52 protein-coding genes (1 of these 52 running past the window's edge) are annotated in these 57,476 nt (G+C 56.6%); 21 read left to right on the plus strand and 31 right to left on the minus strand.

Annotated elements, in window-relative coordinates; genetic code table 11:
* Positions 1–201 precede the first annotated feature (201 nt).
* Positions 202–669 (plus strand): gas vesicle accessory protein GvpU, encoded by a 468-nt coding sequence (gvpU, locus tag AUC60_RS17275; protein WP_087270067.1) that lies wholly within the window; start codon positions 202–204, stop codon positions 667–669.
* Between the two features lie 175 nt (positions 670–844).
* Positions 845–1,276, plus strand: a complete 432-nt coding sequence (locus AUC60_RS17280) for a universal stress protein (RefSeq protein ID WP_087270070.1) — start codon at positions 845–847, stop codon at positions 1,274–1,276.
* 21 nt (positions 1,277–1,297) lie between these two features.
* Here the strand turns inward: AUC60_RS17280 and AUC60_RS17285 are convergent, their stop codons facing one another.
* On the minus strand, positions 1,298–1,657 hold the full coding sequence (locus AUC60_RS17285) for an NUDIX hydrolase (RefSeq protein ID WP_087270072.1): 360 nt from the start codon (positions 1,655–1,657) through the stop codon (positions 1,298–1,300).
* A 374-nt stretch (positions 1,658–2,031) separates the two neighbouring features.
* On the opposite strand from AUC60_RS17285, the gene AUC60_RS17290 reads away from it, so the two are divergent.
* Both AUC60_RS17290 and AUC60_RS17295 read left to right on the plus strand, forming a co-directional pair.
* Positions 2,032–2,385, plus strand: coding sequence for a hypothetical protein (locus AUC60_RS17290; protein WP_087270075.1), 354 nt, complete (start codon positions 2,032–2,034; stop codon positions 2,383–2,385).
* Positions 2,386–2,401: 16 nt separating this feature from the next.
* Positions 2,402–2,638, plus strand: a complete 237-nt coding sequence (locus tag AUC60_RS17295) for a hypothetical protein (protein ID WP_087270078.1) — start codon at positions 2,402–2,404, stop codon at positions 2,636–2,638.
* A gap of 76 nt (positions 2,639–2,714) precedes the next feature.
* Here the strand turns inward: AUC60_RS17295 and AUC60_RS27875 are convergent, their stop codons facing one another.
* On the minus strand, positions 2,715–2,867 hold the full coding sequence (locus tag AUC60_RS27875; RefSeq protein ID WP_158099130.1) for a hypothetical protein: 153 nt from the start codon (positions 2,865–2,867) through the stop codon (positions 2,715–2,717).
* 148 nt (positions 2,868–3,015) lie between these two features.
* Between AUC60_RS27875 and AUC60_RS17300 the strand changes: the two genes are divergently transcribed.
* Together AUC60_RS17300 and AUC60_RS17305 are read left to right on the plus strand one after the other, a co-directional pair.
* Positions 3,016–5,748: a sensor domain-containing phosphodiesterase gene (locus AUC60_RS17300; RefSeq protein ID WP_238599593.1), complete on the plus strand. Its 2,733-nt coding sequence runs from the start codon at positions 3,016–3,018 to the stop codon at positions 5,746–5,748.
* A 171-nt stretch (positions 5,749–5,919) separates the two neighbouring features.
* Positions 5,920–6,480, plus strand: a complete 561-nt coding sequence (locus AUC60_RS17305) for a hypothetical protein (protein ID WP_087270082.1) — start codon at positions 5,920–5,922, stop codon at positions 6,478–6,480.
* 229 nt (positions 6,481–6,709) lie between these two features.
* Here AUC60_RS17305 and AUC60_RS17310 read toward each other — a convergent pair whose 3' ends face one another.
* The 8 genes from AUC60_RS17310 to AUC60_RS17345 all read right to left on the minus strand — a co-directional run bounded on the left by AUC60_RS17310 (position 6,710) and on the right by AUC60_RS17345 (position 16,432).
* The gene (locus tag AUC60_RS17310) at positions 6,710–7,648 is read right to left on the minus strand and encodes a carbohydrate kinase family protein (protein ID WP_087270085.1); all 939 of its coding nucleotides are present in this window, start codon (positions 7,646–7,648) and stop codon (positions 6,710–6,712) included.
* Between the two features lie 44 nt (positions 7,649–7,692).
* Positions 7,693–9,174: a xylulokinase gene (gene xylB, locus AUC60_RS17315; RefSeq protein WP_087270088.1), complete on the minus strand. Its 1,482-nt coding sequence runs from the start codon at positions 9,172–9,174 to the stop codon at positions 7,693–7,695.
* 7 nt (positions 9,175–9,181) lie between these two features.
* Complete coding sequence (locus tag AUC60_RS17320) at positions 9,182–10,666, minus strand: mannitol dehydrogenase family protein (protein WP_087270091.1); 1,485 nt, start codon at positions 10,664–10,666, stop codon at positions 9,182–9,184.
* Between the two features lie 18 nt (positions 10,667–10,684).
* Positions 10,685–11,788: an ABC transporter ATP-binding protein gene (locus AUC60_RS17325; RefSeq protein WP_087270094.1), complete on the minus strand. Its 1,104-nt coding sequence runs from the start codon at positions 11,786–11,788 to the stop codon at positions 10,685–10,687.
* A 327-nt stretch (positions 11,789–12,115) separates the two neighbouring features.
* Positions 12,116–12,949, minus strand: a complete 834-nt coding sequence (locus AUC60_RS17330) for a carbohydrate ABC transporter permease (protein WP_087270096.1) — start codon at positions 12,947–12,949, stop codon at positions 12,116–12,118.
* A gap of 10 nt (positions 12,950–12,959) precedes the next feature.
* Positions 12,960–13,892, minus strand: coding sequence for a carbohydrate ABC transporter permease (locus tag AUC60_RS17335; protein WP_238599592.1), 933 nt, complete (start codon positions 13,890–13,892; stop codon positions 12,960–12,962).
* A gap of 72 nt (positions 13,893–13,964) precedes the next feature.
* Positions 13,965–15,275, minus strand: a complete 1,311-nt coding sequence (locus tag AUC60_RS17340) for an ABC transporter substrate-binding protein (protein WP_087270099.1) — start codon at positions 15,273–15,275, stop codon at positions 13,965–13,967.
* Positions 15,276–15,526: 251 nt separating this feature from the next.
* Positions 15,527–16,432: an AraC family transcriptional regulator gene (locus AUC60_RS17345; RefSeq protein WP_087270418.1), complete on the minus strand. Its 906-nt coding sequence runs from the start codon at positions 16,430–16,432 to the stop codon at positions 15,527–15,529.
* 264 nt (positions 16,433–16,696) lie between these two features.
* Between AUC60_RS17345 and cobF the strand changes: the two genes are divergently transcribed.
* Positions 16,697–17,455, plus strand: a complete 759-nt coding sequence (gene cobF / locus AUC60_RS17350) for a precorrin-6A synthase (deacetylating) (protein WP_087270102.1) — start codon at positions 16,697–16,699, stop codon at positions 17,453–17,455.
* Between the two features lie 236 nt (positions 17,456–17,691).
* On the opposite strand, the gene AUC60_RS17355 is transcribed toward cobF, so the two are convergent.
* The gene (locus AUC60_RS17355; protein ID WP_405624155.1) at positions 17,692–19,032 is read right to left on the minus strand and encodes a glycosyltransferase; all 1,341 of its coding nucleotides are present in this window, start codon (positions 19,030–19,032) and stop codon (positions 17,692–17,694) included.
* Positions 19,025–19,384 carry a response regulator gene (locus AUC60_RS17360; protein WP_087270104.1) on the minus strand — a complete coding sequence of 120 codons (360 nt, stop codon included), beginning with the start codon at positions 19,382–19,384 and terminating at the stop codon, positions 19,025–19,027. Before AUC60_RS17360 ends, AUC60_RS17355 begins: the two co-directional genes overlap by 8 nt.
* Positions 19,385–19,651: 267 nt before the next feature.
* Here AUC60_RS17360 and AUC60_RS17365 point away from each other — a divergent pair, with 267 nt between their 5' ends.
* The 5 genes from AUC60_RS17365 to AUC60_RS17385 all read left to right on the plus strand — a co-directional run bounded on the left by AUC60_RS17365 (position 19,652) and on the right by AUC60_RS17385 (position 26,292).
* On the plus strand, positions 19,652–23,158 hold the full coding sequence (locus AUC60_RS17365; protein WP_087270107.1) for a response regulator: 3,507 nt from the start codon (positions 19,652–19,654) through the stop codon (positions 23,156–23,158).
* Between the two features lie 49 nt (positions 23,159–23,207).
* Positions 23,208–24,029, plus strand: a complete 822-nt coding sequence (locus AUC60_RS17370) for a CheR family methyltransferase (protein ID WP_087270424.1) — start codon at positions 23,208–23,210, stop codon at positions 24,027–24,029.
* A complete protein-coding gene (locus AUC60_RS17375) occupies positions 24,026–24,643 on the plus strand; it encodes a chemotaxis protein CheB (RefSeq protein ID WP_087270110.1) in 618 nt (205 codons plus the stop codon). The genes AUC60_RS17370 and AUC60_RS17375 overlap by 4 nt, the downstream gene beginning before the upstream one ends.
* Positions 24,637–25,818, plus strand: a complete 1,182-nt coding sequence (locus AUC60_RS17380; protein ID WP_087270113.1) for a hybrid sensor histidine kinase/response regulator — start codon at positions 24,637–24,639, stop codon at positions 25,816–25,818. Before AUC60_RS17375 ends, AUC60_RS17380 begins: the two co-directional genes overlap by 7 nt.
* 96 nt (positions 25,819–25,914) lie before the next feature.
* A complete protein-coding gene (locus AUC60_RS17385) occupies positions 25,915–26,292 on the plus strand; it encodes a response regulator (RefSeq protein WP_087270117.1) in 378 nt (125 codons plus the stop codon).
* A gap of 51 nt (positions 26,293–26,343) precedes the next feature.
* On the opposite strand, the gene AUC60_RS17390 is transcribed toward AUC60_RS17385, so the two are convergent.
* Together AUC60_RS17390 and AUC60_RS17395 are read right to left on the minus strand one after the other, a co-directional pair.
* Complete coding sequence (locus tag AUC60_RS17390; RefSeq protein ID WP_087270120.1) at positions 26,344–28,374, minus strand: response regulator; 2,031 nt, start codon at positions 28,372–28,374, stop codon at positions 26,344–26,346.
* Positions 28,371–29,855: an ATPase domain-containing protein gene (locus AUC60_RS17395; RefSeq protein WP_087270123.1), complete on the minus strand. Its 1,485-nt coding sequence runs from the start codon at positions 29,853–29,855 to the stop codon at positions 28,371–28,373. Before AUC60_RS17395 ends, AUC60_RS17390 begins: the two co-directional genes overlap by 4 nt.
* Before the next feature lie 285 nt (positions 29,856–30,140).
* Between AUC60_RS17395 and AUC60_RS17400 the strand changes: the two genes are divergently transcribed.
* Together AUC60_RS17400 and nudC are read left to right on the plus strand one after the other, a co-directional pair.
* On the plus strand, positions 30,141–30,953 hold the full coding sequence (locus AUC60_RS17400) for a crotonase/enoyl-CoA hydratase family protein (RefSeq protein ID WP_087270126.1): 813 nt from the start codon (positions 30,141–30,143) through the stop codon (positions 30,951–30,953).
* A 36-nt stretch (positions 30,954–30,989) separates the two neighbouring features.
* Complete coding sequence (gene nudC, locus AUC60_RS17405; RefSeq protein ID WP_087270129.1) at positions 30,990–31,826, plus strand: NAD(+) diphosphatase; 837 nt, start codon at positions 30,990–30,992, stop codon at positions 31,824–31,826.
* Here nudC and AUC60_RS17410 read toward each other — a convergent pair.
* From AUC60_RS17410 to AUC60_RS17430, 5 genes are all read right to left on the minus strand, one after another.
* Positions 31,794–32,573, minus strand: coding sequence for a TSUP family transporter (locus AUC60_RS17410; RefSeq protein WP_087270132.1), 780 nt, complete (start codon positions 32,571–32,573; stop codon positions 31,794–31,796). The genes nudC and AUC60_RS17410 overlap by 33 nt on opposite strands.
* Positions 32,574–32,776: 203 nt before the next feature.
* Positions 32,777–33,544: an SDR family oxidoreductase gene (locus tag AUC60_RS17415; protein WP_087270135.1), complete on the minus strand. Its 768-nt coding sequence runs from the start codon at positions 33,542–33,544 to the stop codon at positions 32,777–32,779.
* Between the two features lie 37 nt (positions 33,545–33,581).
* Complete coding sequence (locus AUC60_RS17420; RefSeq protein ID WP_087270138.1) at positions 33,582–34,649, minus strand: phosphotransferase family protein; 1,068 nt, start codon at positions 34,647–34,649, stop codon at positions 33,582–33,584.
* Positions 34,650–34,984: 335 nt separating this feature from the next.
* The gene (locus AUC60_RS17425; RefSeq protein WP_027899113.1) at positions 34,985–35,299 is read right to left on the minus strand and encodes an SCP2 sterol-binding domain-containing protein; all 315 of its coding nucleotides are present in this window, start codon (positions 35,297–35,299) and stop codon (positions 34,985–34,987) included.
* Between the two features lie 46 nt (positions 35,300–35,345).
* Positions 35,346–36,056, minus strand: coding sequence for a histidine phosphatase family protein (locus AUC60_RS17430; protein WP_087270141.1), 711 nt, complete (start codon positions 36,054–36,056; stop codon positions 35,346–35,348).
* A gap of 193 nt (positions 36,057–36,249) precedes the next feature.
* Between AUC60_RS17430 and sohB the strand changes: the two genes are divergently transcribed.
* A complete protein-coding gene (gene sohB, locus AUC60_RS17435) occupies positions 36,250–37,272 on the plus strand; it encodes a protease SohB (protein WP_087270144.1) in 1,023 nt (340 codons plus the stop codon).
* 75 nt (positions 37,273–37,347) lie between these two features.
* Here sohB and AUC60_RS17440 read toward each other — a convergent pair whose 3' ends face one another.
* Together AUC60_RS17440 and AUC60_RS17445 are read right to left on the minus strand one after the other, a co-directional pair.
* Entirely contained in the window at positions 37,348–37,842 is a 495-nt protein-coding gene (locus AUC60_RS17440) for a DUF934 domain-containing protein (protein ID WP_087270147.1), read from the minus strand.
* The gene (locus AUC60_RS17445; protein WP_087270150.1) at positions 37,826–39,484 is read right to left on the minus strand and encodes a nitrite/sulfite reductase; all 1,659 of its coding nucleotides are present in this window, start codon (positions 39,482–39,484) and stop codon (positions 37,826–37,828) included. Before AUC60_RS17445 ends, AUC60_RS17440 begins: the two co-directional genes overlap by 17 nt.
* 499 nt (positions 39,485–39,983) lie before the next feature.
* On the opposite strand from AUC60_RS17445, the gene AUC60_RS17450 reads away from it, so the two are divergent.
* Positions 39,984–41,069 carry an ABC transporter substrate-binding protein gene (locus AUC60_RS17450; RefSeq protein ID WP_087270152.1) on the plus strand — a complete coding sequence of 362 codons (1,086 nt, stop codon included), beginning with the start codon at positions 39,984–39,986 and terminating at the stop codon, positions 41,067–41,069.
* Between the two features lie 9 nt (positions 41,070–41,078).
* Here the strand turns inward: AUC60_RS17450 and AUC60_RS17455 are convergent, their stop codons facing one another.
* From AUC60_RS17455 to xthA, 3 genes are all read right to left on the minus strand, one after another.
* The gene (locus AUC60_RS17455) at positions 41,079–41,309 is read right to left on the minus strand and encodes a DUF2970 domain-containing protein (RefSeq protein WP_087270155.1); all 231 of its coding nucleotides are present in this window, start codon (positions 41,307–41,309) and stop codon (positions 41,079–41,081) included.
* A gap of 89 nt (positions 41,310–41,398) precedes the next feature.
* Entirely contained in the window at positions 41,399–42,736 is a 1,338-nt protein-coding gene (locus tag AUC60_RS17460; RefSeq protein ID WP_087270158.1) for a substrate-binding domain-containing protein, read from the minus strand.
* 192 nt (positions 42,737–42,928) lie between these two features.
* Complete coding sequence (xthA, locus tag AUC60_RS17465; RefSeq protein ID WP_087270160.1) at positions 42,929–43,741, minus strand: exodeoxyribonuclease III; 813 nt, start codon at positions 43,739–43,741, stop codon at positions 42,929–42,931.
* 130 nt (positions 43,742–43,871) lie between these two features.
* Here xthA and AUC60_RS17470 point away from each other — a divergent pair, with 130 nt between their 5' ends.
* Positions 43,872–44,672, plus strand: a complete 801-nt coding sequence (locus AUC60_RS17470; RefSeq protein WP_087270163.1) for a glucose 1-dehydrogenase — start codon at positions 43,872–43,874, stop codon at positions 44,670–44,672.
* On the plus strand, positions 44,665–46,491 hold the full coding sequence (locus AUC60_RS17475) for a glycoside hydrolase family 15 protein (RefSeq protein WP_087270166.1): 1,827 nt from the start codon (positions 44,665–44,667) through the stop codon (positions 46,489–46,491). The genes AUC60_RS17470 and AUC60_RS17475 overlap by 8 nt, the downstream gene beginning before the upstream one ends.
* A gap of 144 nt (positions 46,492–46,635) precedes the next feature.
* On the opposite strand, the gene AUC60_RS17480 is transcribed toward AUC60_RS17475, so the two are convergent.
* The 5 genes from AUC60_RS17480 to AUC60_RS17500 are packed head-to-tail and all read right to left on the minus strand — an operon-like array spanning position 46,636 to position 52,605.
* Complete coding sequence (locus tag AUC60_RS17480) at positions 46,636–48,069, minus strand: DUF2723 domain-containing protein (protein WP_087270169.1); 1,434 nt, start codon at positions 48,067–48,069, stop codon at positions 46,636–46,638.
* 22 nt (positions 48,070–48,091) lie between these two features.
* The gene (locus tag AUC60_RS17485) at positions 48,092–49,078 is read right to left on the minus strand and encodes a lysylphosphatidylglycerol synthase transmembrane domain-containing protein (RefSeq protein WP_087270172.1); all 987 of its coding nucleotides are present in this window, start codon (positions 49,076–49,078) and stop codon (positions 48,092–48,094) included.
* Entirely contained in the window at positions 49,075–49,815 is a 741-nt protein-coding gene (locus tag AUC60_RS17490; protein WP_087270175.1) for an SDR family oxidoreductase, read from the minus strand. The genes AUC60_RS17485 and AUC60_RS17490 overlap by 4 nt, the downstream gene beginning before the upstream one ends.
* Before the next feature lie 13 nt (positions 49,816–49,828).
* A complete protein-coding gene (locus AUC60_RS17495) occupies positions 49,829–51,145 on the minus strand; it encodes an FAD-binding oxidoreductase (protein ID WP_087270177.1) in 1,317 nt (438 codons plus the stop codon).
* On the minus strand, positions 51,142–52,605 hold the full coding sequence (locus AUC60_RS17500) for a UbiA family prenyltransferase (RefSeq protein WP_087270180.1): 1,464 nt from the start codon (positions 52,603–52,605) through the stop codon (positions 51,142–51,144). Before AUC60_RS17500 ends, AUC60_RS17495 begins: the two co-directional genes overlap by 4 nt.
* Before the next feature lie 465 nt (positions 52,606–53,070).
* Here AUC60_RS17500 and norR point away from each other — a divergent pair, with 465 nt between their 5' ends.
* Both norR and AUC60_RS27970 read left to right on the plus strand, forming a co-directional pair.
* Positions 53,071–54,627 carry a nitric oxide reductase transcriptional regulator NorR gene (gene norR, locus AUC60_RS17505; protein WP_087270183.1) on the plus strand — a complete coding sequence of 519 codons (1,557 nt, stop codon included), beginning with the start codon at positions 53,071–53,073 and terminating at the stop codon, positions 54,625–54,627.
* Positions 54,628–54,785: 158 nt separating this feature from the next.
* Positions 54,786–55,010: a DUF6555 family protein gene (locus AUC60_RS27970; protein WP_027900221.1), complete on the plus strand. Its 225-nt coding sequence runs from the start codon at positions 54,786–54,788 to the stop codon at positions 55,008–55,010.
* Between the two features lie 70 nt (positions 55,011–55,080).
* Here the strand turns inward: AUC60_RS27970 and AUC60_RS27880 are convergent, their stop codons facing one another.
* Positions 55,081–55,251, minus strand: coding sequence for a hypothetical protein (locus AUC60_RS27880; RefSeq protein ID WP_158099132.1), 171 nt, complete (start codon positions 55,249–55,251; stop codon positions 55,081–55,083).
* A 109-nt stretch (positions 55,252–55,360) separates the two neighbouring features.
* Positions 55,361–56,791: an MFS transporter gene (locus tag AUC60_RS17515; protein ID WP_087270186.1), complete on the minus strand. Its 1,431-nt coding sequence runs from the start codon at positions 56,789–56,791 to the stop codon at positions 55,361–55,363.
* 378 nt (positions 56,792–57,169) lie between these two features.
* Between AUC60_RS17515 and AUC60_RS17520 the strand changes: the two genes are divergently transcribed.
* On the plus strand, positions 57,170–57,476 hold the beginning of the coding sequence (locus tag AUC60_RS17520) for an Nramp family divalent metal transporter (RefSeq protein WP_167384370.1). 1,001 nt of this gene lie beyond the right edge of the window; only the first 307 of its 1,308 coding nucleotides appear in the window; the start codon lies at positions 57,170–57,172; its stop codon lies off the right edge, out of view.

Here is a 57,476-nt window from a genome sequence, read left to right on the forward strand (position 1 = left end):
GGGGGGGGGGAGTATTAAGGGCAAGTCATTCAGAGACGGAAAATTCAATTTAGCTGGGGCCTGGATTAACCGGAAAGCAGGACTCGTCCTGTCGGCGGCAATGGCTGCTCGTTGAGGAGATACGCAGACACCTCAGGTTTCGTTTTTCACAAAACTGAGCTATAGCTAAAGCTCATTATCTTGCATGGCAAGGAGCTGTCGATGTCGGAAGTAGAGCAGAGCCTCACGGGCACGTCCTCGGACGTGAAATATGATGAACTGATCGCGCATCTGAAGGACCAAGGCAAGCAAATAGACTGGTTGCTGCAATTTCTGGTCAAGTTTGTCGTAACGACGCCGGTGGAAATCGGTATAACCCTATCGGTCGGCGGTAATCTTGTATCGGGTCAGTTGATTTCCCACGATACTTATTTCAAGCAATTGGCTGAGGACATGGCGGCACCGTTGGCGCAGTTTGACGGCGGTGTTGACGAGTCGATGAAGCAGATCATCCTGTCTTTCACTCCCGGAGAGTCGGCGGATGAAACGACCGCATTTCATTTCATCCATTTGAAAAACTGTAAAACTTATTCAAATGACCAGAGCCCGATTTGCGCAGAGGGCGTTTTGTGGCGAGGCAAGATTGCTTCGGTCGACGGGTTTACGATTGGCTTGCTGGCCAGAACCTGAATCCCCCGCGCCCCATCAGACCCCGGCATTAGCCGGGGTTTTTTATAGTCAAAATAATCTTTCACTCAATAAAAAGCCTGCAGAAATTGAGCTGGATCAACTCAACTCTCCTTAGCGGTGGCGGCGGGAATAGGGTCTGCCTAATCTTGTTCTTACACACCAAGGGAGATACGTCATGCATAACGTTCTGGTCGCTTATGATGGCTCACAGCCTTCAAAACGGGCACTTCAATACGTCATTGAACAGGCACGTGACAGTGCGAGCCCAATGCAGATTCACGTCATCAATGCCCAGCACGGCGCCGTTGTGTACGGTGATTACGTGACTGCCAGCATGATCGAAGAAATAAACAATGGGCTACTGGATGAGGCCGATAAGGTGCTAAAGGAAGCCGCTGCGACTCTGGCTGCGGCAGAGGTGGCGCACAAAACCCATGCTGCAATGGGGAATGTGGCTGAACAGGTCAATGCTGCCATTAAACAATTGGGGTGCGATACCGTAGTAATGGGGACCCGGGGCCTTGGCAGTTTCAGCGGGCTAATGTTGGGCTCTGTAGCCAACCGCGTAATTCATGAGGTTTCCGTGCCAGTGATACTGATTAAATAGAACGCGCTGAGCAGTCAGGACTTACTGTCTGGCAAACGATTTGACGATCGATTTGGTTGCAGCGCTGGCATTGAGCTCCCGGACATTTTTGGCGTGAGACCATTTGCACGCCGCAATTTCATTTAGTGGTTCAGGTTTGGCCGATGACGACAGTAAGGTCATGAATATGTAGTGCATGACGTTGTCTTTTTCGTACTCAGACAAATAGACAAGGTCGAGGTCTCGCAGCCCGGTTTCCTCGCTGAGCTCGCGAGCTGCAGCCTGCGCGGGCGTCTCGCCGTCTTCGATCTTGCCGCCTGGCAAAGCCCATCTCGATTTGGGTTTGCGTACGTACAGAATCCTGCCGTCGCGTTTGCAGATTATTGTCGCCCGTTCTTTCATCGTTGGTTCACCTTGTGTAAGCGCCATGAAGTCAATCCGGCGCCTAACTTCAATTTCGTGAAGGTGATCAGGATGCCTGGGGTGGTAACTTAAATGTCACAAAACCTTAACAAATGTGACTTAAGCACGATTGGTGCCATATGGCCAAGCCTTATCTGTCTATCGGTACGTACTTGAGAAAACTTGAGCGATCAGACGCTCTCCTTATGCATCGCACTTGCGATCGATGCCGCGGATGCCTAAACGACCGGTTGTTCAGCGGCGGTATCGTGTTTCGTCCATCCCTGGTAGCTCTGCTAGAACGCAATCCTTAAGGAACTCACGTTATTTTTGCCCCGGAAAGGTGCATAAAAAGGGTGTTGAGGACGATGTGTATGCTGATCCCGATTATCGCGCTCAGATTGAACGCGCTTATTAAATACCGCCCATCGGAAGATTTACGCTATTCCGATCTCAAAGGGGTCGATATCAATTGCAAGGAGCTGATTGTCCCAATCTCTCCGTCGCTTGGAAGGCTCATCATGACCATGCACAATGATTTCAGCACTCAAGCAAGCACCTTGATGCTTGAATTGAACGATGCGACCACAGTAATGATGGGGATGGTGGGCGCGCACCGGACGACGGGTCCTCTCTGGTTGGCCGCAACTGCTCGTCAAAGCCTTTCCTTCGGTCGATGGAATGCGTTTATAAACCGTTCGGACGTTTTTGGTCCGGCTCTCAGCTAGCGGCAGCGTGAATGGCATGACTTTTCGTCACCTCGTTTCATACCGATTCAACGGGCAAGTGCGCCAGCACGAGCTCGAGCTGGCGCAGCGCCAGTTGCTGCCTCACGTTGCGGCCCTGCACTTGTTGCAGTTGCACTTCGGAGATGCAGAGAGCGGTCTGGTCATGCCAAGTGTTGATGCGCAACCCTCAGCGATACTGGACCAAGCGCAGCTTTTAGGTATTTCCAGCATCACCTCTCACCTTGTCGACTAAACCTTTTTTATAAGTCGATATGCCCGCCTTTCTAACTCTGTTCTGTCACTCCTCGTTGATAGCTTTTCAAGCAGATTTATAAGGGATCCAGTGAACCTGCCCCCAGGCTGAAGTGCGCTTGCCAATAAAACTGGCGATATTCTTGCAGCTGATATGAATATGCCACTTGCACCGTTCTGTCGGCGCCGCGAATATAAGCGCCTGCTGTCTCTGGTTTCGGAGCTTTCATGAGTGTTCCTCCCTTGGCCCTAGACCGACCGCATTTGAGTCCTGGCGAAGATCCCGCGACCGGACATCTGGCTGACGTCGGGCTGGCTGCTATGGCGAATCCCGCTGGTGAACCTATCGAAGTTGTACTTGCCGCCATTCAGGAATGCATGGGGGATGTGCCATGGGCGGTGTATGCCGTCGGCGATCCCATGCACTTGTTGGGGCATGGCGAAGGTCAGATGCGTTGGTCGGTGAGTGTCGCCAACGACAGGTTCGACGATTTCTGTCGTGAATACGCATTGCAGCGTTGGGCTGCCGGCAAGGGTGAGGGCGTTCTGGCCTGGCTTGTCGCGCCGCGAAGCCAGGCGACTAACGTTGAACTCGCTGCGCTTGCCCTGCGTCTCGGCACTCGTCTGCAGATCGATGCGTTGGCTCGGGCTCAGATCACCCAACGGGTGCTGTATGAAATTACCTATCTTGCCAGTTCGACCCGGGATCGCAGTGCGTTTCTTGAAGGCGTGCATCATCAGTTGGCTTCTCTGATCGACGCGGAGAACTTCTACCTCGCGCTTTATGACCCTGGCAGCGACAAAATCACCTATCCGTATTACATCGATATCACCGATGTTGAAGCGCTAGAGTCCGAAGCTTACGAGTACCTGGACCGCTCCCGCTTGTCGATGACCGGATATGTTCTTAACAGTGGCCAGCCGCTTTTTGTCGATGCTGCCGGGATAGAGCGTGCGCGTGCGCAGAAGCGCTTTTATTGCGTCGGGCATCAGCCCGAGTTCTGGATGGGCGCCCCCCTGAAGAATGCCTCGGATGAGGTATTTGGCATGCTTGCCATGCAGGTTTACGACGTTTCCCGGGTGTACAGTGCCGAAGATCGCGCCTTGTTTCTGGTGGTGGTTCGCCATGTGGCCATGGCGCTGGATCGTATTCTGCACCGCGCCGATCTTGAGCGAACGGTCATGCTCCGGACTCAGGAGTTGTCGGCCCTCAACGCTGCATTGAGGCAGGAGGTCGCTGAACGCGAACGTGCCGAGCATTTGCAAAGCGCGCTGTTTCAGATTGCTGAGTTGTCCAGTCAACCCGGTGACATGGCGGAGTTGTTCCACAGTTTGCACTTGATCGTCGGGGAGCTGCTGGTCGCCCTGAACTTCTATATCGCTCTGTTCGACACGTCCACGGCGGAAGTCACCTTTCCGTACTATGTCGATGAGCGCCAGACCACGCGTCCGCCTGCGCGCCGCGGTCAGCGAGGCCTTACTGAGTACGTTATTCGTCAGCGCCGTGCCTGCCTGATTGATCAGGATGAAACCCTGAGGCTTGAGAGGGCGGGTGAAATCGAAGTGGTCAGGGAGGGGATCCGCTCGTCTTCATGGCTAGGCATTCCATTGTTCGACGGCAATGATGTACGTGGCGTGCTGGCCGTTCAAAGCTACTCGCCATTAGTGCGCTACTCACTGCGCGATCAGGAACTGTTGACCTTTGTCTCCCGCCACATCGATACCGCGTTGTCCCGGCGCAGTGCAGCGGAGGCGGTGCATACCGCCAATTTGCGTCTGGAGGCCCGGGTTCAGGATCGAACTCGCGAGCTCGATTACGCCAATGCCAAGCTTCAGCACGAAAACTCTCATGACTCGTTGACCGGCTTGCCCAACCGCAGTCATTTACAGCAACGCCTGCAGGCGGCCTGGATGGACTTTCGCAGTCATGGTTGCGAGCTGGGAGTGATGTTCATAGATCTGGACCGCTTCAAACTCGTAAACGATAGCCTGGGTCATCATTTTGGTGATCAGTTACTGACGCAGGCCGCTGATCGTCTGCGTGGCTGCATGCGCGAAACAGACTTGCTGGCACGGTTGGGCGGCGACGAGTTCGCCGTTCTGGCGGCGGGCGCACCGCTGGACGTGGCTATTGGTATTGCCGAGCGAATCCTCGCTGCCTTCGACCTGCCGTTCTTCATTGACGGGCACGCGGTATTTTCATCCTGCAGCATTGGCGTTGTCGGTGCCGACAGCCAGTTTCACCAGATGCCAGCGGATTTGCTACGTGACGCCGATATGGCCATGTACCGGGTCAAAAATGGCGGACGTGACAGCTTCGCGGTGTTCAATCAGGAGCTGCGCCGCGAAGTTTCCGATCAGGTCGAGCGCGAGGCTGCTCTGCGTAACGCCCTCAAGCGCAATGACGAGCTGATTCCTTACTTTCAGCCGATCATTTGCGTTAACACAGGCCAGCTTCTGGCCCTTGAGGCGCTGATTCGCTGGCGCCAGCCCGACGGTAAAATCCTGGCCCCAGGGCAGTTTCTGCCGGCACTGGAGGGGTTGCGGCTGATTGGCCGGCTGGATTTGTACATGTTGCGTTGCGTGGTGGAGATTCTCGCGCGGCCTGGCAATGAGCACTGGCCAACGGTGCATGTCAATTGCTCCAGCTACAGTATTACGCGTCCCGAATTTGCCGGAGAAGTGCTGACCCTGCTGGCAAATTACGACATGGCACCCTCACGGATATGTCTGGAGCTCACCGAAGGTGCATTGGTGGCAGAGCCCGAGTTGGCCCGTCAGTCCATGAAGCAGCTTGCAGACCATGGTATGTCGGTAGTGCTCGATGATTTTGGCGCAGGCTTTTCGTCCCTTAGTTACGTCCATCAATACCATTTCAGCGGCTTGAAAATCGACAAGTCGTTCACCCTGGAACTGACCACCAGCTCCCGCAGTCGGGCCATCGTGCGGGCAATCGTACGGATGGCCGAATCCCTTGATCTGACGGTGGTTGCCGAAGGCGTCGAGGATCAGGCAACTCTTGATCTGCTGCGCGAGATCGGCGCTGGTCAGGCCCAGGGCTACTTCTTCGCCGTGCCGTTACCGCAAGACCGGCTGCAGTTGAATATCTAGGTGACCGGCAATCCTCGGCCACAATTGGCCGTGGATTGCCGGATTGTTCCTGCCACTTGCCAATCAGCATGCCAGCAGCCCACGGATTTCGAGGCTTTCGCCGCGGTGGGTAAAGTGGCATCGGTATTGCTCTGCTTGCTGGGCAGCACAATTGGCAACAGGAGGTGAGCAATGAATACCGCTAGTATCAGTGCGCTCCATCATCTGGTTTCTCAGGCGGTGGGTCGCAAGATTCAAGAGGATGTGGCAACCGATGCATTCTCGGTTCCGGTCGGCGCAGCCAGCGCGGTCCCGGCCGTTGATGCCGTCGCGCAAAATAACGGTAGCCAGCAGAACGCAGCTTATGACGAGGCCTTCGCCAGAATGCTGCTCAGCCTGAAAACGGCTACGCAAAAAGCTGAAACCGAAACTGAGCCTTCGTTTATTTCGGCGGCCAACGACAGCAACATTGCTGCCCGCGATTCTGCGGTGACCAGCGAAGCTGACGTGGCCGAAGGTGTCTCGAAGTTCACCTCGGCTCAAGAGGAGTTCCGCGACTACATGGATTTGACGCCCGCGGAGAAGATGCGCGAACAACTGACCGGCGTCAGCAAAGATGAGTACGAAGCCATGTCGCCTGAGCAGAAACTGGATGTCGACACCAAACTTCAGGCCGCCCTGAAAGAGCAGCAACAACAGACTACCGCTGACGTGAACAGCAAAATCCTGGCGGCCAGGCTGGCGCTGGTTTGAGGCTGGCTTTTGTTTGACTGGAGAGCCTGTTGCTGGCGAGTCTGTTCAAGGGTGCCTGAGTCAGGCGCAGGTTTGCCCGCAAGTTGATGCTATCTCGAACGGTGTGGAGCCGAGCTTGCTCGCGACAAGGCTGGACGCGGTTCACTTCAGAACACTTCTGGCCTTAGCGCGAGCAAACTCGGCTCCCACACAGTTCCGCGCTTCCCGTTAAGTGTTGGCTCTAGAGCCTTCACCCCAACTGGTCCCGATACGGCAAGTCCGGCCCGACCTTGGTACAGGTCAGCGCCGCCGCTTGCACGGCGAACTTGAGCATCTCATCGACCGTATGTTTGCGCAGGGTCGGCAAGCTGAGCGGGTCGTCGAGCTGGTGTTCGGTCAGGAAGGTAATCAGCGCCGCCTGGAAGGTATCGCCTGCACCCACCGTGTCTACGGTGGTGACGGTTCGTGCCGGTACCGACCAGTTGCCGTGCTGGCGAGTAAAGACCGTTGCTCCTTGAGTACCCTGAGTCAACACCACCAATTGGCAACGCTTGCTCAGCCAGCTCTGGGCGACGATCTGTGGGTCTTGGTCGGGGTAGAGCAGGCCCAAGTCCTCGTCGCTGACCTTGATGATATGAGCGTGCTCGGCGAAAGCGTTGATCTGTTCGCGCCAACGGTTGATATCCGGCGCCGGATTGAGGCGCACATTGGGGTCCAGGGTGATCAGCCGTTTTCCGCTCTCCCGGGCCACCAAGGCCAGCAGCGTGTCGGCGATGGGCTGAACCACCAGTGAAAACGAACCGACATGAATCCCGCGTACCTGCTCATCCAACTCTGGAAGGTGTTCAAGGCGCAGTTGTCGATCCGCGCAGCCCTCGCCACGAAAGCTGTAATGCGGCGAGCCGTCGGCACCAACTGCCACCATTGCCAGGGTGGTGGGGGCTTTGAAGTCGATCAGGTAATCAGCACTTACGCCTTCTTTATCCAGCACGCTGCGCAGGCGTTGGCCCAAGTAATCATTGGAGAGCCCGGCAAACAGTCCGGCCTCGACACCAAGGCGCCGCAAGCCCACGGCGACGTTGAAGGGCGAGCCGCCCGCGATAGCCTGAAAATCCAGCTTGTTGAGTTGCCCGCCCTTGTCGGGCTGGCTGAAAAAGTCGAACAGTGCTTCGCCACAAACGAGAAACATAGGTGCTCCTGAAATAGATGCGTCAGTCGGGCTCAGAAGTTGGCTCAGAGCGCCTGCAACTGATTGCGATACCGCTCATAGATCTGCTGATAGCTGGCGACGTTCTGTGGGACGGGCCGGGTTTCACTGCTGTTATCGAGGCTGACGCAACGGGCACACAGAATATCCAGCGTCTCGCCTGCTTCCTGTAGATTGGCGCGGCACCAGGCGGCCTGGATTGCAGCACCCAACGCCGCTGCTTCGGCCTGCTCGGTGCAAATCACCGGGGTATCCATGATGTCGGCTACGATCTGCCGCCATACCGCGCTCTTGGCGCCGCCGCCGATCAGGCGAATGTTAGCGCTTTTGATGCCGCTGGCGCGCAACAGATCCAGTCCATAGCGCAAGCCAAATGTTGTGCCCTCAACCACTGCCCGACACAGGTTGGCCTGGGTCAGATTGGTGGCGTCCAGTCCCAGAATACTGCCGGTAGCGTGGGGCAGGGCGGGCACACGCTCGCCATTCAGAAACGGCAGCATCGATACGCCTTCGGCACCAATCGGGGCCTGGCTTACGGCCTGATTGAAAGCAGCGATGTCCAGGCCCAATAGCTCCCGCACGACGCCGGTGGCGTTGGTCAGGTTCATGGTGCAGATCAAGGGCAGCCAACCGCCGGAGGACGAGCAGAAGGTCGCGACTGACGCCTTTTCACTGACCTGTGGCTGATCGGCAAAGGCATAAACAGTGCCCGAAGAACCCAGGCTCATGGTGATTACACCCGGATGAATGTTGCCAGTGCCGATGGCGCCCATCATGTTGTCGCCGCCGCCACTGGAAGTCACAGCGTTGGGATTGATGCCCAGACGTCGAGCAATCTCCGGCAAGATCGTACCGACCGGCTCGTGTGCCTCCAGCAATTCAGGCAGTGCCCGGTTCAGTTTGCCGCTGGGATCAATGTGCTCAAGGATCGCTAGATCCCACTGCCGAGTGCGCACATTGAAATACCCGGTACCCGATGCATCGCCATATTCGCTGGCGCAACGACCGGTCAGCCAGTAGTTGAGGTAATCATGGGGTAGCAGGATCTTGTCGATGCGCGCAAAGAGTTCGGGGTGCTGCTCTTTGGTCCAGAGCAGTTTGGACACCGTGTAGCCCGGCGCAATGGCAATGCCAAGACGCCGCAGCGAGCCACTTTCGCCCCCCAGATACTCCAGCAACTGATCATTTTGCGGTGTGCTTTCGGTGTCGCACCACAGTTTGGCCGGGCGCAGCACCTGACCGTCGGCATCCAGCAGCACGAGGCCGTGCTGCTGGCCCGATACGCCAATCCCGAGTATCTGCTCTCCGGAAATGCCCGCGTCAAGCAGCGCCCCGGCAGTCGCTTTTTCGAAGGCGTCCAGCCATTGCTGCACGTCCTGCTCGCGACGACCGTTGTGACCGCTGATCATGCTGTGCGGCGCAGCGCCCTGGCCTAGAACCTGCCCGGTGACTGCGTCGAGTACGATGGCCTTGGTGCCTTGGGTGCCGCAATCGATTCCGAGAAACATAGGCACCTCAGGCGGTTTTGGCCAACAGGTTTTCCAGAGTTTTGCTGACGCCCAACTGCTTGAGGCTGTTCAGGTTCTTTTCGAAGGCGGCGACAAACTCGGCTGACTGGGGAATGGCAGTACCGAAGATCTCCTCGACGTCCAGCAAGCGCTGAACAATCAGGACATCGTCGGCCACCAGTGCCTTACAGAAGTCCGCACGGGGATCGACGATCTTGTAGGCCACGCCGTTTTCGCCTTCGCTGCCTTGCAGGTACAGCGCCCAGGCGGCCACGACCAGCGATGCGCGCTCCAGATTACCTTGATCGACAATCAGTCGATTGATGGTCGGCACCGTGAATTTGGGAAACTTTGACGAGCCATCCGAGCAGACTCGCTCCAGTTGATCTGCAATCGCCTGATTGGAGAAACGCTCGATCAGCGTGTCCTTGTAGCCTTCCAGATCAATGCCCGGCACCGACGCCAGTTGCGGCGTGACATCCAGATCCATGTACGCGCGGATGTAGGCGACGAACAGCGGATCATTCATGGTCTCATGAACGAAACGATAACCCTTGAGTGCGCCCAGATAAGTCAGCGCCAGATGGCTGCCGTTGAGCAGCTTGATTTTCATCTCTTCGTAAGGCGTGACGTCGTCGGTGAATTGCACGCCAACTTTTTCCCACGCCGGACGACCGTCGACAAATTTGTCTTCCAGCACCCATTGCACAAAGGGCTCGCAGACCACTGGCCAGGCATCATCAATGCCTTTTTCATCGGCCAGCTTCAGGCGATGGGATGTGCTGGTCATTGGCGTGATGCGGTCGACCATGGCATTGGGAAAGCTGACCTCTTCGGCAATCCAGTCATGCAAATCCGGATTACCCAGCGCAGCGAATGCCAACAAGGCCTTGCGCGCCACGGCACCGTTGTGTGGCAGGTTATCGCAGGACATCACGGTGAAAGCAGGGGTGCCGGCGGCGCGGCGTTTTGCCAGCGCGGCGCAGAGCAATCCGAACACGGTGCGCGGTGCATCCGGGTACGCCAAGTCATGCTGGATCTGCGGCAAGTGGCTCATGAACTCGCCGTTACTGTCATCAATGCAGTATCCGCCTTCCGTGATGGTCAGCGACACGATGCGAATCTGCGGGCTGGCGAGCTTGTCGATGACGGTCTGGATATCGTCTTCGGCCAGCAGCATGGCGCTGATGGACGCGATGATCCGGGTTTCAGTGTCGGGGGTATCGCCCAGTTCATAGAGTGTGTAGAGGTAATCCTGACCTGCCAGAGCATCACGCACGCCGCGGTCCTCCGGGCGCAAACCGATGCCGCAAATGCTCCAGTCCAGGCCTTCGCCACTGTTCATCAGTGCGTCGGTATAAAACGCCTGATGCGCGCGATGAAAGCCACCCACACCGATGTGAGCAATGCCCTGAGTTGTACTTTCAGGGCTGTAACCGGGCAGGGCGATGCTGTCCCCAAGCTGAGACAAGTTCTGTTTGTTCAGTTTCATGGCAATGATCCCTAATTCTCAGGCGGCGACCGGCAGGGCTTTGGCAATCACCAAACCCTGAGCGTCGAACAGGTGGCAATGGGCGCTATCCAGATGCAGGTTCAGGGTGTCGCCGTACTGGCTGGCCAGATCCCCACGAATGCGCATGGTCAGGGCTTCACCGGAGCGGGTCCGCACGTGGCAATAAGTGTCGCTGCCCAGACGCTCGCTAACGTCGGCAATGACTTGCATCTGGCAGTCGCCTTCTTTGGCCAGATTCAGGTGCTCCGGGCGAATCCCAAGCGTCACCGGGTCGCCAACGCTCTGCTGCGCATTACCGAACGGCAGATTGATCGTGGCGCCCGCATCCAGCGTGACTTCGCAACCGCCAGCATCGACCCGGCTGATCTTGCCCTTGAGGAAACCCATCTTTGGCGTGCCAAGAAAACCCGCGACAAACAGATTCGCCGGATGGTGATACAGCTCAAGCGGGGAGCCCACTTGCTCAACTTTGCCGCCATTGAGCACCACGACTTTGTCGGCCAGGGTCATGGCTTCGACCTGATCGTGGGTCACGTAAATCATTGTCGCTTGCAGTTCTTTGTGCAGGCGCGACAGCTCAAGACGGGTTTGCACACGCAGGGCGGCGTCGAGGTTCGACAAGGGTTCGTCGAACAAGAAGATTTTCGGGTTGCGCACGATCGCGCGACCAATCGCTACCCGCTGGCGCTGACCGCCGGACAGCTGTTTGGGTTTGCGTTCCAGCAAAGGGCCCAGCTCAAGGATGCGCGCTGCCTCATCGACTTTCTTTTTGATGACGGCTTTATCGCCACCGGCCAGATCCAGAGCAAAAGACAGATTCTTGCCCACGGTCATGTGCGGGTAAAGGGCATAAGTCTGGAACACCATGGCCAGGTCGCGCTTGGCAGGTGTTACCTGAGTGATGTCACGGCCATCCAGCTCGATGGTCCCGGATGTCACATCCTCCAGCCCGGCGATCAGTCGCAACAGGGTGGATTTGCCGCAGCCCGACGGGCCTACAAACACCACGAACTCGCGGTCCTTCACGTCCAGATCGATGCCTTTGATGATCTGATGACCGTCGAAGCCTTTTTGCAGATTTCTGATGCTGAGGTTAGCCATGGTGGCCTCCGTTCTTGTTCTTCGATATTTCAGAAATGGGTGAACAGCATCCCTGTTGGAACGGTCCCGTTATCCATGTCAACAGGGAGCTCGAGATTTGTTGGAGCGAGGCTTGCCCGCGAAGAACGATGACGTGGTGCATCTGACTTACCCCGTCGGCTGATTCGCGGGCAAGCCTCGCTCCAACAGAAATTCGCGTCCATTCGGGCAGATATGCGTAGGTTGATAAGTGCGCACGGAAGTGACGACGGCCGCGATGGCTGTGTATCAGGCAGACCGCTATCGCGGCCTCGCGGTGCTCGTGCGCTCCTACAGGAGAGGTGCTATTCACTTGACGGCCCCGAACGACAGGCCGCGCACCAGTTGCTTCTGGCTGATCCAGCCAAAGATCAGGATCGGCGCGCAAGCGAGGGTCGAGACGGCGGAGAGCTTGGCCCAGAACAACCCTTCGGGGCTGGAGTAGGAGGCGATCAGGGCAGTCAGTGGCGCTGCGTTGGACGACGTAAGATTCAATGACCAGAACGCCTCGTTCCAGCACAGGATCAGCGACAATAGCGCAGTGGATGCCAGGCCGCCTTTGCAGATCGGGATCAGCACCTTGAAGATTTCCTGCCGGGTGCTGGCACCGTCCAGTCGCGAGGCCTCGAGGATTTCCCCGGGGATGTCCTTGAAGTAGGTGTAAATCATCCAGACCACGATGGGCAGGTTGATCAGCGTGTAAATCAAGATCAACGCAATGCGGCTGTCCAGCAGGCCGAACGTCTTGGCCAGCAGGTAGATCGGCATCAGTACGCCCACCGGGGGCAGCATTTTGGTGGAGAGCATCCACAGCAGCGTGCTCTTGGTGCGTTTGGTCTCGAAAAAAGCCATGGAGTAAGCCGCAGGCACCGCGATCAGCATGCACAGGATGGTTGCGCTGAACGAGATGACCACCGAGTTCCAGGCGAAGTGGAAATAGTCGCTACGCTCCTGAATGTGCAGGTAGTTTTCCAGGGTCGGCGTGAAGATGAATTGCGGCGGCGTGGCGAACGCGTCGATCTCGGTCTTGAAGCTGGTCAGCACCATCCAGAAAATCGGGAAGAAGATCAGCGCCGCTATCAGCCAGCACAAGGTGCCGAGCAGCACGCTTTGCAGGCGTCGGGATTGTTTGAGCGTCATCATGATTCGGCCCTCAGGACTTGTCAGTGAGGTTTTTGCCGATCATCCGGATCAGGATGATTGCAGCAATGTTGGCAATGACCACGGCAATCAAACCGCCAGCGGACGCCATGCCCACGTCGAATTGCAGCAAGGCCTGGTTGTAGATCAGGTATGCCAGGTTGGTCGATGCGAAACCCGGACCGCCATTGGTGGTGGTGAAGATTTCCGCGAATACCGAAAGCAAGAAGATGGTCTCGATCATTACCACCACAGCGATTGGCCGGGCCAGATGCGGCAGCGTCAGATGCCAGAAAATAGCGATAGGCCCGGCACCATCAAGCCGTGCGGCTTCTTTCTGCTCCTGATCCAGCGATTGCATGGCGGTCATCAGGATCAGGATGGCGAACGGTAGCCACTGCCACGAAACAATGATGATGATCGACAGCAGGGGGTAGTTGGCCAGCCAGTCAATCGGCTGGGCGCCAAACAGCTTCCAGACCCAGGCGAGGATCCCGGACACGGGATGGAAAATCAGGTTCTTCCAGATCAGCGCGCCCACGGTGGGCATGATGAAGAACGGCGAAATCAGCAGCACGCGCACAATGCCGCGACCGAGAAACTCGCTGGCTTCCAGCAGTGCGGAAATCAGCACACCCAGCACCACGCTGATCAACAGCACGCTGCCGACTAGCAATAGCGTATTGGTCGCACCGGGAAGGAAACCGCTGTCGGTGACGAAGTATTCGAAGTTTTCCAGGCCGACGAATTCGTTCTCGCCGGGGTTAAGCAGGTTGTAACGGATCAGCGAGAAGTAGATGGTCATGCCCAGTGGGACGATCATCCACACCAGCAACAGCAGGACCGATGGGCTGACCAGAAACCAGCCGGGTTTTGTCACGCTGCCTTTAACTGACGGATTGTCGTCGGGCGTGACGGCCTGAGGCTTGATAGTTGAGGTTGTCATGATGGCGATCCTGGGTGCAAAAGGAGAGCAGGGTGTCGGGGCGCACGCACCCCGACTGATAGTCAGCAGCGACTATTTCTTTGGATAACCTGCACGCTTCATGTCCCGCTCGGTGGAGCTTTGCGCGTTTTTCAAGGCAGCATCAGGGGTTGCCGTGCCTACCAGCGCGGCGGAGAACTGCTGACCGACCGACGTGCCGATAGCCTGGAATTCAGGAATGGTCACCAGTTGAATGCCTACGTAAGGCACAGGCTTGAGGGTTGGCGCTTTGGGCGTCACTGCCTTCAGCGATTCCAGCGTGATGTTGGCGAACGGTGCGGCTTTTTTATACGCATCGGTGTAGGTCGAGGCGCGAGTCCCAGGCGGCACGTTGGACACGCCGTCTTTTTCGGCTACCAGTGCTGCGTACTCTTTTGAGGTCGCCCATTCGGTAAAGGCTTTGGCGTCAGCCTGGTTTTTTGCGCTGGTCGGGATTGCCAGTGCCCATGAATACAACCATGCCGAGCCTTTGTCGGTGACTTCATGAGGCGCGTAAGTAAAGCCTACGCTGTCTGCGACCTTGCTCTGGCTCTTGTCGGTGACAAACGAACCGGCCACGCTGGCATCGACCCAGATGGCGCATTTGCCGCTGTTGAACAACGCAAGGTTTTCATTGAAGCCGTTACTCGAAGCGCCCGGAGGGCCGGATTTCTTCATGGTGTTCACGTAGAAATTCAGCGCGTTCTTCCATTCCGGCTGGTCGAACTGCGGCTTCCACTGCTCATCGAACCAGCGACCGCCAAACGAGTTGGCGACTGTGCTGATCAACGCCATGTTTTCGCCCCAGCCCGCTTTGCCTCGCAGGCAGATACCGTACTGCTCTTTGGACTTGTCGGTCAGTTTGTCAGCGAATTCGGCGATCTGCGTCCAGGTAGGGCGTTCCGGCATGGTCAGGCCCGCGGCCTTGAACAGGTCAGTGCGGTAGTAGGTAATCGAGCTTTCTGCATAGAAAGGCAGTGCAAACAGTTTGCCGTCCACCGACAAGCCATCGCGTACTGACGGGAACACGTCATCCAGCGCGTAGCTGGCGGGCAGGTCCTTCATTTCTTGCAGCCAGCCTTTGGCACCCCACAGCGATGCTTCGTACATGCCGATGGTAAGCACGTCGAACTGTCCGCCTTTGGTGGCGATGTCTGTGGTCAGACGCTGGCGCAATACGTTCTCTTCGAGGACGACCCACTTGAGTTTGATATCGGGATGCTGTTCTTCGAAAGTTTTCGACAGCCGCTGCATGCGGATCATGTCGCTGTTGTTGACCGTAGCGATGGTGACTTCGCCCGCAGAAGCGGTGGCGCAGAGTGTCAGACAGGTACCGGCAAGCAGAACTTTTGCAGAGGTCTTCATTTATCACTCCTCTTCTGCGCCCGGAGGGCTACAGAAGGTCGGTTATTGTTTTTGTGTCTTCCGGAGGCAAGGAAGATGTGGATTGATTACAGCGGGCGCAGGCGCAGATGACAAATCCTGCAAGACACTTGGACTGATACTTTTTTGCACTGATTGCCACGCGGAAAAACGCCCTGGACTCTGCTGCGGCCGCGCCGCAACCGTCTGCGGCGCAGTCCTAGCGTAGACGTTGCACGAGGCTGCGCGGTGAATCAGTACAGGTTTTGCTCTGTCAGGCGCTGAACGGCCAGGCGGCGATAGTGCGATGGAGTCATGCCCTTGAGCTGCTGAAAGCGTCGATTGAAGTTCGAGATGTTATTGAAGCCCGATTCAAAGCAAACATCGGTCACTGGTTTATCGCCGTCAGCCAGCAGCTCACAGGATTTGCTGATGCGCAGGCGATTGACGAATTCCACGTAGCAGCGGCCGGTGGCCTGCTTGAAGACTCGAGAAAAATAAGTGGGTTTCATGCCGAGATAATCGGCCACTTCTTCCAGGGGCAGTTCCCGGGCGTAGTTCGCGAAGATGTAATCCACGGCGCGGTTGGTGCGGTCTACGCTGTGCTCATCGGCCATTGGCGCTGAATTGCTGCCTGACAGCAATTGGTAGTCATCGCACCCGGCCAACAGCTCAAGGAGGATGAGGAAATGCCCGAGGCGACTGATGCCTTTTGAGTCGGCGATCTTCTGCATCAACTTTGTCGCCTGGCGGATGGTTCGTTTGCAGCGGAACTCGATACCGTATTGAGCGCGCTCCAGCAGAGGTGCCAGGGTCTTGAGTTCGGCGAATATCTGACTGCCGCTTTCAAACAGCTCGTCGGTGAAGTTCACCAGCATGTCCCGTTTACTGACGACTTCATCTTCCTCGATCTGGCTGATCCAGTTATGGGGCAGGTTGGGGCCTGTCAGGAATAGGCTCTCGGGATAGAAGTTGCCAATGTAGTCGCCGACAAAGACCTTGCCGGAACTGGCCACGATCAGATGCAGCTCGTATTCCTTATGGAAATGCCAGCGCACTAAAGGGCAGGGGAAGCCGTGTTCGCGGTAGATGATCGACAGCCCATTGTGGTCGTCCATCAATTCGTAAGAGGGGTCTGTGACTCTTGTTGTTTTTGTCATCATATGGCCGATGTCCAGAATGCCAGGCTGTTAATGTGCACTATCTGAGTGTGCGATAACACCCAGAGTTTCCTGTGACAACTGGCACGTGCCATCTATGTGGGAGCAGGGCTTGCCCGCGATGCATGAGACGCCGCCATAAGACACGCCGCGTTATCGTTTATCGCCGGAATGCCGGAATGCCGCCCAGACCAGGCATCTCTTCCACAGGGCTTTGAGTTTGATGCAGCACCTGCGCCAATCAGTTCCATCTGGAGTGAATTCATGAAAACCATCCTCCTGATCGGCATCGGTTCCGGCGACCCGGAGCAGATCACCATTCAGGCTATCAATGCGCTGAACCGCGCCAAAGTGTTTTTCATTCTGGACAAGGGTTACGCCAGCGACGATCTCCTGCGCCTGAGGAAAGATATCTGTGAGCGCTACATCACCGGTGATGACTATCGCTTGCTACAGGTTAGCGACCCGTCCCGGGAAGATGACCCCCATTCATACCAGCAAGGAGTTGCACGCTGGCATGAGCAGCGGGCAGCGCTTTTCCAGCAGCTGATCATTGATGAAGTCGAGGCGGGGCAAACGGCGGCCTTTCTGATATGGGGCGAGCCGACGCTCTACGACAGTACCTTGCGAGTCTTCGAGTTGATTCTTAATGACTCACCTCAACTGTTTGATTATCAAGTAATTCCTGGAATAAGCAGCGTGCAGGCATTGGCGGCACAGCACCGTATTCCCCTGAACCGCATAGGCGAGTCCATCCATATCACCACCGGGCGCAGACTGGCCCTCGAGCAGAATGCAGCACCTGAAAACACCGTCGTGATGCTCGATGCACACTGCACGTTTGACCGATTTCTCAACCAGGGCCTGCATATCTACTGGGGCGCGTACCTGGGTACCGCCGATGAAATTCTGATTGCGGGCCCACTGGATGAGGTCTGTGAGCAGATCAAGCACGCGAGGGCGAATGCGCGGCGGGAGAAGGGCTGGATCATGGATACGTATCTGCTGCGGAATGAGATGTAGATTTTAGATTTTAATCTCAAGCTATTGTTTTTATTGGTTAATGTAGTAGACGTGCACGATATACCTGATGCCCTGCGGCGCCTGAATAGCGGGCTAGCCTTGATGATGACGTGGGACCGGCTTTAGCCGGGAAAGCTGCCTGTCAGACGCCACATATTCAGCGGCTGTACCGGCCTCTTCCCGGCTAAAGCCGGTCCCACTTGGTCACATTGCATGGCCCCGAGATAGAGGTGCGCCTAAAGGCTTGACGCCGGGTTGCGATTCTTCGCTTCGATCCACTGCGCCATGTACTGGGTACTTTTGTGATGGTGATGGCGCAGCATTGCGCCGGTAAAGTTTGCGGCTCGATGGGCGTGCAGGTTTTGGCGAAGATGCTCGATGCGGGCGATAAGGCTCGCGCAGTGCTCGTTATGCCGATAGCGCGCTTCAAGCAACGCCCAGCCAGCGCTCTGCGCTTCATGCCAACGCTCTTCGTCTTGATAGAGCCGCACAGCCTCAGCAGCAATCCGCTCAGCGCTGTTGGCGATGCTGCCGGGCCAGGGCAGGTCGCCACTCATGGCTTCGGCACCGATTGGCGTTGTGACGGTCGGCGTGCCGCACAGCATTGCGTCGACAATCTTGCCTTTGACGCCCGCGCCAAAGCGCAATGGCGCCAGGCAAATGCGCGCTTCGGACATGACCTGCAACGCATCTTCCGCCCAGTTCATGACATGAAAGCCCTGTGCCGCGTTATGCAGCGCAGTGGCCTTGGGCGGCGTGTAGGAGCCGTAAATATGCAGTTGGGCCTTGGGCAGTTGCTGGCGTATCAGGGGCCAGATGGCGTTTTTCATCCAGAGCACGGCATCCCAGTTCGGGGCGTGCCGAAAGTTACCGATGCTCAGAAAGTGCGCTCGTTCGTTAAACGGCCGTGCGGTTGCAGGGATGCTGCTGATCATCAGCGGGCACCAGTGCAGGATGGCCTCTGGCAACCGGAATTCACGGGTCAGCAACTGCATTTCCACGTCGGATGTCATTAGGCTGAGGTCGGATCTGTAAAGCGCAGCAACCTCACGCTTAGAGAGATCGCCTGTGGCCATCGCGGAATAAATAGTGCGTGCTGATTTTTCAAAAAAACCTTCTAGATCATCAGGTTGGGATGAAGTACTAAGGTGGTCTTTGAGCTGCTGATGGCGTGCGTGACGCAAGCTTTGCAGGTCTGATGTTTCCAGGATGCGCAGTGCATTCGGGCAATGCTTCTCTACTCGCCAGCCAAACTGCTCTTCAATCATGAACTGATCGAAAAGCACGATATCCGGCTGTAGTTCACTGATGAAAACATCGAAGCTGCTGTTGTTCAGCTCAATGCTGACTTCATGGATACCCAGCTCTGCCAGGTCTGCTTTGTGTTCGCCCTCAGTGGCAGGGCTGGCGAAAGTGATTTGCCAGCCTTGCTCGAGAAAACACTGGATCAGCTGCATGACGTGGCCGCTGGCTGCCGAGGAGCGCGGCTCGGGCCACACATAACCAATTATCAATACGTGGGTTGGCGCGTCTGAAGCCGGTTGTTCCAGGAGGTGCTGCGAATCGTGCTTATCCAAGAATGCTTTTTACCTTGTCACGCAACTGGTCGATGGAGAACGGTTTGCCGATGTTGTGCATGCCTGCCGGGACATCAATGCTTTCGGCATAGCCACTGGCGAAAAGAACGGGCAGGGTCGGGCGCAGTTCGCACGCAATCGCAGCCAGTTCTCTGCCATCCATGCCCGGCAGGCCCAGGTCGGTCATCATCAGATCAATAACCTTTGACTCATCTTCGAGCACCTTTACAGCCACTTCACCGTCTTCTGCTTCGAGCACTGTGTATTCCAGCTCTTCAAGCACGTCGACGATCAGCATGCGTACGATGGCGTCGTCTTCGACCACGAGAATGGTGCTGGTGGGGGCGGACATGTGTGAATTCCTTCAAAAGTGACATTGAGCGGGCGTACTGATGGATACGACCGTTTTATGAGTAAACAAAATAACGCGGGAAGTTCCGAATGACCAATCGATGCACTCACTCGGGTGGCGCATTGGCCATTATGTAATCGTTGTGCGACACAAGATGTGATTTTTTCCATTAAATGTCAGAAAATTCAGCCATCTGTGTCAGAAATGAGAGTCTTTTTCTAAACTTTACGGCACACTTCATGGTTTGATGATCACCAAGGATGACCCATGATCCGTCCGTCTACTGTCGATGAGCAACGTTTTCGTAAATTGCTTGGCCGCAACGTCACTCTGCCGTTGAGCGTAGGCGTGATCAGCGCGATCTTTTTCATTGGTCTGATCAGCTATCTGCTCTCGGTCATCCAGTGGGTCGAACATACCGATCGAGTGATCAACAATACCAACCGCTCATTGAAGCTTTCCATCGATATGGAAACGGGCATGCGTGGCTATTTGCTTGCGGGGGATGAGCGTTACCTCGACCCGTATGAACTGGCAAAACCGGCGCTGGCTGCTGAGCTCAAAGGGCTTGAGGTGCTGGTCAGTGACAACCCGCCTCAGGTGGATCGACTCAAACGCATCCAGGCGCTGCAGGATGACTGGCAACAGTACGCTGAGGAAATGATCAATCAGCGTCGTATTAAAGGCGAATACATCGCTCCGCTGCGAACCGGCCGAGGCAAGCGGTTGACTGACGAGGTTCGCAGCCAGTACGAGGAAGTTATTGCGATAGAGCAACAACTGCGTCTAGCGCGCAATGCTGACGTTACACGCACTACCATTCTGTGCGTTAGCCTTTACCTGATTTTTGTACTGAGCGTCAGCGGTATTCTGGCGTACATCGGTCGTAGAGACTTGCTGGCCCTGTCCAGTACCTATGGCGACAACCTGAAGCTTCAGGAAGAAAACGCCGAGCGCCTGAAGAAAGTCGCCTGGTTACGCAATGGCCAGAGCGAGCTGGCCGAGCAGGTTCTAGGGCAATTGACCCTTAATAATCTGGGCACCAATGTTTTGCAGTTTTTTGCTCAGTACCTGGGCAGCGTTGTCGCGGCGATTTACGTGCGTCAGGAGCACGGCGGACTCAAGCGCGTGGCGTCCTATGGTTTCTCCCGTGAGCAGGAACAGCATGAACAGTCGATTTACAGCGGCGAGGGCGTGATCGGTCAAGCTGCGCAGCAAGACAAGATCATCCGTCTTGATGAGGTGCCCAGTAATTACTTCAAAGTCTCTTCGGGGCTGGGTGAAGGTGATCCGCGTAGCATTCTCGTGGTACCGACCAGCAACGACGATCAAGTCAATGGTGTCATCGAGCTGGGCTTCCTGCGTCCCCTGACGGAGCGTGATGTTGAGTTCATGGAGCTCGTTGCCGACAACGTCGGTACCTCTATCGAGGCTGCGCGTTATCGCCAGCGCTTGCAGGAAGTGCTCGCTGAAACCCAGCAGCTCAACGAAGAGCTGCAGGTTCAGCAGGAAGAGCTGCGCACCGCCAACGAAGAGCTGGAGGAGCAGTCGAGGATTCTCAAGGAGTCTCAGGCTCATCTGGAAACCCAGCAGGCCGAACTGGAGCAGACCAACGAGCAACTGGCCGACCAGGCTCAGGTTCTCTCCGATCAGCGTGACGCGCTTGATCGCAAGAATGAGGAGCTGAATATTGCGCAGGTCGAACTTGAAGCTCGTGCCGATGAGCTGCAGCGTTCGAGCAAGTACAAATCCGAGTTCCTTGCCAACATGTCTCACGAGTTGCGCACACCGCTCAACAGCTCGTTGATCCTGGCCAAGCTGCTCGCGGAGAACCCTGCGGAGAATCTCACGTCTGAACAGGTCAAGTTCGCTGAATCTATTTATTCAGCCGGTAACGATCTGCTCAACCTGATCAACGACATTCTGGATATTTCCAAGGTCGAGGCCGGCAAGCTGGACATGCGCCCTGAAAACAGCAGCGTCTCTCGTCTGGTCGATGGGCTGCGCAACATGTTCCAGCCTTTGGCCACTGATAAGAATCTGGATTTCCACGTGGAATTGCAGCCTGGCGCGCCGACCATGCTGTACACCGATCGCCAGCGTCTGGAACAGATTCTGAAGAACCTGCTGTCGAACGCGATCAAGTTCACCGAATCCGGCGCCGTCAGTATGGTCGTCTCACGCCAGCCAAGTGCCGGCATCGTCTTTACGGTGCGCGATTCGGGGATCGGCATTGCCCCGGAACAGCAAGAGAGCATCTTCGAAGCGTTCCGGCAGGCGGATGGCACCACCAATCGACGTTATGGCGGTACCGGTCTGGGCTTGTCCATCTCCCGGGATCTGGCGGGCTTGCTGGGTGGTTCGATCACCGTCACCAGCGAGCCGGGGCAGGGCAGTATCTTCTCGTTGATCCTGCCAGAGCAGTATGTCGAGCCGGTGCAACTGGAATATGGTCAAGCTCCTGCGCCAATCGCCGCGCCTGTTGCGCCGTTGCAGGTGTTCACTCCTCAGCCGCTTGCCGCTCCCGCAGCACCGGCCAGAGCGCCGGTGCCGACATTTGCCGATGATCGCGAGAAGCTGCCTTCGACCAAACGATGCATTTTGGTTATCGAAGATGAGGTGGCCTTTGCCAAAATCCTCTTCGACCTGGCTCATGAGTTGGGTTACCACTGCCTGGTGGCCCATGCAGCCGACGACGGCTTTAATCTGGCAGCACAATTCACGCCGGATGCGATCCTGCTGGACATGCGCCTGCCGGATCACTCGGGGCTGACGGTTCTGCAACGCCTGAAAGAGCTGGCACCGACGCGACACATTCCGGTGCACGTTATTTCGGTCGAAGACCGCCAGGAAGCGGCGATGCATATGGGCGCGGTGGGCTACGCGGTCAAGCCGACCACCCGTGAAGAACTCAAGGATGTATTCGCCAAGCTCGAATCCAAGCTGACCCAGAAGGTCAAGCGCATCTTGCTGGTAGAAGACGATGCCCTGCAGCGCGACAGCATTGCCCGGTTGATCGGTGATGACGACATTGAAATCACTGCCGTCGGTTTTGCTCAGGACGCGCTGGATCTGCTGCGCGATAACATCTATGACTGCATGATCATCGACCTGAAACTACCGGACATGCTGGGCAATGACCTGCTCAAGCGGATGTCCACCGACGAAATCTGCTCGTTCCCACCGGTTATTGTCTACACCGGCCGCAACCTGACCCGGGATGAAGAAACCGAGCTGCTGAAATATTCACGCTCTATCATCATCAAAGGCGCGCGCTCACCTGAGCGTCTCCTTGATGAAGTCACCCTGTTCCTGCACAAGGTCGAGTCGCAGCTTTCCAATGAGCGTCAGAAGATGCTCAAGACCGCGCGTAGCCGTGACAAGGTCTTTGAGGGGCGCAGGATTCTGGTCGTAGACGATGACGTACGAAATATCTTTGCCCTGACCAGCGCCCTGGAGCATAAAGGCGCTGTGATTGAAGTGGCACGCAATGGCATTGAAGCGATCAGCAAGCTGAATGAAATTGAAGATATCGACCTGGTGTTGATGGACGTGATGATGCCGGAGATGGATGGCTATGAAGCGACCATTGAGATCCGTAAAGACCCGCGCTGGCGCAAACTGCCGATTATTGCCGTAACCGCCAAGGCGATGAAAGATGATCAGGAACGCTGCCTGCAGGCCGGCTCCAATGATTATCTGGCTAAGCCTATTGATCTGGATCGGTTGTTTTCGCTTATTCGTGTCTGGTTGCCAAAAATGGAACGTATTTGAGTTGGACAAGCCCAAGTTGAGCATCCAACCCAAGGTTAAAGGTTCCGCAATGTCTCAAGACAAGAGTACGGACATCGAGATACGTCTGTTGATTGAGGCTATTTATCTCAAATACAGCTACGATTTTCGTGATTATTCCGGCGCTTCGGTGAAGCGCCGTATTCACCACGCGCTTCGCCAGTTTGACTGCGCCACGGTTTCTGCGTTGCAGGAGCGGGTGATTCACGACCCGCAGGCTTTCATGCAGTTGCTGCAGTTCCTGACAATTCCGGTCAGCGAAATGTTTCGCGATCCATCGCACTTTCTGGCTATACGCCACGAAGTGGTGCCGCTGCTGCGTACCTATCCATCGATCAAAATATGGATCGCGGGGTGCAGCACGGGCGAGGAGGTGTACTCGATGGCCATCCTGCTGCGCGAAGAAGGTTTGCTGGAGCGAACCATTATTTACGCCACTGACATTAACCCAAGCTCTTTGGAGAAGGCGCAGCAGGGGATTTTCTCAATGGAAAACGTTCGCGCCTATACGGACAACTATCAGAAGGCGGGTGGTCAGCGTGCTTTCTCCGATTACTACACCAGTGCCTACGACTACGCGATATTCGATAAGACGCTGCGCGAGAACGTGACGTTTGCCGATCACAGCCTGGCAACCGACAGCGTTTTTTCCGAGACGCAGATGATTTCATGCCGTAACGTATTGATTTATTTCAATAAAAAACTTCAAGATCGTGCTTTTGGACTTTTCCATGACTCGCTGTGCCATCGCGGCTTTTTAGTCCTGGGCAGTAAAGAGACACTGGATTTCTCTGCTTACAGTGGCCAATTCGAGCCCCTGGTGAAACCGGAACGGATCTACCGCAAGTCATGAAAAGATCATTTTCTGGCGATGAAGACAGTGTGAGCTCGCTGCCGGTCGTAGATGCCATCGTGGTGGGCGCGTCCGCCGGCGGTGTTGAAGCGTTGCTGAAGATTTTCGCAAGCCTGAGAGTCGGTTATCGACTGCCGATTCTTACCGTTCTGCACGTGCCTGAAAACCGCCTTAGCCAATTGGCTCCTGTATTTCAGGCAAGGTTACCGATCAAGGTCAAAGAGGCGGACGACAAGGAAGATGTAGCGCCAGGCACGTTGTATTTCGCACCACCGGGTTATCACTTGTCGGTGGAAAACGATTTCAGTCTGTCCCTGAGTCAGGAGGACCGCGTGTTCCATTCGCGACCCAGTATTGACATCCTATTTCAGTCCGCCGCGGATGCCTACGGGCCGCGTCTGGCAGGCTTTTTACTGACCGGCGCCAACAATGACGGCGCTTTTGGTCTGTCATGCATCAAGTTGTCCGGCGGCATGACGGTTGTTCAGGATCCGGATCAGGCCCAGGCGCGCACCATGCCTGAAGCGGCACTGGCATTGCAGCATCCTGATTACCTTCTGCCTTTAAATGATATAGGCCAACTTCTGGTCGAGCTGGAACGAATTGCATGCTGAGTCATATTCAAGCCAAGCTGCTGATCGTCGACGATCTGCCGGAGAACCTTCTGGCGCTCGAAGCGTTGATCAAGCGCGAAGATCGCGAGGTGTACAAGGCATTATCCGCCGATGAGGCCTTGTCGCTGCTGCTGGAACACGAATTTGCCATGGCTATTCTGGATGTTCAGATGCCAGGCATGAACGGTTTCGAGCTTGCGGAGATGATGCGCGGCACGGATCGCACCAAGAGCATCCCGATCGTGTTTGTCAGTGCGGCAGGGCGTGAACTCAACTACGCCTTCAAGGGTTATGAAAGCGGCGCCGTAGACTTTCTGCACAAGCCTCTGGATATCCATGCGGTCAAGAGCAAGGTCAACGTGTTCGTCGACCTGTACCGCCAGCGCAAGGCGATGAAGCTGCAAGTCGAGGCTCTGGAGCAGAGCCGTCGAGAGCAGGAACAGTTGCTGGCGAAGCTGCAGGTGACCCAGAACGAGCTGGAGCATGCTGTGCGGATGCGCGATGACTTTATGTCAATCGTATCCCATGAGGTCCGTACGCCACTGAACGGGCTGATTCTGGAAACCCAGCTGCGCAAGTTGCATCTGGCCAAAGACAACGCCTCAGCGTTCACCATGGACAAGCTGAGGTCCATGGTTGATCGCGACGAGCGCCAGATACAGAGTCTGATCCGCCTCATCGAGGACATGCTCGATGTGTCGCGCATCCGCACTGGCAAGCTCTCTATCCGCACCAGTGCTTTCGACCTTGCCGAGCTGGTAAGTAACTTGCTCGAAAGTTTCTCGGCGCAAATCGCGGCGGCGGAATCCAGCGTGACGTTCACGGCAGAAGAGCCGGTCATTGGCGTGTGGGATGAGTTCCGTATTGAGCAAGTGATTGCCAACCTGCTGACAAACGCGCTGCGTTACGGCGCTCGCAAGCCGATTGAAGTTCGGGTGTACGTGACGGAGGGGCAAGCCCGGGTCGAAGTTCGTGATCAAGGGATTGGCATCAGCAAGGAAAACCAGCGACGCATCTTCCAGCAATTCGAGCGGGTCGCGGCCAACCATGCCGTCCACGGCCTCGGTTTGGGACTGTTCATTTCCGACCAGATCGTCTCGGCCCATGGCGGGGAAATCGTTGTGGAAAGCGAAGAGGGCGAGGGCTCGATGTTCCGGGTCTGCCTTCCGGTTTAGGGGCGGGCGCGGTCAGCGTCAGATTTATCCGATATTTACGCAACCTACGGCAACCGCCATGGTCGTAAAGGCAGCTATTTAACCGAAGGCAGTTCCATGAGCTCTGATGCAGAAAATGTCGTCCTCATCGTCGAAGACGAGCCGCTGATCCTGATGTTGCTTGCCGATTACCTGTCGGGCGAGGGCTATCGAGTGTTGCAGGCAGAAAACGGCGAACAGGCGTTCGAAATTCTTGCGACCAAGCCCCACCTTGATTTGATGATCACTGATTACCGTCTGCCGGGAGGGATATCCGGGGTAATGATCGCCGAGCCTGCGGTTAAATTACGACCGGAACTGAAGGTTATCTTCATCAGCGGTTACCCGGCAGAAATCGTCGAGTCCGGCAGTCCCATTGCCAGGAAGGCACCGATACTTGCCAAGCCGTTCAATATGGAAACGCTGCATTCGCAGATCGAAAAGCTGTTGGCCTGAATCAACGGCTCCCCACGCCATCAGTCACTCGTTCTGATGGCGCCGTAATCCCTACTCTTCGATCATTTCCCGGACCTTTGACGTCAGATTGTCAAAGGCGAAGGGCTTGGTGATCATCTGCATGCCATCGTCGAGAAAGCCCGCCCTGACCGCTGCGTGCTCGGCATAACCTGTGATGAACAGTACTTTGAGGCCAGGCCGTAGCTGTCGGCCTATTTCGGCGAGTTGCCGGCCGTTCATTCCGGGCAGGCCCACGTCACTGATCAGCAGGTCGACGCGTTGCCCGGACTCCAGAACAGGCACTGCTTCCGGGCCGGAACTGGCCTCTACGAATTTGTAACCCAGTTCGCTCAACACTTCGCAAACCAACACTCTCACTGCGGCGTCGTCTTCAACGATCAGGACAGTCTCGCCTTCTTTGGCAAAGCTTTCCGGGCTATGAATAATCTGCTCGTCCTGAGTTTGCTGACCTTTAAAGCGTGGCAGGAAGAGCTGCACCGTCGTGCCTTTGCCCACTTCACTTTTGATCGAAACATGGCCGTGGGACTGTTTGCTGAAGCCATAGATCATCGAAAGGCCCAGTCCGGTGCCCTGACCAATCGGTTTCGTCGTGAAGAACGGGTCGAAAGCGCGGCTGATCACATTTTCCGGCATGCCGTATCCGGTATCACTGACGCTGAGTACAACGTAGTCTCCCGGGAGCAGATTTTCGTGAGCGTTGGTGAAGGATCTGTCCAGACTCTGATTGGAAGACTCGACGATCAGCAGGCCACCGTCAGGCATGGCGTCCCGGGCGTTGAGCACCAGATTAAGCAGGGCACTTTCAAGCTGATTGGGGTCGGCTTCTGCGGTCCATAGCTGCTCATGCAAGTGCAATTCAAGACGAATGCTCTCGTTGAGGCTGCGATTAAGTAGCTCACCCATCGAACTGATCAGTTGATTCATCTCCACTGGCTTGGAGTCCAGTGACTGCCGACGGGAGAAGGCGAGTAGTCGATGGGTCAGAGCTGCGGCACGGTTGGCTGAGGTTACGCCAAGGTCGATCAGGCTGTTCAGGTCTTCGGTGTTACCGCGAGCCAGCCGCCTTCGCAGAAGCTCCAGGCTGCCAATGATCCCGGTCAGCATGTTGTTGAAGTCGTGCGCAATGCCTCCGGTCAATTGGCCAACCGCTTCCATCTTTTGCGATTGACGCAGGACTTCTTCGTTGTGCTTGAGCTGGGAGGTTCGTTCTTCGACCTGCTGCTCAAGGGTTTCGTTGAGTCGCCGCAGTTGCGCCTCGGCCTGCTTGCGCTCGGTAATGTCCGACGTTACCCCAGCCAGTGAGCTGACTCGACCGTTCTTGGCTCGAATGGCACGGGCCCTGACGTCTACCCAGTTCAATGAACCGTCAGGCCAGACGTTACGAAATTCAATGATGAAATCATCGCCGCTATCCAGGCTGCGCTGCAGCGCCGATTGCATGCGTGGCTGGTCTTCGGGGTAAACCGCGTCGAGCCAGTCGTCGTAGTCGAAGCGCGCGTCGTCAAAGCGTCCGTAGTGTGATCGGGAGATATCGGAGCAATCGAGTTTGAGAAACTCCGCTTCCAGCTGCCATGACCCCAAGCGTCCAGCCTTGAGTGCGGTCTGCAGGCGTAGTTGGCTTTCCGCCAGATCTTCCATGCGCGCCCTGGCTTCGTACTGCCGTCGCCTGCCGCGTATCGCGGTGGTGACCAAGCTGACCAGGGTAGAGGGGTGAAAAGGGCGCTCGAGGAACGTGACATTACCCAGTAATTTGCCCAGATAAGCCGAAGGGCTCTGCTCCGGGCCACCGTGATGGGTAAGGAGTACCACAGGAAGGTCTGACCAGGGCGGCTGGCGGTCCAGTGTCTGCACCAGCGTCCCTATGTCTTTGCCACGCAACGCTTCATCGGCAATGATTGCCATACCGGCGCCGAGGCTCAGTTCCTCATTCAAGTCAGCAAGCGTGTGTGCAACCAGCGCGGGAAATCCTGCTTCCTGCAAAATCATTAAAGCAATCTGACTGTCCCGGCCCCTGGGGGCCAGGATGATTGCCCGCTCCGATAACAGTCCTAGGGTGCTCACTCCTCGTTATCTCCCAACAAGGGACTGTCAGAGCCTGCGTATTGAGGGATGCCGCTGAGCACGCCCTGGAAGGCTGCGAGCGGTTTGCCAATTTTCAGGCCCTGATGACTGATGCGATACTCCCTGATGGTCGATTCATGGGTGCCAGTACGTTTCTTGATGATGGAAATCGCTCGGCGGACTTCGCCCTTGGCTTCGAAATAGCGCAACAACATGACGGTGTCGGCCAGATAAGTAATGTCGACGGGAGCGCGCATGTCGCCCACCAGACCATGCTGGGCAACGGTCATGAAGGTCGCTGCTCCCTGGCGATTGAGGTAGAGCAGCAACTCGTGCATGTGCAGAACCAATGCATTTTCTTCAGGCATAGCAGCCTGATAGCCGTTGATGCTGTCGATGACCACGGTCTTGATCTGCTGTTGGTCAACACTGGCTCGTACCCGGTGAGCAAACTCGCCCGGAGACAATTCAGCGGCGTCGACTTGCTCAATCAGCAGGTTGCCGCTTTTCTGCAGCGCCTGGAGATCAATCCCGACTTTGCGCATGCGATTGAACAGCAGGCCCAACTCTTCATCGAAGATGAACAGCGCAACACGTTCGCCGCGAGCGACCGCTGCCGCTGCGAATACCAGCGAGATCAGCGACTTACCAGTACCCGCGGGGCCTAGAATCAACGTGCTGGAGCCACCATCAATCCCGCCGCCCAGCAGCGCATCAAGCTCAATCAGGCCACTTGATAACACTCCGCGCTCATAATGCTTGCGGTGTTCCGCAGCGACCAGGCGAGGAAACACGTGGATGCCGTCAGCCATGATGGTGAAGTCATGAAAGCCACCGCGATATTTCTGCCCGCGGTACTTCACAACCCGTAGGCGACGTCGTTCTGCGCCGTAGTTCGGGTTCAATTCTTCAAGCCGGATAACGCCGTGCGCTACGCTGTGCACGGTTTTGTCCAGCGCCTCAGTGGTGAGGTCGTCCAGCAGCAATACGGTCGCGTCATAGCGCGAAAAGTAATGCTTGATGGAAAGTATCTGTCGTCGGTAGCGCAGGGAGCTTTGCGCCAGCAAGCGGATTTCCGAAAGGCTGTCGATAACGACCCGAGTAGGTTTCACTCGTTCGACAACTTCGAAGATCTGACGCGTTGCTTCGCCTAACTCCAGATCCGAGGAATACAACAAACTTTGATGATTATTAGCGTCGAGCAAGCTTTCTGGAGGCGTCAGCTCGAAGATTACGATGTTCTCGTCCAGATCCCAGCCATGTGACGCTGCGCCATCGCGCAGTTCTATGTCGGTTTCCGACAGCGTGATATACAGGCATCGTTCGCCCTCAAGGGCACCTGCACGCAGAAATTGCAGGGCTACAGTCGTTTTACCTGTGCCCGGTTCGCCTTCGAGGAGAAACACATGCCGACGGGAAAGACCGCCCGCCAGAATGTCATCGAGGCCCACAATACCGGTTGCTGCTTTTGATGTAGTCAAGAATCGCCCTCTTGCGACCTTAGGGGTGTGGCATAGCCTTGAAATCGGCCGCTGCGCTGTCAATGCCTATGACGCAGCTCACTATCACTTACACACTACTGGACCGCCCAGTACGTTGAGCGTTCAGACTTTCGTACCGTGCAGCCCGCTTTCAGCCTGCTTCTGGGGGGCGTGATCCGGGAAATGGCACAACCGCGGCCTTATCGCGTAAAGCCCAGCCTTGATATAGTCTTTGGCTGAATCCGGTCGTGGCTAGAATAAGAAAAAACCAAGAGAGGAACCTCCGTGTCTGACTATCAATCCTTCGTTGTAGAGCTCAATAATCACATCGCCCACGTGCAGATCAATCGACCGGAAAAGGTCAATGCCATGGACGCTGCATTCTGGTCTGAAATCATTGATATTTTCCAGTGGATTGATGAGACAGATGAAGTGCGTGTTGTGGTGCTGAGTGGGGCGGGCAAGCACTTTTCTTCGGGTATCGATCTGATGCTGCTGGCTTCGGTCGCCAACGAGCTGGGCAAGGATGCAGGTCGTAATGCCCGCACATTGCGCCGTAAGATTCAGCAGTTGCAAGCGTCATTCACTGCGGTCGATAAGTGCCGTAAACCGGTTCTTGCAGCCGTTCAAGGCTATTGTCTCGGCGGGGCCATCGATCTGGTGTCAGCCTGCGACATGCGTTATTGCGCCGAAGATGCAAAGTTTGCGATTCGTGAAATCGACATGGGCATGGCCGCCGATGTCGGCACACTGCAACGCCTGCCTCGCATCATCGGTGACGGCATCATGCGTGAACTGGCTTATACCGGGCGCACGGTCGAAGCGGGAGAAGCCCGCGAGATTGGCCTGGTCAATCGTGTGTTTGCCGACAGTGCCAGTCTGCTGGAAGGCGTGCTGGCCATTGCTGGCGAAATCGCTGCCAAGTCGCCCATTGCCATTGCGGGCACCAAGGAAATGATCAGCTACATGCGTGATCACCGCGTTGATGACGGGCTGGAACACGTTGCCATCTGGAACGCCGCCATGCTGCAATCAGCGGACCTGAAAGCGGCCATGGTTGCACAGATGAGCAAGCACCAGCCCGTTTTTGAAAACTAGATCAAGCACCAGATCAACTGGGTTACGGGAGTTTTTATGTCAGTCCCTAGTCGCTGGACCACCGCCGTGCTGGATGTTCAGACTCCGGGCGGTTGGGCTGTAGTCCACAGCGAACAAGGTTTCCTGCTGGATGGTAATGGGACGATGTTTCCCCGGGAGTGGCTCAAGCGTCAGGATCTCCCGGTCAGCAGCGAGCACGGTATCGGCCATTTCGATGGCGAGCCGGTGTATCTGTATGTACTCAAAGAAGCTGTAGAGGTTGAAGGCTGCACCTGGCAAGGGTTGCGTCAGTTCATGTTGTCCGGTGATTACCACGTCTTTCAGCTACTCGGCTATGCCGCGCAGATCAGCACCTGGGCACGAGAGCATCGGTTTTGTGGCAGTTGCGGAAGGCCAACAGTGCAGGTCCCGGGTGAGCGGGCCATGTATTGCGAGCATGACAACCTGCGTTTTTACCCGCGTATATCGCCCAGCATGATCGCGCTGATTACACGTGGCGACGAAATCCTGCTCGCTCGTTCGCCGCGCTTCGTGACAGGCGTCTACAGCACGCTTGCCGGGTTTGTGGAGCCTGGGGAGTCAGCTGAAGACTGTGTGCGCCGCGAAGTCATGGAGGAGGTGCAGGTCAGGATCAGGAACATCAAATACGTGGGCAGCCAGTGCTGGCCGTTTCCGCATTCAATGATGCTGGGTTTCCATGCTGAATATGAGAGCGGCGAGATCGTGCCTCAAGCCGACGAAATCGAAGACGCACGCTGGTTCAATATCAATGATCTACCGCCATTGCCGGCCAGCCGGTCTATCGCCCGGCACCTGATTGAGTTGTATCTGGCGCAGCGCTCAGGCGCCCCCGAACCAGTGCTGCCAGGCTAGACGCGCGGTCAGGCACAGCACAACGGTAATGAACACGGGGCGAATGAATTTTGCCCCGCCCTTGATAGCGCTGCGGGCGCCCAGGGCGGCGCCGAGCATGACCGAGATGCCCATGCTCAAACCAATCAGCCAGTCCACCTGACCGGAAAAGATAAACACCGAAAGCGCGGCTGCGTTACTGACGAAATTCATGCTGCGTGCAACGCCGCTGGCTTTGACCAGATCAAGCGGATAGATCAGCAGCGAGCTGACCGTCCAGAAGGCACCGGTTCCCGGACCTGCCACACCGTCGTAAAAGCCCAGCCCCAGGCCTTGCGGCAGCTGCCACTTTTTCTTGATGGGCGCATCGCTGTTGATCGGAGCCTTAGGGGTGCCGCCGAACAGCAGATAAAGGCCGCAACCGAAGACGATCACCGGCAGCATCTGATTGATCCATTCGCCAGGCAGGTACTGAGCGATCACAGCACCGATCAATGCGCCGGCAGCGGTTCCGATAAGGGCGCGAGTCCACTGCCGTGGATGAAACAGCTTGCGCCGGTAGAAGGTGAAACCGGCGGTCGCCGAGCCGAAGGTCGAACTGAGTTTATTGGTGCCAAGCACCAGATGCGGCGGCAAGCCTGCGGTCATCAGCGCCGGGGTCGTCAGCAACCCACCACCCCCGGCAATCGCATCAATGAAACCTGCAATAAAGGCAACGACAACCAGCACCGCCAGGGTGCTTGGTTCGACACTCAGTTCAAATGGCATGGGAAGGGCTTACTTGGCAATCGGGCAGAAAAGGCTGCCTCACAAGCGGCGTATATTACTGCAGGAGCTTGCAGCGTGTCGCGGATGCGCCTTCCTCTGTAGGCGCTGCCGAAGGCTGCGAAGCATTTATCCTGACGCACCGCGATGGCAGCCTTCGACAGCTCCTGCAAGGCATTTTTACCTGGCTTGCGGCAGAGGCTGTGTCAGGAAAGAAACCCGCCATCCACGTTCAACGCAACACCCGTCGTATAGCTGGACGCTGCGCTCGCCAGGTACAACACGGCACCGGCCATTTCGGACGGATCAGCCACTCGCTTGAGCGGGATCTGCTGCAGGGCGGTCTTGAGTATGGAATCGTTCTTGACCAGTGCCGAAGCGAATTTGGTGTCGGTCAGGCCGGGCAGCAGGGCGTTGCAGCGGATGCCAAAAGGCGCGCATTCCTTGGCGAATACTTTGGTCATGTTGATCACCGCAGCTTTGGTGACTGAATAAATCCCCTGGAAAACTCCGGGAGAGACGCCATTGATCGATGCCACATTGATGATGCTGCCGCCGCCGTTGTCGCGCATCAGCTTGCCAGCTTCGACCGACATAAAAAAATAGCCGCGAATATTCACATCTACCGTCTTCTGGAACGCGCCAGGGTCGGTATCCAGCACGTTGCAGAATTGCGGATTGGTGGCCGCATTGTTGACCAGAATATCCAGCCGCCCGAATTGCTCACGAATCTGCGCGAAGACCGCCGTGATCTGTTCCATCTCACCAATATGGCAAGCCATGGCAGTCGCTTGACCGCCATCGGCAATGATTGCATCTGCCACGTGTTGGCAGCCTTCGATCTTGCGGCTGCTGACAATCACGTGCGCGCCTTGCTGAGCGAGCAATCTGGCGATGGCCTCGCCAATGCCGCGGCTGGCCCCTGAGACGAAAGCGATCTTGCCGTCGAGGTCGAACAACTCGGTTCTGGACATAGTGTTTTCCTTGTTTGGTCGCAGTATTGGGTCGTAGTCAGAGGGCGGATTTGCCAATCACTTGCAGGCTCATGTGTTCAAGCAACTTGTTCATGTGGATGAACTGTGCAAAGCGCTTGTCCTGTGTCTGACCATGGAAGAAGCGGTAGTAGATCTGCTGCACGATCCCGGCAAGACGGAACAGCCCGTAGGTGTAGTAGAAATCGAAGTTATCGATGCGGATGCCCGAGCGTTCGGCGTAATAGTCAACGAACTGCTGACGGGTCAGCATGCCCGGTGCGTGGCTGGGCTGGCGTCGCATCAATTGGACCGGGGCAGGGTCGTCTGCCTGGATCCAGTAAGCCAGGGTGTTACCCAAGTCCATCAATGGATCGCCAAGGGTGGTCATCTCCCAGTCCAGGACGCCAATGATCTGCATGGGGTTGGCGGGGTCCAGCAGCACATTATCGAAGCGATAGTCGTTGTGGACGATGGCGGGCACTGGATGGTCCGCCGGCATTTTGTCCTTGAGCCATGCCTTCACCTGCGTCCAGTCTGGCGCATCCGGCGTGCGGGCATTGTCATAGCGATCAGTCCAGCCGCGAATCTGGCGCTCCACATAGCCCTCCGGTTTGCCCAGATCACCCAGGCCACAGGCTTGATAGTCCACGCGGTGCAATTCCACCAGGCGTTCAATAAAGCTTTTGCACAGGGTTTGGGTCTGGTCGGCATCGAGGTTGAGATCGGCTGGCAAGTCTGAACGCAGGATGATGCCCTTGATCCGTTCCATGACATAAAACTCGGAACCGATCACTGACTCATCCACGCAGTGCAAGTAAGCCTTCGGGCAGTACGGGAACGCATCCTTTAGCTGATTGATGATGCGAAATTCGCGGCCCATGTCATGGGCCGACCGGGCTTTTTGGCCGAAGGGTGGGCGCCGCAGCACGAACTCCTGATTCGGGTACTGCACCAGATACGTAAGGTTCGATGCACCGCCGGGAAACTGGCTGATCTGGGGCGTTCCTTCCAGGCCCGGTATCTGTGCCTTGAGGTAGGGGTCTATGAGCGCGGCATCCAGCTCTTCGCCTGCGCGGATCTGTGTGGACTGGTCAGTAAGCGCCATGCTTATCCCTTCTACTTATTATGGTGCGCGTAGATCATTGACTAATCGAATGGTGCTAACAACGTGCGAGCCGTCTTATTGGCCGCCGTGTTGCTGGTCGATCATCGGTTTTGATAGCTCTGATCCCTGACACCACGCTAGTTGTAGGAGCGCTCGAGCAACGCGAGGCCGCGATTTCGGCGTGTCAGACAGGCTGCTATCGCTGCCTCACGTTGCCCGTGAGCTCCTGATGAAACTGGTTAAAGTCAGATAGTTTTTTATAGGAGATCAAACAAAAAACAGCCAAAAAAAACCGAAGCACGCAGGCTTCGGTTTTCATGTTCAAGGCGCAGCGATCAGGCCGGGAACAGTTCGCTGAGCTTCATCGCCAGCATCATGTCGCCTTCAGCGCGCAGTTTGCCGCCCATGAAAGCCTGCATGCCGTCGGTTTCGCCGCTGACGATACCTTCCAGTGTTTCGCCGTCCATCACCAGCGTGACCTGTGCGTCAGGGTTTTCGCCTTCCTGCAGCTCGCAGGTGCTGTCTTTGACGATCAGCGAGAAATGTTTGTCTTCATCGATGCGAAAGCCGAAAACCAGGTCCAGGCCAGCAGCGGCACTTGGGTTGAACTTGGCTTTCATGGCTTGAACGGCGTCGGCTACGGAGGTCATGGTTCGATCCTTTTTAGTGGTTGTTCTGCAACAAGGTTTGCCTGGCTCATCGATAAGTGATGAGTTCCGGCATGTTCATCAGTTGTAAGTGAGCATGGTCGTTGAAGCCTGCCAAAGAGACTTGTTGACCGCGAAACTTGAGTTGGTTGAACGAGGTATTAACGATATGCCAGTTAAGCTGGAACGCCTCCTCGGCCGGCATCCGGGTAATCAGGTGGAGCAGGGCGGTGATGGTGCCGCCGGAGGTGAAGACGGCAATTCGTTCGCCGCCTTTGGCACGTTCAAGTATTCGATTCAACCCGGCCTGAACCTGAGCCACGAATCCCTGCCAGCTCTGCAAGCCTTCACTGGCATGGCTACCGCTGAGCCAGCGCGAGACTATCAGTGAGAAAAGGCGTTGAAACTCGGCACGGTGCTGAGCGGCGTTACGCATTACGTGCAGCGCTTCGGGCTCATCTTCAAGCATGGCGGGCAACAGAGTGCGGATCACGGCTTCGGCGTCGAACTCATCGAAGGCTGAATCGATCTCCAGTTCAGGCGTGTTCAGCCCGCAAGCATTGAGTTGGCCAAGCGTCAGTTCAGCAGTGTGCTGCTGTCGACGCAAACCGCCAGCGATACAGCGATGAAACCCTGAGCCTGTCCGGGATAAATGCGCGCCGAGCACTTCTGACTGACGAATGCCGATCGGAGACAGCACGTCGTAGTCGTCGGCACCAAAAGACGCTTGGCCATGTCGTATCAGATAGATGCTGCCCACGTCCGTTACTCGGTACGTTGAAGTGTTTGCGAGGTTATGAGGATGCCGAAGGCGTGTCAATGAAAAAACATACGCTTGTTTGAATGGGGCATCCGCAAGCGATTAGCGGCTGGTCGCCGACAGGCCGCGCCGGTATGCTTGAGCAATCCGCGACCCTTGAATGGTAAGGGCGCAATCCAAATGAGGAGTCTCTGTGGAGTTTTTAGCCGATTACGCCAGCTTCCTGGCCAAAACGGTCACCCTGGTTGTCGCTATCGTCATTGTGCTGGTGGCCATTGCTTCTATGCGCGGCAAAGGTCGTCGTCGGTCAGCCGGGCAGTTGCAAGTCACCAAGCTCAACGATTTCTACAAGGCACTGCGTGAGCGTCTTGAGCAATCCCTGCTGGACAAGGATCGCCTCAAAGCACTACGTAAAGAGCAGGCCAAGAGCCTCAAGAAAGACAAGAAGCAAGCCGAGCCCAAGCCTCGCGTGTACGTTTTGGATTTCGACGGTGACATCAAGGCGTCCGCGACTGAAAGCCTGCGTCACGAAATCACCGCACTGTTGACCCTGGCGACGGACAAGGACGAAGTCGTACTGCGGCTGGAAAGCGGCGGCGGCATGGTCCACAGCTACGGCCTGGCGTCTTCGCAACTGGCCCGCATCCGTCAGGCAGGTATTCCGCTGACCATATGTATCGACAAGGTGGCGGCCAGCGGCGGCTATATGATGGCCTGCATTGGTGACAAGATCATCAGCGCACCTTTCGCTATCCTGGGTTCCATCGGCGTCGTGGCTCAATTGCCTAACGTCAACCGTCTGCTGAAGAAGCACGACATTGACTTCGAAGTGCTGACTGCAGGCGAGTACAAGCGTACGTTGACCGTATTTGGCGAAAACACTGAAAAAGGCCGTGAGAAGTTTCAGCAGGATCTGGACATCACCCACGATCTGTTCAAGAACTTCGTCGCCAACTACCGTCCGCAACTGGCAATCGATGAGGTGGCGACCGGCGAAGTCTGGCTGGGCGTTGCAGCACTCGACAAGCAACTGGTGGATGAGCTCAAGACCAGTGACGAATACATCGGTGAGCGTGCCAAGTCTGCTGAAGTGTTCCACTTGCATTATGTGCAGCGTAAAAGCCTGCAAGAACGCATGGGCATGGCGGCCAGCACGTCGCTGGATAGTTTGTTGACGCGCTGGTGGAGTCGCCTGACACAACAGCGCTTTTGGTAAATCCGAAAAACGCCGCCTGCAAAAAAAAGCCCAGTCTGGAAATCCAGGCCTGGGCTTTTTTTAGCCGCTAACGACTTAACGTCTGCGGAACAACGGCAGCGGTTCGTCGGTTGCTGCCTGATACGTCACCGAGAAATCCTTCAGGCCTTCAAGGGCTTCGTACGGGTCTTTGTCAGCGCGAATCGCGAACGCATCAAAGCCGCAGCGATGCAGGTAGAACAGTTGGTCGCGCAGTACGTCGCCGATAGCGCGCAGTTCACCCTTGTAGCCATAGCGATCACGCAGCAGGCGGGCGTTGGAGTAGCTGCGGCCGTCGGTGAACGCCGGGAAGTTCAGGGCAATGACCTGAAACTTGTCGACATCAGCACCAATTTCCTCAGCCTCTTCGTCGCTGTCCAGCCACACACCCAGACCGCCGTCTCGGGCAGCCAGCGCGTGCCCGTGCTCGCGCCATAGCGCGAGGGGAACGATCAGATCGTCGCAATTGGACAGCTCATCAAACGACGTCTCCTTGGGCAGCAGGTGCCAGGTTTCATCAATGACTTCGTTGTTCTTAATTATTCGCTGCATAGACGCGCTCCTTGAAAGGGTCGATGCCGATACGCTGGTAAGTGTCGATGAAGCGCTCGTCTTCGTTGCGTTTTTCAACGTAAACGTCAATCAGCTTCTCGATCACATCCGGCATAGCGTCCTGTGCGAACGAAGGGCCAAGGATCTTGCCCAGGCTTGCGTCGCGGCTTGCGCTGCCACCCAGGGAAACCTGATAGAACTCTTCGCCTTTCTTGTCCACGCCCAGAATGCCGATATGGCCGACATGGTGGTGACCGCATGCGTTCATGCAACCGGAAATGTTCAGGTCCAGCTCGCCGATGTCGAACAGGTAGTCCAGATCGTCGAAACGGCGCTGGATGGATTCGGCAATCGGGATCGACTTGGCGTTGGCCAGCGAGCAGAAATCGCCGCCAGGGCAGCAGATGATGTCGGTCAGCAAGCCCACGTTTGGCGTGGCAAAGCCTTGCTCACGCAGCTCCTGCCATAGGGCGAACAGTTGGGACTGCTCGACATCGGCAAGAATGATGTTTTGCTCGTGCGACGTGCGCAGTTGGCCATAGCTGTAACGGTCGGCCAGGTCAGCGACGCCATCGAGTTGCTTGTCAGTCAGGTCGCCCGGCGCAACACCGGTAGGCTTGAGGGACAGGGTGACCGCGACATAACCCGGCTTTTTATGCGCCAGGGTATTGCGCGTACGCCAGCGGGCAAAGCCGGGGTGCTCCTGATCCAGCTTCGCCAGCTCGCTGCTGAAATCGTCCAGAGCCTTGTAATCCGGGTCAACGAAGTGCCTGGACACACGGTGCACTTCAGCGTCGGTCAGTGTGGTCTGGCCACCACGAAGGTGGGCCATCTCGGCTTCAACTTTTTCGGCGAACACTTCAGGAGTCAGTGCCTTGACCAGAATCTTGATCCGCGCCTTGTACTTGTTGTCACGACGGCCATAACGGTTATAAACCCGCAGGATCGCGTCAAGGTAGCTCAACAGGTCCTGCCACGGCAGAAACTCGTTGATGAACGCGCCTACCACTGGCGTACGGCCGAGACCGCCACCAACCAGCACGCGGAAACCCAGCTCGCCCTTGTCATTCAGAACCGGCTCGAGGCCGATGTCGTGAACTTCAATAGCGGCGCGGTCGCTGGTGGAACCGTTGATCGCGATTTTGAACTTACGTGGCAGGTAAGCAAATTCCGGGTGGAATGTGGTCCATTGACGGACGATTTCGCACCATGGACGCGGGTCAACCAACTCGTCAGCCGCTACGCCGGCGAACTGATCGGTGGTGACGTTGCGCAGGCAGTTGCCGCTGGTCTGAATGGCGTGCATCTGCACGGTGGCCAGCTCAGCCAGAATATCGGGGATGTCTTCCAGCGCAGGCCAGTTGAACTGAACGTTCTGCCGTGTGCTGATGTGCGCGTAACCCTTGTCATAATCGCGAGCGATTTTCGCCATCATCCGTGCCTGGCGTGAGGTCAGCTGGCCGTAAGGCACCGCCACGCGCAGCATTGGCGCAAAACGCTGGATATAGAGGCCATTTTGCAGGCGCAACGGGCGAAACTCTTCTTCGCTGAGTTCTCCCGCGAGGTAGCGTCGGGTCTGATCACGGAACTGCTTTACGCGGTCCTCAATGATCCGCTGGTCGTACTCGTCGTATACGTACATATAGGTCCTGTTCTCAGGCAATTACCACAGCAAATCTGCGCGCACGGCCGCGCACTCCTAACGGAGCCGGGGGAAGATAACAGTTTGCGGATATACGCAAAAGTGGCGTTTGCCTATATGCAAATAGCTAACGGCGATAAGCCTTTGGTCTGACGCCTTTAACCCTGCTTGTGGTATGGGCATAGCTCGTCTTTACTAGGGTCGAGTCTGACCTGAAATAACCAAAGACTCATCGTTTCATTCGTGCTGCCACTAATAAAACAGACAAGAGGCAATCTTAATGAGCAACCACCCCAAAGTTTCCAAGAACGACAGCCATGTCGACGCCTGGGCAATCTTTTTCATCATCATTCTTGTTGTGGGAGCTGCCGTGTTCTGGGTCAGCCACCAATAATAAAATCGAATACTCATTTAATGGTGCAGACAATCAGCTCAGCGGCCGATAGCTAATCAGAGATCTCCAGACCGGTCTTTTGACTTTCTATCAAGGCTTGTGGGTATGACAAGACATTGCTGTGCCGCACTTGCTGTTGTGCTGGGTTGCTGGTTGAGTCCGGCCAGCGCCGCATCAGTGCTGTTTCTGAGTCCGGGACCTGCCAGCGATGGCTACTGGTCAGCGTATGCGCGATTCATGCAGGCGGCAGCGACTCGCCTCGGCATGGATTTAACCGTGCGCTATAGCAACCGTGACACGCGAGAACTTATCGAGCTGGCTCGGGATGCCTTGCAAGGGCCGTTTCGCCCGGACTATCTGGTGTTTTCCAACGAGCTCAATGTTGCCCCCGAGATTCTTCGCTTGTCTCAGGGCAGCGACGTGACACTCTTCGCCGTGAATAACACCTTGACCGATGATCAGGTCAATATTCTGGGTGATCTACCGCGACGCTACCCGAACTTTATCGGCAGCCTGATCGGCAACGATGAGGAGGGCGGTTACCTGACGGCAAAACGTCTGATCAGCCTGTATGCGACATCGAAGCCAGATCAGTCGATAGAGATGCTCGCTTTTTCCGGTACCAATTCAACGCCGGTTTCACTGAAGCGGGAGCAGGGCATGCTTCGCGCCCTGGCTGAGCATCCCGAAGTTCGTCTGCGACAGATTGTGTTGGGCGGTTGGCGACGGGATCGGGCACTTGAACAGGCGCGGGTGTTGCTAAAGCGTTACCCCGACATTGGCTTGATCTGGGCCTCCAACGATCAGATGGCATTCGGCGCCATGGACGCGGTGCGCGAAATGGGCCGCGAGCCGGGTAAAGATGTGTTGTTCAGCACCATCAACTGGGCGCCCCATTCCTTGAACGCTTTACAGAATGGCCAGATTAGTGCGCTGGCCGGTGGACATTTCATGCTGGGCGGGCTGGCGATGGTTTTGTTGAATGATTACGACGCGACTGATCCAGCTACTCGCAAAGCCATCGGGAGCCAGCAAGCCAGGGTTATGAAGCTGGTGGGGATCAGTGATCTCAAACAGATACGCTCGAACAGCAAGCGCGATGACTACGGTGTGGACTTTCGCACCCTGAGCCTGAAAGGCCAGCCTGCCAGCACCGACTACTCATTTTTGTCCCGACCATTGCCGCACTAGGTGGTGCGTTCAATCGAGTGCGAAATAGAGGATCAGGTTCACCACACCGAACAGCAGCGCTGCGAGGAAAACGGTAAACAACAGGCCTATAACGGCAAAATGGATGGGTTTGCCATGGTTAAAGTCTCGCTCCCGGTTCTTTCCGCTTTGCACACCAAACGCGGCGGCGATGACGCTGTGTAGCATCTGCCAGAATGTGGGCGGTTTGCGGTCTTCGGACTCGGGCGGTGGCGTGTTCATAAGGCCTCCTGAACGTGTACTCGGGAGAATAGCCGAGCTGGAGAGTCTTTAGTGGCTACTTCGGTTTTCTGTCGCGGCTGCCATCCCCGTCAATCCACCCACACCTCAACACGGCGGTTCTTGATGCGTCCGTCATCGAGTTCATTGGCTGCAACCGGCATCTCGTCGCCTAAACCAAGAACATCCCGCAACGTGACATCGTTTTTTATCAATTCCCGTCGAACGGCCATTGCCCGTAGCCGAGATAATAATTGTGCGCGCCGTGTATCGCTCTTGGCATCGCCGAAACCTACCAGCGTCACGCGTTGATCGAGTTTGTCGTGCTGTTTCAGGTAGTCCGCTACTCGCTTTACATCGAGCAACGCCTTGTTATCAAGTCGGGCACTGCCCTGAGCAAAACGGAAGTTCACTGACAGGCGTTCCGCCTCTCGCGTCAGCGCCTGATACTCGCCAGGCATTTGCGCCGTGGCCTGGACCTTGATGGCCTGTACGGTCTGCGCCACAAAGCCGTTTTGCGCCACGATGGCCTGACCTTCCGCACTCTGGGCGAAGTTGACCAACGCGTTCGCCCAAGGGTGTTGCGCCTCCACTGGGATATAGAGGTACAGGCGTCGTGATAAAGGGTAATCCTCTGTGGCGATCAGGCCTGATGTGGGCAGCATCGGCCGGGATCCTCCGTCGGCAATCGCCACGGCTTTGGAGTGACGTACGTAGGGCAGTCCGATGAAACCGATACCGTTACGATCCCTGCTGACTTCGTCAGAAAGTTGCTCGCTGGACTCGAAACGCTTCGCGCCAAGGGAAAGCGCCTTGCGGTATTTGAGCAGAACCAGTTCTTTGAACGTTTCGAACGTGCCCGATTGTTCGTCACGGACATAAAGATGGATTTCTCCATCCTTGCCGCCCAACTCCTGCCAGTTGTGGATTTCGCCGGAAAATATGCGAGCCAGCTGTTCTGTGGTGAGTTCGCGTAGGGGGTTGCCGGGGTGCAGGATAACTGCAACTCCGTCGATGGCGATGACCTGCTCGGCTGCGGCGTTTTTCATGTTACCGATTTGTGCAAGGTCCTGAGCTTCGGCTTCCTTGATTGGACGTGACGACGCGGCGATGTCGGCTTTTCTGGCCTTCAAGGCACTGAACCCTGTACCGGAACCATGAGCTTCGACCTCGACTGTAAGTTGTTGACCGTCAGGGGCAGTGCCGATCACGCGGAGTTCGTTGGCGGCCGGGCCCGCTTCGCGGTGAACGTTGTGAAGTCCCTGCTTGTTTAACAGGCCTTCAACCAACGCAGGACCGAGCTGCGCGTCAATGGTGTTTGAGCCATGAATGCGTAGCACGGGTTTACTGTCCGCGGGTAAAGGAAGGCTGGCGGTCGCGTCAAACGCTGTCAAGGCGAGGGCGGCCAGCAAAAACGCAGCGCGCAGCATGTGCGGCACCTTGAATATAAGGAAAGTGCCGGGAGATTAAGTCGAAACGATTACCGGAATATGACAGTTGGATTTATGAATGGTGGGGTCGTGGGACCGGCTTTAGCCGGGAAGAGGCCGGTACATCCACCGGATTTGTATCGGCAATAATGCAGGCTTCCCGGCTAAAGCCGGTCCCACGTCAATCCGGAATCAGCTCAATTCCAGCCAGATTGGCGCATGGTCAGACGGTTTTTCCATGCCGCGCAGTTCGTAATCGACGCCACCGGCCTTGATGCGCGGCTGCAAGCCATTCGAGGCCATGATCAAATCGATGCGCAGGCCGCGCTTGGGATGATCCTCGAAGCCTCGGCTGCGGTAGTCAAACCAGCTGAATTGATCGATGACTTCCGGGTGCAGGTGGCGGAAGCTGTCTACCAGGCCCCAGTTCTTCAAGCGTGCCATCCATTCACGTTCTTCAGGCAGAAAACTGCACTTGCCGGTTTTCAGCCAGCGTTTGGCGTTGTCCGGGCCAATGCCGATGTCGCTGTCTTCCGGGGAAATATTCACGTCGCCCATGACGATCAGCGGTTGGTCGTTGCTGAAGCGGGTTTCCAGCAGTGCCTGAAGGTCGTTATAAAAGCGTTGTTTGGCGGGGAACTTGGTCGGATGGTCACGGCTTTCTCCCTGTGGGAAGTAGCCGTTCATGATGGTAATCGGTTGTCCATTGTCGTCGGCATATGTGCCCCAGATGAAGCGCTTCTGCGATTCCTCATCATCTGTCTCGAAGCCTTTGTGTAGCGCCAATGGCATTTTGCGGGAGAGCAGGGCCACGCCGTAGTGGCCCTTCTGGCCGTGGAAGTGAACGTGATAGCCCAGTGCTTCGATATCGGCCTGGGGGAACTGTTCATCCGAGACTTTGGTTTCCTGCAGCCCGATAACGTCGGGCTGGTGTTTTTCGATCAGCGCTGCCAACTGATGAGGGCGGGCACGAAGCCCGTTGATGTTGAACGAAACGATTTTCATGGGCAGGCAGTCCTGGCAAATACAAAAAAAGCGATGCTAGCTGACCTGGCGTTTCATCACCAGCACTGCACTGAACTTCAACGAAGCCTCGCCGGTCAGCTTTACATGTTGATCAAGAGGGCTTTAATCCATGCATATTTCACTGGAGCAACAAGTCGCTTTGGTCACCGGGGCCAGTTCCGGCCTGGGCGCAGGGGCTGCCAAGGCTTTAGCGGCGGCGGGCGCGGCGGTGGTCGTCAACTACAACTCCCAGGCCGAACCCGCTGAAAAGCTTGCCGAGCAAATCATCGCTGCAGGTGGCCGGGCGATAGCCATCGGTGCCGATGTGTCGAAGGAAGAAGAGGTCGAGCAGCTCTTCGCTAAAACCCTTGAACACTTTGGTCATCTGGACATTCTGCTGGCCAATTCCGGGCTGCAAAAAGATGCTTCCATTGTCGACATGTCTCTGGCGGACTGGAACAAAGTCATCGACGTCAATCTCACCGGGCAATTTCTTTGTGCTCGCGCCGCGCTGCGGCAGTTCATCAGCCAAGGCATGCGGCCTGGCGTGTCTCGCGCCATGGGCAAGATCATTCACATGAGCTCTGTACACCAGTTGATTCCCTGGGCGGGCCACGCCAATTACGCGGCATCCAAAGGGGGAGTGGATCTGTTGATGCGCAGCATTGCCCAGGAAGTAGGCGAGCAGCGAATCCGGGTCAATAGCATTGCACCGGGCGCCATACGCACCGCTATCAACGAGGAGGCCATGGCGGGCGACAAAGAAGCCAAACTTCTGAAGTTGATCCCTTATGGCCGGGTCGGCGAAGCCGAAGACGTGGCCAACGCAGTGGTCTGGCTGGCGTCGGACCTGTCCGATTATGTCCACGGCACCACGTTGTTTATCGATGGCGGCATGAGCCTGTATCCGGAGTTTCGAGACAATGGCTGATTTCCCGGAAGAACCGCAAAATCACATTGAAAATCACGGCATCATTGGCGACATGCGCAGCGCTGCGCTGGTGGCTGACACTGGCAGCATCGACTTTTGCTGTTGGCCGGATTTTGACAGCCCGTCGATTTTCAGTGCGTTACTCGACACCAACAAAGCCGGTATTTTCAAACTCGCGCCGGTTTTACCCAATGCCCGCCGCCAGCAGATTTATCTGCCGGACACCAACGTGCTGCAAACCCGCTGGATCGACGAGGACGCGGTGGTTGAAATCACCGACCTGATGCCGGTCAGCGACGATGTCGAAGATTTACCGCGCGTGGTGCGTCGTGTCGAGCTGCGTTACGGCCAGGCAACGATTCGTATGCAGTGCCGGGTCCGGCTGGATTACAGCCGCGCTGAAACGGTGGCGAAGCTAGACGGTGATGACGTTTGTTTCGAGGCACCGGGTCAGCCCGGTATGCGTCTGTCGGCCAATGTGCCGATGCAGGTTGAAGATCAGGCAGCTATCACGGAGTTCACCCTTAAACAGGGCGAATTTGTGGAGTTCATTCTCGGCGGTATCGACGATCCTCAGGTCAGTGCCGGGCAATGCCAGAAATACTTCACTGACACCCTGGCGTTCTGGCGGCGCTGGAGCAATAAGTCTGCGTACCGCGGCCGCTGGCGGGAAATGGTCAACCGCTCGGCGCTTGCCCTCAAACTGCTGACCTCGCGCAAACATGGCGGCATCGTCGCTGCTGCTACGTTTGGTCTGCCGGAAACGCCCGGCGGCGAGCGTAATTGGGATTATCGCTACAGCTGGATTCGCGATGCCTCGTTTACGGTCTATGCCTTCATGCGCCTGGGATATACCGAGGAAGCCAATGACTTCATGCGCTGGGTGCGCGGTCGTCTGGGTGACTGCGTCGAGGATTCAAACAAGCTGGGTATTCTCTACAGTCTCGATGGTCGTGAAGAACTACCCGAAGAGCACCTTGAGCATTTCACCGGCTACGGCGGCGCGTTGCCGGTGCGCATCGGCAACGAGGCGTACAAACAGACTCAGCTGGATATCTACGGCGAGCTGATGGACGCCGTTTACCTGGCCAACAAGTATGGCGAAGCGATCTCTTATGAAGGGTGGAAGCACGCGACACGGCAGGTGGATTACGTCTGTGAGCATTGGCGCGATCGAGATGTCGGTATCTGGGAAATGCGCGGCGACGACCAGCATTTTCTGCATTCCAGGCTGATGTGCTGGGTGGCTCTGGACCGAGCTTTGCGTCTGGCTTTCAAGCGCTCGTTACCTGCCCCTTTTGATCGCTGGGACAAGGAGCGTCAAGCCATTCATGACGACATCTGGAACAACTTCTGGGACGCTGACCTTGGTCATTTTGTGCAGCACAAAGGCAGCCGCAATCTTGATGCATCGATGCTGCTGATGCCATTGGTGCGTTTCGTCGGTGCCAGTGATCCGCGCTGGGTGGCGACCCTGGATGCTATTGAAGCCACACTGGTACGTGACGGCATGGTTTATCGCTATCGCAACGATGATGACCATCACGACGGGCTGGCAGGTGAGGAGGGCGCGTTCACAGCCTGTTCGTTCTGGTACGTCGAATGCCTGGCTCGCGCCGGGCGTGTCGAGCAGGCGCATCTGGAGTTCGAACAGCTGCTGCGCTACGCCAACCCTGTGGGACTTTACGCCGAGGAGTTCGACAGTTACGGGCACCACCTGGGTAATACGCCTCAGGCGCTGAGCCACCTGGCACTGATCAGCGCGGCGAGCTTCCTGGACCGTAAGCTCGATGGCGCTGAGACCCTCTGGCAGCCTTGATGGGAGAATGTGGGAGAGTCTAAGTTTGCCCGCCATCTGATTGGCGACGTGGGGCCGGCTGAAGCCGGTCCCGCGGCTTTGCGCCAATCGCGAGATCCCATCAAACCTGTGGGAGCCGGGCGATCGTATTCCGGCTTAACAGGGTCAGCGACTCTGCAATGCATACCCCACCACCGCATTCTCCAGCACGAAGCGTTCGCCAATCATGGCGCAGTAGCTGGTCCGGGTCAGGAATGCGCCGTGGCCTGCGAGAAACACTTTAATGTCGTTCACTTCCTCACACATTTCCAGCGTACGGCCTTGCAATGCACCGCTGGCCTGAGCCGAGCGCAGGGCGCCCATGGGTGTCCAGTCGGCGATGATCAGCGCACCGGGTGGGGCAGTCTGTTCATAGACGTGAACAAACTGCTCCGCCGAGCGATCAGGCAGATACGGGGCCATGAAGTAGTGGATGTCGTCGCGAAAAGGCAGTGATTCACTGTGTACCGGCAGACGAATGACGCCTGTCGCGTACAACGAGTAAACCAGCAGAATGGCAATCGGTGAGCTGAGCACTGACAGATTCAGCAGCGACTGCGCGCTGCGATTGGCTGGCAGCAATCGGGTAAGGCTGATCACGCCAAGGATGCACAGCAGCGCAATACCCGGAAGGAAAAAGGTAAAGCGGTCAGTAACGTTGTAAGACACGGCAAACACAAAGTTCAGTGCAGCCGCGCACCACAGCAGGCGCAAGCGTTGATCTTTGGGAAACAGGATCAGCCCCAACACCTGAGGGCCGATCAGCGACAACAGGAGAATGAACACTGAGTTCTTCTCATGCCACATGTCATCAAAGCGGAACAGACTGCCTTCCCAGTTGGGTGTCTGCGCGCGCACCGAGGAGCCAGTCAGGTAGCGATGGGCAATATCAATGAGGCTCATGCCCGATTGCAGGTCGTGGGCAATCCCGGGGAAGGCCACCGAAAAGCCCAGGATGAAACCCGGAATGGCCATTACAGTGCGCAACTTATGCTGGTAGAGCAACTGCACGTAAAGCGGTAGCAGCACCACGAATGTCAGTTGGTGAATGGCCGCACCCAGGCCGGTCAGCAGGCCAATGACCAGCAATTTGCTGAGGGCGCCAAAGCGTGGTCTCTGATCCAGGTGCACGTGGTAAGCCAGCAACACGAACAGCGAATTGAGAATGTAAACCTCTGCCTTGGTCGACACCCAGAACACCCCGTGAGCCAGGATCGTTGCCGCGGCTGCCAACAGGGCCTGACGCTGACTGCCGCCTACATTCACCGCCAGCGAGTAAATGATCCACGCCAGCGGCAGTAGAAGAATCGAGTTCAGCAGGCTCAGTACGTGAGGTCCGAACAGGTCGAAGACCAGCGTATTGATGAACTGGTAGAGCGGATGATCCAGGGGGCCAAGGGACTGACTGAAGTAGTGCCCCTGAGAGGCTTCGGCGAGAAACACGCCATTGTCCATCCACTGGATCGGCCCGCTGGAGGCAAGAAAGCTGGCGACTATTGCGCCGCAAAGTAACAAAAACGCCACTGCATTTGACGATTGACGGTGACTTCCCTGGACCATCGCATGACTCCTGTGCGGTGAATTATTCCGAAGTTGATTGTTCAATCAGTGTCCGGTCCTGCGCATTGTCTGCCTTGAGTTGCAGCAACATCACGGCGCCAATGGCCACGGCAAACCACAGGGTCGCCAGACGAATCAGCACCGTGGCTGCAATGGCATCGGCGCTGGACATGCCTTTCCAGACCAGCAGCCCGACCATCACCGCTTCGGCGCCGCCCAGCCCGCCGGGCATGAAACTGATCGCCCCGGCGAGCATTGCCAGCGCATAGACGAACACCGCGAAAGTCAGCTCGATATCGGCGCCCATCCAGTTGAGAATCCAGTGGAACGCCAAAGCTTCAGCGCTCCAGGCCACGACGCTGAGTGAGGTCACGCCCAACAGCAGACTCAGTCGATGGCAGCGCTGGGCAGCCAGCAGAACTTCAAGCAGATGGCGGCTGAGCCCGATCAGCTTTCCGCCCCCGGACGGGATTGCCGTAGCTATTCGCTCCAATAGTCTGCGCTGTGAAAGCACCAGCAGACCGATGCACACCAAGACCACTCCGACGATGATCATGGGCCGTGAATCCGGGTAAAGCGACAGGCCGAACAGGGTGAGCAAAACCACAGCAAACAGGTCCGAGAGGCGTTCGCTGAAAAACGCAGCAAAGCTCTGGGGGTAGGGCACGCCCCAACGCTTGAGCAAAACCCCGCGTAGCGCTTCACCAGCCTTGCCGGGCGTCGTCGTCAGGGCGAAGCCCGCCAGATAGATCTTCAGGCTGGGCCGCCACGGCACAGGATGGCCAAGTACGTTCAGGTAAGTCTGCCAGCGCAGAAAACGCAGCCCGTAGTTGGCGGCTGACATTAGCAGCGCGATGGCAATGCCGATCAAGCCCACTTCACCTACTGCCTTGCTGACCGCTTCCCAGCCGCCCCACAGGGAAAATCCCAGGTAGCCCAGCGCGGAAAACACCACCGAAAGCACCACTGCGCGGTAACGCCAGCCCGAGAGCAACAGCGCTTCGCTCATAGATTCAGCCTCTTGAACAATGGCTGTGGTATCGAGCGAATGGCCAGCATGATCAACGCCCAGAAACCGGGTGTGTAAAGCGTGGGAGCCTTGCGGGCGATTCCGGCAACGATGCGTTCCGCCACTTGTTGTGGCTGAGCCAGCAGTGCGGCGGGTAGCGACAGGCCCTGGGTCATCGGTGTATCGACAAACCCGGGTTTGATGGTCAATACGTGAACGCCAACCTTGAACAGCCGCGCTTGCAAACCTTCACTAAAGGTCGAAACCGCAGCCTTGGCCGCGCCGTACAAATAGTTGGAAGGCCGACCACGATCCCCGGCGACTGACGAAATCACAGCCAGACTGCCGCAGCGCTGAGTTTCGAACTGATTGGCCAGCAAGGTCAGCAGGGCGATAACCGAAGTGCCATTGTTGGCAAACTCTTGCAGAGCAACAGCGACATCCTGCTCGCAGACCTTCTGGTCGGGCAGGGTGCCATGGGCAATCAGCGCGACGTCGATTTGGCCAAGCGCCCGCAGGCAGCTTTGCAACATGGCCGGGTGGGCATTGATGTCCGTAGCGTCCATCTCGTGCAGGCTAACGACTTTGGCACCTCGGCCCTTGAGGTCGGCTGCGGTCTGTTCCAGCTTGTCGCCGTTACGCGCCACCAGAAAGAAGTCGCTGCCTTCATTAGCCCACAGTCGGGCGCAGGCGGTGGCGATAGCCGAGGTAGCGCCGATGATCAACACTCGTTTCATAAGAGGCCTCGTTTCATAAAATCACTCGTTTCCAGAAGCGCGACATCAGGGAAAGATCGCGCAGTGCTTCCAGACGCTCCCAGGCGGGGTAAGCCTGGCGGAAATCACTGCCGCTCATGTGGGCGTCCTTGGCCGGATACAGACGGCCGCCTGCCGTCCGGACAATCGCATCCAGACGCGGGAACAAGATGTGTTGCAGGTCACTGCTGTTGGGGAAATCCAGCGCCAGTGAGGTGCCGGGCAGGGGGAACGACAGCAGGCCGGGAGAGGCGATATCACCGCAGCGCTTGAGCACCGCGAGGAAAGATCCCTGACCTGAGTCAGCAATAGACCCGAGCAATTCGGCCATGGCCGCTTCGGCGTTGGCGTCGGGAATCACGCATTGATACTGTTGAAAACCCTGGCGCCCGTAGATGCGATTCCAGTGCAGGATGCGATCCAGCGGATAGAAGAATGGTTCGTAGGCGCTTCGTTTTGCGGTGCGCTTACCCGGATGCGCACGCCAGTACAGCGAGTTGAACGCCCTCAGCGATACGTTATTGATCAACGAGACCGGAGGTGTCAGCGGCATTTTCAGACGGCTGCCGCGCTCGACTTCAAGGGAGCCATAACGTGCATGATCACCGACGATGAACACGCCTCGTCCGGTATTGGCGCCTTTGGCCAGGCAGTCGACCCAGGCCACGCTGTATTCATGCTGGTGATCCAGTTCCGCAGACAGGCTGAAAAACTCGGCCAGATTGGCGAAGCGCACCACCGTGCTGTCGATCTGGCTTGAGCGCACCGGCATCAGTTGCAGGTCGGCCCAGTTGATAACGCCGGTCAGGCCCAGGCCGCCAATACTGGCGGCGAACAGTCTGGTGTTTTCCACGGCCGAACAGATGCGCGCCGCCTCGCCGTGGCGCAGCAGACCGAAACGCAGGACGTGGTTACCGAAGGTGCCACGCAAATGATGGTTCTTGCCGTGCACGTCATTGGCAATGGCGCCGCCCACGGTGGCGAACTGGGTGCCCGGTGTCACCGGTAAAAACCAGCCTTGAGGGATCGCCGCAGCGAGGATTTCGGCCAGCGTGACACCAGCTTCCACACGAATTTTGCCGGTGCTCCAGTCAGCGCGAATGAAGCGGTCCAGCGTGCGCATATGCAGCACCTGATCGCTGGCGGCCAGACAACTGTCACCGTAACTGCGGCCGTTGCCGTAGGGCAGGCTTGTGTGGTGCCGATCAATAACCTTGTGCATGTGATCGGTGAGGCCATCGATCCAGGGACAGGCGTGTCCGTGTTGAGCTGTTCGGGGGTATCTGCCCCAGGAATACAAAGGTTCGGTCATGCGGCAATCCAGAACACGAGGACGAAGAGGGCGCCGATCACCTGGCTCATGCGGTCGCGAATCGCGAACACCACCGGGTCATCGTTCATCAGGCCGCGATGGGTGAGCATCCAGACCCGGGTAATCCAGAACAGCAGCAAAGGGCAGGTCAGCCAGATGACATGAGGATGGCCGTACATTGCGACGGTCGAGCCTTCGTGGATGTACAGCGCCAGAACCATGACTGCCAGATGGCCGGAGGAGGCACCCAACGCGGCGATCATGTCCAGGTCGCCGGGGTAGTAGCCGCGGCCTCGCGCCTTGTCCATCAAGTCTTTGGCCCGTGCCTCGCGCAGTTCGGCATAGCGTTTGACCAGTGCGAGGCTGAGGAACATGAACATCGAGAAGGCCAGAATCCAGAACGTCAGAGGCAGGCTGAACGCGGCTGCACCGGCCAGGATGCGGGCGGTGTAAAGCATCGCCAGGACTATTACGTCCAACACCATTTGCCGTTTAAGGCTCAGCGAGTAGGCCAGCGTCAGCCCGTAATAAGCACCCAGCACCGCAGAAAATTGCCAAGGCAGCAACAGAGCAGCACCACCGAACGCGGCGATTAACAGGACAGGTACGATAATCAGCCCGGCCTTGATCGACAGCTTGCCGCTGGCGAACGGCCGCTTGCGCTTGGTCTGATGGTGGCGATCATCGGCCAGATCCAGCAGATCGTTCAGTACATAGACACTGGAAGCACACAGGCCGAAGAACAGGAACGCCAGTACGCCGTTGATCAGCAAATCTGCTCTGCCAAACTGGTGTGCCGCGAGCAATGGGACGAAGATCAAGGCGTTCTTCATCCACTGGTGCATGCGCAACGCCTTGCGCCAGTCGCGCAGGCTTGAAGTATTCGAGTTGATGACGGTTTTAACGTTGCCCTGAGCCTTGGCCTTCTTCTCGACCCCCGAGAATGGATTAACCACAATCGCCTCGCGGGCTGCGTCCCACACAGGCAGATCATCCATGGAGTTACCGACGTAATCGAAGCCGTTCTGACCGTAGTGTCCCACCAGCAGGTCGCGCTTTTTGTTTGCTGTCAGGTTGCGCTCGGCGTTAGAGGCCACCACCAGGTCAAAGAGCTGCAAATGTTCTGAAATGCGTTTTGCCAGGCTGTCATGGCTGGCGGTCGCCAATACGATCATCCGTCCCTTGGCCCTTTCGGCTTCGATCATTTCGATCACTTGCGGGTCATACGGCAGCACGGTGACGTCGATCTGGGTATTGAGGGCCAGGCCTTCTTTGAGCGCCGCCTTACCCTTCGATAACCATCCAAACAGTTTAAAAATTTGCAGTGGATGACTTCGAATGAATGTCATCGACGTTTCCATCAACAAGTCGGATCGCAATAGCGTGCCATCGAGATCAACAACTAAGGGGAATGAAGTCTGGGGGTTCGTCTCATGAACTCTTCCCTGAATTCTGGCCATATCTGTGCGCTCCTGCCGGGGTTGAGCGCACTATGAAACGGAATGTTACTTTCGCCACCTCAATAAAATTAAACAGCTCTGCTTATATCGTCAGTGCGCTGGCGTCAGAAAGTTTCCCGACGCTGTAAGCCTTGATAAACATGGCAAGTGTTTCATCAGGCTTACAACCCAACCGGTATTTCCAGCGTCGGATACTCATATCGAATCTGACTGTGTCTACCGGTTCCGAGGTGATCGCACCGTATCGTTGGAACCCATGCCGTCATCTAACAACGCAACCCCTGTATGAGCTCACCGAGGTTACGAGGCCAGCGGTCGCGGTTCGCCTGAAACATCGCCATTGCTGGCCTCGTAACCTCGGTGAGCTCCTGCAGGAGGCGCATTCCAATTCAGTGATTCATGCTTTGTTCGTCGGTAGCCAGCGAGTCATAATGACCGCAATTTTCGGTCAGATGGAACGCCGTCATGATGAGCAATCCACTGCTACGCGCCCTTGTGCCGCTGGTGGCAGACCTTAGCCGCGAGCTGCCTGATGAGGAGCGTTATCGGCGGTTGCTGAGTGCATTACGGCAGTTACTGCCGTGCGACGCGGTCGCTTTGCTCAAGCTGGAAGACGATGTGCTGATTCCTTTGGCGGTTGAAGGTCTGAGCGCCGATACCCTTGGCCGCCGCTTTCGAGTCGAAGAACATCCCCGATTGAAGCTCCTGCTGGAAAACCCGAAGCCAACGCGCTTTTCCATGGATTGTGAGTTGCCCGACCCCTATGACGGATTGGTCGAGGGTCATCAGGGGCATCTGGAAATTCACGATTGCCTGGGTTGCCCGCTGTACTTTCAGGACAAACCCTGGGGCCTGATCACTCTGGACTCCCTTGACCCCTCCAGCTTTGGTCAGGTCGATCTGGACAACCTGGAAGCCTTCGCAGGGCTCGCTGCCGCAACGGTAATGGCGAGTGAGCGCATCAATCAGCTGGCGCGTGGCTTTGAAGATCAACGTCAATTGGCTGAAGTCTACAAGCGGGCCGCAGGTGGTCGCGGGCTGCGGGAGCTGATTGGCCAGAGCCCAGTGCACAAGCGTTTGCTTCAGGAGATCCAGTTGGTGGGCAACAGCCCTCTGTCGGTGCTGATCACGGGGGAAACCGGGGTCGGCAAAGAATTGGTTGCCGAAGCCATTCACCTCAGTTCGCCCCGTGCTCACAAACCGCTGATCAGCCTGAACTGCGCGGCCTTGCCGGAAACGCTTGTAGAAAGCGAACTGTTCGGCCATGTCAAAGGCGCTTTCTCGGGTGCTGTGAACGGACGTAGCGGCAAATTCGAACTGGCCGATGGTGGGACTATTTTCCTTGATGAAGTCGGTGAACTGCCGTTAGCAGTGCAATCCAAGCTGTTGCGTGTATTGCAAAGCGGTCAACTGCAGCGGGTCGGGTCTGATCAGGAAAACAAGGTGGACGTGCGGATCATCGCTGCCACCAATCGCGACTTGGCCGAGGAAGTCCGGTCCGGTCGTTTCCGCGCTGATCTGTACCACCGGCTAAGCGTCTATCCTCTCTTGGTACCTCCGTTGCGCGAACGCGGCCGTGATGTCTTGCTGCTGGCGGGGTACTTCCTTGAAGAGAATCGTGCACGCATGGGCTTGCGCAGTTTGCGACTCAACGGTGAGGCGCAGAAGCTGTTGCTGGCTCATACATGGCCTGGCAACGTGCGCGAGCTGGAGCATCTGATCAGTCGCGCCGTGCTCAAGTCCCTTTCGTTGAGTATCGAACGACCGCGTATTCTGACCATTGAAGCCCATGCCGTTGGCCTGCAAGAGGACGCCGTTGTAGTGCAGTCTCATCGGCAGGAAAGGGGGGCAACTGTCCCGGAGGCCGGGACGACTTTGAAGACCGCCGTTGACGCTTATCAAAAGCAGATGATCGAGCAGGCGCTGTTGCGCCATGAGGGCAAATGGATCGAAGTCGCGCGAGAAATGGGGGTGGATCGAGCCAACTTGAGTCGTTTAGCTAAACGTCTGTGCATTCGTTGATCAGCTTTTTTACATTGAATCAAGCGTATGAACGTATGACGCGTCGAGCAAGTTGGTGAACTGTTATTTGGTCGCGATTTGTGAAAAAAGAGTGAATTTTTTGGAAAGGCGGAAGGTCCTCTATTGCACTAAGTAAATCACAAGGAGGCGCTGCCTGGATGTCACAGTACAAACATTACAGAATCGATTATTTGCTAAACGGCGCGTTCAAGTCTTTCTACATCAGTGCAGAGCACATGGATAATTCCGAAGCATGGCATCATGCCAGCGTTGATGCAGGTATTGCCCGTATACCCAAATATCGAACAGAAAAAGTACCTCGCGTTTCGAAACCTTACGCGGAGCACTTCGGCATAACTAACGTCGAGTGGTTACAGAGTTGATGAGGTTGACCGGCCGTGTCTGACGACACGGCCGGCTTGCTATACCTGCAACGGGTGTAGTGTTCAGCGATCAATCGCTGGATTTATTGCGGTGGAAATCCCCTTTTTCTGGCAACAACTCAGTTCCTGGTTCGAACTCATCTTCCGGATCGGCCTCATCGGTTACGGGGTCCGGGACGGTTTGCGGGTATTGAACATCTTTCGGCGCAGCATCTGGATTTTCCGGGCGGGAGCCGACCATATGGGATACCTCCTCTCTAGCAGTTGGGCCGGGCAGGCTTCAGTTAAGCAGCCTTGCTCAGCTCTTTCAGGTGAGGTGATGATCGGGCTCGCCGCAGCACCGTTATGTATTAACGGTGCGCAATGTTTTCCAGTGCCAGGTTACGGGTTCGCGGCCCGAATCCACTGATGGTAATGATCACTATCAACATGCTGCTGACGATAAATGCCAGCACGCCGGGCGTGCCGAAGTGTTCAAGAAAGAAACCGATCAGCAGGCTGCTGAACACTGTCGACAGGCGACTGAATGAATAGCAGAAACCCACGGCGCGGGCGCGAATATTGGTCGGGAACAACTCTCCCTGGTAGGAGTGGTAGCTAAAGCTCAGCCATGCGTTGCAGAAAGTGATCATCACCCCGCAAAACACCAGGCCTACCGCCGAAGTCTGAAAAGCGAACAGGGTGCCGAAAATCATCGAGCCTAAGGCCGAACCGACGATCTGCCATTTGTTTTCGAAACGGTTGGCGAACCTGACGAACAACAGCGGACCCAGTGGGTAGGCCAAGGTGATGATGAACGCGTAGCCCAGGCTATGAGTGACGCTTACGCCCTGGCCGGACAGCAACGCGGGCAGCCAGTTGCCGAAGCCGAAGAAGCCAATGGCCTGGAAGATGTGGAACACAATCAACATCAATGCGCGGCGGCGATAAGGTGGTTGCCAGATATCGGCAAATCGGCCCTTGCCCGAGACAGCGACAATTTCCGGTTCCGGGGCGTCCAATGGCTTGCCATGGTCGCGTTCACAGCGTGACTCAATGTCATCCATGATGCGTTCCGCTTCCTCGAAGCGTCCGTGTTGCGCCAGCCAGCGCGGCGATTCTGGCAAGCGTGAGCGCAGCCACCAGATGAACAGCGCGAATACCGCGCTGGCTAAGACCACCCAGCGCCAGCCAGAGACTCCGAACGGCGCTTGCGGCACCAGCCACCAGGACATCAGCGCCACAGCGGGTACCGACAGAAACTGAATAAAGAAGGCAAATGCGAACGCTGAGCTGCGCATGCGCTTGGGCACCAGTTCGGATAAGTAAGCATCAATGGTAACCAGCTCAATCCCCAGGCCGATCCCCACCAGAAAACGCATGCAGATGATGCCCAGTGCGTCGCTCTGAATACCCATCAATACCGTGGCGACGGTGTACCAGATCAGGGCGAAAGTAAAAATTGCCCGACGGCCAAAACGGTCGGCAATGGGGCTTAGCAGGCTGGCACCCAGAAACAGGCCCAGAAACGTAGCAGACGCAAAAGCGGCCTGATCGGAGAAGCCGAACACACCCTGCGCTCCGGTGGCGAAGATGCCGTCACGCAGCAGGCCGGGGCTGATGTAAGCAGTTTGGAAGAGATCATAAAGCTCGAAAAAACCACCGATGGACAATAACGCCACTAGTTTCCAGATCGTAGCCACTGCGGGCAGGCGATCGATGCGCGCAGAAATCTGCGCCGCGCGGATCGGATCAACGCTGTCACCGGCTGCCGAACTGCTGGCGATAGAAGGGGAGGACATACGCAGGCTTCCATTATTTTTGATGACGTATGGTAGCGGTTTTACAATTTGTAATGATTGCTGGTTTCACCTTGTTTTTTGTTTTATTTGGATAAAAATTGCTAAGTATTGAATTTAATTGGTTTTAAATTTTTATTCGGGTTGGTTATTAGCTGAAATGAAGGGGATCCTTCGACGCGCAGAACCATTGGGTGCAGGGCTCGCCCGCGATAAGGCTGTACGCGGTTCACGTTAAGGAGTGTCCAGACTTATCGCGGGCGAACCCTGCTCCCACAGCTTCTTTCGAGAAGGCAAATCGCTGGCTGTATCAAGATATGTCACGAATCTTTAAGATTGGCTTTCCGCTCCGCTGCCAGCCTGGTTCCTGTGAAGTTCAAACTGCCCACCACTGCTACTGCTCCCTTTTGCCCGTCTGCCGTGACCGACAGCGTTGCCATTCCGGCCAATGCCTCGCTGGCGCGCAAGATGCTTCTGTTCGTTGGCCCTGGCCTGCTGGTTTCCATTGGCTACATGGACCCCGGCAATTGGGCTACGGCCATTGAGGCCGGGTCGCGATTCGGCTATGCGCTGCTGTTTGTGGTGGTGCTGGCAAGCCTGTCCGGCATGGTCTTGCAGAACTTGTGCTCGCGGCTGGGCATCGCCACGGGGCGCGACCTGGCGCAGTTGTCTGCATCACGTTACAGTC

The organism is Pseudomonas caspiana, assembly GCF_002158995.1.
GTDB classification, from domain to species: Bacteria; Pseudomonadota; Gammaproteobacteria; order Pseudomonadales; family Pseudomonadaceae; genus Aquipseudomonas; species Aquipseudomonas caspiana.

Bases quoted from the DNA above. Each gene is read 5' to 3' on its own strand.
- AUC60_RS17285 (WP_087270072.1), bottom strand. From the start codon at position 1,657: ATGAAAGAACGGGCGACAATAATCTGCAAACGCGACGGCAGGATTCTG.
- AUC60_RS17485 (WP_087270172.1), bottom strand. From the start codon at position 49,078: ATGAGCGAAGCGCTGTTGCTCTCGGGCTGGCGTTACCGCGCAGTGGTG.
- AUC60_RS17330 (WP_087270096.1), bottom strand. From the start codon at position 12,949: ATGATGACGCTCAAACAATCCCGACGCCTGCAAAGCGTGCTGCTCGGC.
- AUC60_RS17495 (WP_087270177.1), bottom strand. From the start codon at position 51,145: ATGACCGAACCTTTGTATTCCTGGGGCAGATACCCCCGAACAGCTCAA.
- AUC60_RS17450 (WP_087270152.1), top strand. From the start codon at position 39,984: ATGACAAGACATTGCTGTGCCGCACTTGCTGTTGTGCTGGGTTGCTGG.
- AUC60_RS17290 (WP_087270075.1), top strand. From the start codon at position 2,032: ATGCTGATCCCGATTATCGCGCTCAGATTGAACGCGCTTATTAAATAC.
- AUC60_RS17300 (WP_238599593.1), top strand. From the start codon at position 3,016: ATGGGGGATGTGCCATGGGCGGTGTATGCCGTCGGCGATCCCATGCAC.
- xthA (WP_087270160.1), bottom strand. From the start codon at position 43,741: ATGAAAATCGTTTCGTTCAACATCAACGGGCTTCGTGCCCGCCCTCAT.
- AUC60_RS17295 (WP_087270078.1), top strand. From the start codon at position 2,402: ATGACTTTTCGTCACCTCGTTTCATACCGATTCAACGGGCAAGTGCGC.
- AUC60_RS17460 (WP_087270158.1), bottom strand. From the start codon at position 42,736: ATGCTGCGCGCTGCGTTTTTGCTGGCCGCCCTCGCCTTGACAGCGTTT.
- AUC60_RS17425 (WP_027899113.1), bottom strand. From the start codon at position 35,299: ATGACCTCCGTAGCCGACGCCGTTCAAGCCATGAAAGCCAAGTTCAAC.
- cobF (WP_087270102.1), top strand. From the start codon at position 16,697: ATGAAAACCATCCTCCTGATCGGCATCGGTTCCGGCGACCCGGAGCAG.
- AUC60_RS17360 (WP_087270104.1), bottom strand. From the start codon at position 19,384: ATGTCCGCCCCCACCAGCACCATTCTCGTGGTCGAAGACGACGCCATC.
- AUC60_RS17445 (WP_087270150.1), bottom strand. From the start codon at position 39,484: ATGTACGTATACGACGAGTACGACCAGCGGATCATTGAGGACCGCGTA.
- nudC (WP_087270129.1), top strand. From the start codon at position 30,990: ATGTCAGTCCCTAGTCGCTGGACCACCGCCGTGCTGGATGTTCAGACT.
- norR (WP_087270183.1), top strand. From the start codon at position 53,071: ATGATGAGCAATCCACTGCTACGCGCCCTTGTGCCGCTGGTGGCAGAC.
- AUC60_RS27875 (WP_158099130.1), bottom strand. From the start codon at position 2,867: ATGAAAGCTCCGAAACCAGAGACAGCAGGCGCTTATATTCGCGGCGCC.
- AUC60_RS17365 (WP_087270107.1), top strand. From the start codon at position 19,652: ATGATCCGTCCGTCTACTGTCGATGAGCAACGTTTTCGTAAATTGCTT.
- AUC60_RS17370 (WP_087270424.1), top strand. From the start codon at position 23,208: ATGTCTCAAGACAAGAGTACGGACATCGAGATACGTCTGTTGATTGAG.
- AUC60_RS17415 (WP_087270135.1), bottom strand. From the start codon at position 33,544: ATGTCCAGAACCGAGTTGTTCGACCTCGACGGCAAGATCGCTTTCGTC.
- AUC60_RS17340 (WP_087270099.1), bottom strand. From the start codon at position 15,275: ATGAAGACCTCTGCAAAAGTTCTGCTTGCCGGTACCTGTCTGACACTC.
- AUC60_RS17480 (WP_087270169.1), bottom strand. From the start codon at position 48,069: ATGGTCCAGGGAAGTCACCGTCAATCGTCAAATGCAGTGGCGTTTTTG.
- AUC60_RS17515 (WP_087270186.1), bottom strand. From the start codon at position 56,791: ATGTCCTCCCCTTCTATCGCCAGCAGTTCGGCAGCCGGTGACAGCGTT.
- AUC60_RS17345 (WP_087270418.1), bottom strand. From the start codon at position 16,432: ATGACAAAAACAACAAGAGTCACAGACCCCTCTTACGAATTGATGGAC.
- AUC60_RS17335 (WP_238599592.1), bottom strand. From the start codon at position 13,892: ATGACAACCTCAACTATCAAGCCTCAGGCCGTCACGCCCGACGACAAT.
- gvpU (WP_087270067.1), top strand. From the start codon at position 202: ATGTCGGAAGTAGAGCAGAGCCTCACGGGCACGTCCTCGGACGTGAAA.
- AUC60_RS17420 (WP_087270138.1), bottom strand. From the start codon at position 34,649: ATGGCGCTTACTGACCAGTCCACACAGATCCGCGCAGGCGAAGAGCTG.
- AUC60_RS17310 (WP_087270085.1), bottom strand. From the start codon at position 7,648: ATGTTTCTCGTTTGTGGCGAAGCACTGTTCGACTTTTTCAGCCAGCCC.
- AUC60_RS27970 (WP_027900221.1), top strand. From the start codon at position 54,786: ATGTCACAGTACAAACATTACAGAATCGATTATTTGCTAAACGGCGCG.
- AUC60_RS17500 (WP_087270180.1), bottom strand. From the start codon at position 52,605: ATGGCCAGAATTCAGGGAAGAGTTCATGAGACGAACCCCCAGACTTCA.
- AUC60_RS17380 (WP_087270113.1), top strand. From the start codon at position 24,637: ATGCTGAGTCATATTCAAGCCAAGCTGCTGATCGTCGACGATCTGCCG.
- AUC60_RS17410 (WP_087270132.1), bottom strand. From the start codon at position 32,573: ATGCCATTTGAACTGAGTGTCGAACCAAGCACCCTGGCGGTGCTGGTT.
- AUC60_RS27880 (WP_158099132.1), bottom strand. From the start codon at position 55,251: ATGGTCGGCTCCCGCCCGGAAAATCCAGATGCTGCGCCGAAAGATGTT.
- AUC60_RS17455 (WP_087270155.1), bottom strand. From the start codon at position 41,309: ATGAACACGCCACCGCCCGAGTCCGAAGACCGCAAACCGCCCACATTC.
- AUC60_RS17305 (WP_087270082.1), top strand. From the start codon at position 5,920: ATGAATACCGCTAGTATCAGTGCGCTCCATCATCTGGTTTCTCAGGCG.
- AUC60_RS17375 (WP_087270110.1), top strand. From the start codon at position 24,026: ATGAAAAGATCATTTTCTGGCGATGAAGACAGTGTGAGCTCGCTGCCG.
- xylB (WP_087270088.1), bottom strand. From the start codon at position 9,174: ATGTTTCTCGGAATCGATTGCGGCACCCAAGGCACCAAGGCCATCGTA.
- AUC60_RS17385 (WP_087270117.1), top strand. From the start codon at position 25,915: ATGAGCTCTGATGCAGAAAATGTCGTCCTCATCGTCGAAGACGAGCCG.
- AUC60_RS17440 (WP_087270147.1), bottom strand. From the start codon at position 37,842: ATGCAGCGAATAATTAAGAACAACGAAGTCATTGATGAAACCTGGCAC.
- AUC60_RS17325 (WP_087270094.1), bottom strand. From the start codon at position 11,788: ATGGCTAACCTCAGCATCAGAAATCTGCAAAAAGGCTTCGACGGTCAT.
- AUC60_RS17470 (WP_087270163.1), top strand. From the start codon at position 43,872: ATGCATATTTCACTGGAGCAACAAGTCGCTTTGGTCACCGGGGCCAGT.
- AUC60_RS17320 (WP_087270091.1), bottom strand. From the start codon at position 10,666: ATGAAACTGAACAAACAGAACTTGTCTCAGCTTGGGGACAGCATCGCC.
- AUC60_RS17490 (WP_087270175.1), bottom strand. From the start codon at position 49,815: ATGAAACGAGTGTTGATCATCGGCGCTACCTCGGCTATCGCCACCGCC.
- AUC60_RS17475 (WP_087270166.1), top strand. From the start codon at position 44,665: ATGGCTGATTTCCCGGAAGAACCGCAAAATCACATTGAAAATCACGGC.
- AUC60_RS17280 (WP_087270070.1), top strand. From the start codon at position 845: ATGCATAACGTTCTGGTCGCTTATGATGGCTCACAGCCTTCAAAACGG.